Source organism: Microbacterium mcarthurae, assembly GCF_046064585.1.
GTDB classification, from domain to species: domain Bacteria; phylum Actinomycetota; class Actinomycetes; order Actinomycetales; family Microbacteriaceae; genus Microbacterium; species Microbacterium mcarthurae.
Map to the genome: position 1 here is coordinate 1 of NZ_JAROCE010000005.1, position 56604 is coordinate 56604.

General features: G+C 69.3%; 53 protein-coding genes and 1 pseudogene (1 of these 54 only partly in view). 23 read left to right on the top strand and 31 right to left on the bottom strand.

Annotation, left to right across the window (positions count from 1 at the left end; genetic code table 11):
• Positions 1-183, top strand: a pseudogene (locus tag P5G46_RS13850) (dihydrolipoyl dehydrogenase); the annotation flags it as partial.
• 83 nt (positions 184-266) lie between these two features.
• Here the strand turns inward: P5G46_RS13850 and P5G46_RS13855 are convergent.
• Together P5G46_RS13855 and P5G46_RS13860 are read right to left on the bottom strand one after the other, a co-directional pair.
• Positions 267-908, bottom strand: a complete 642-nt coding sequence (locus P5G46_RS13855) for a CYTH domain-containing protein (RefSeq protein WP_239275935.1) — start codon at positions 906-908, stop codon at positions 267-269.
• On the bottom strand, positions 905-1132 hold the full coding sequence (locus P5G46_RS13860; RefSeq protein ID WP_239275936.1) for a response regulator: 228 nt from the start codon (positions 1130-1132) through the stop codon (positions 905-907). Before P5G46_RS13860 ends, P5G46_RS13855 begins: the two co-directional genes overlap by 4 nt.
• Before the next feature lie 68 nt (positions 1133-1200).
• Here P5G46_RS13860 and P5G46_RS13865 point away from each other — a divergent pair, with 68 nt between their 5' ends.
• On the top strand, positions 1201-1956 hold the full coding sequence (locus P5G46_RS13865; RefSeq protein ID WP_239275937.1) for a glutamine amidotransferase: 756 nt from the start codon (positions 1201-1203) through the stop codon (positions 1954-1956).
• Here P5G46_RS13865 and P5G46_RS13870 read toward each other — a convergent pair.
• Genes P5G46_RS13870 through P5G46_RS13885 form a run of 4 tightly spaced genes read right to left on the bottom strand, consistent with a single transcriptional unit; the run spans position 1944 to position 4540 of the window.
• Positions 1944-2651, bottom strand: a complete 708-nt coding sequence (locus tag P5G46_RS13870; RefSeq protein WP_239275938.1) for an NAD(P)H-hydrate epimerase — start codon at positions 2649-2651, stop codon at positions 1944-1946. The two genes, P5G46_RS13865 and P5G46_RS13870, sit on opposite strands and share 13 nt — an antisense overlap.
• Positions 2652-2698: 47 nt before the next feature.
• The gene (locus P5G46_RS13875; protein WP_239275939.1) at positions 2699-3727 is read right to left on the bottom strand and encodes a YihY/virulence factor BrkB family protein; all 1029 of its coding nucleotides are present in this window, start codon (positions 3725-3727) and stop codon (positions 2699-2701) included.
• A gap of 59 nt (positions 3728-3786) precedes the next feature.
• Positions 3787-4239, bottom strand: coding sequence for a prepilin peptidase (locus P5G46_RS13880; protein WP_239275940.1), 453 nt, complete (start codon positions 4237-4239; stop codon positions 3787-3789).
• Between the two features lie 4 nt (positions 4240-4243).
• Positions 4244-4540, bottom strand: coding sequence for a DUF1905 domain-containing protein (locus P5G46_RS13885; protein WP_239275941.1), 297 nt, complete (start codon positions 4538-4540; stop codon positions 4244-4246).
• Positions 4541-4675: 135 nt separating this feature from the next.
• Here P5G46_RS13885 and P5G46_RS13890 point away from each other — a divergent pair, with 135 nt between their 5' ends.
• A complete protein-coding gene (locus P5G46_RS13890; protein ID WP_239275942.1) occupies positions 4676-5473 on the top strand; it encodes an alpha/beta fold hydrolase in 798 nt (265 codons plus the stop codon).
• A 29-nt stretch (positions 5474-5502) separates the two neighbouring features.
• Here the strand turns inward: P5G46_RS13890 and P5G46_RS13895 are convergent, their stop codons facing one another.
• Together P5G46_RS13895 and P5G46_RS13900 are read right to left on the bottom strand one after the other, a co-directional pair.
• Entirely contained in the window at positions 5503-7110 is a 1608-nt protein-coding gene (locus tag P5G46_RS13895) for a cellulase family glycosylhydrolase (RefSeq protein WP_408905901.1), read from the bottom strand.
• On the bottom strand, positions 7107-8819 hold the full coding sequence (locus P5G46_RS13900; protein ID WP_408905902.1) for a PucR family transcriptional regulator ligand-binding domain-containing protein: 1713 nt from the start codon (positions 8817-8819) through the stop codon (positions 7107-7109). Before P5G46_RS13900 ends, P5G46_RS13895 begins: the two co-directional genes overlap by 4 nt.
• A gap of 100 nt (positions 8820-8919) precedes the next feature.
• Here P5G46_RS13900 and P5G46_RS13905 point away from each other — a divergent pair, with 100 nt between their 5' ends.
• Genes P5G46_RS13905 through P5G46_RS13915 form a run of 3 tightly spaced genes read left to right on the top strand, consistent with a single transcriptional unit; the run spans position 8920 to position 13216 of the window.
• Entirely contained in the window at positions 8920-10407 is a 1488-nt protein-coding gene (locus P5G46_RS13905; RefSeq protein ID WP_375096032.1) for a CoA-acylating methylmalonate-semialdehyde dehydrogenase, read from the top strand.
• A gap of 26 nt (positions 10408-10433) precedes the next feature.
• Positions 10434-11795 carry an aspartate aminotransferase family protein gene (locus P5G46_RS13910; protein ID WP_408905903.1) on the top strand — a complete coding sequence of 454 codons (1362 nt, stop codon included), beginning with the start codon at positions 10434-10436 and terminating at the stop codon, positions 11793-11795.
• Positions 11792-13216: an aminobutyraldehyde dehydrogenase gene (locus P5G46_RS13915; RefSeq protein ID WP_239275947.1), complete on the top strand. Its 1425-nt coding sequence runs from the start codon at positions 11792-11794 to the stop codon at positions 13214-13216. The genes P5G46_RS13910 and P5G46_RS13915 overlap by 4 nt, the downstream gene beginning before the upstream one ends.
• Before the next feature lie 2 nt (positions 13217-13218).
• Here the strand turns inward: P5G46_RS13915 and P5G46_RS13920 are convergent, their stop codons facing one another.
• Entirely contained in the window at positions 13219-13938 is a 720-nt protein-coding gene (locus P5G46_RS13920) for a HEAT repeat domain-containing protein (protein ID WP_408905904.1), read from the bottom strand.
• Between the two features lie 167 nt (positions 13939-14105).
• Here P5G46_RS13920 and P5G46_RS13925 point away from each other — a divergent pair, with 167 nt between their 5' ends.
• The 6 genes from P5G46_RS13925 (at position 14106) to P5G46_RS13950 (ending at position 23398) form a co-directional block, all read left to right on the top strand.
• Complete coding sequence (locus P5G46_RS13925) at positions 14106-14576, top strand: Lrp/AsnC family transcriptional regulator (protein WP_239275949.1); 471 nt, start codon at positions 14106-14108, stop codon at positions 14574-14576.
• Complete coding sequence (locus tag P5G46_RS13930; RefSeq protein WP_408905905.1) at positions 14573-15967, top strand: aspartate aminotransferase family protein; 1395 nt, start codon at positions 14573-14575, stop codon at positions 15965-15967. The genes P5G46_RS13925 and P5G46_RS13930 overlap by 4 nt, the downstream gene beginning before the upstream one ends.
• A 168-nt stretch (positions 15968-16135) precedes the next feature.
• The gene (locus tag P5G46_RS13935; protein WP_308192649.1) at positions 16136-17539 is read left to right on the top strand and encodes an APC family permease; all 1404 of its coding nucleotides are present in this window, start codon (positions 16136-16138) and stop codon (positions 17537-17539) included.
• A 360-nt stretch (positions 17540-17899) separates the two neighbouring features.
• Positions 17900-19375 (top strand): DUF3375 domain-containing protein, encoded by a 1476-nt coding sequence (locus tag P5G46_RS13940; protein WP_408905906.1) that lies wholly within the window; start codon positions 17900-17902, stop codon positions 19373-19375.
• The gene (locus P5G46_RS13945; RefSeq protein WP_239275952.1) at positions 19368-20048 is read left to right on the top strand and encodes a DUF4194 domain-containing protein; all 681 of its coding nucleotides are present in this window, start codon (positions 19368-19370) and stop codon (positions 20046-20048) included. Before P5G46_RS13940 ends, P5G46_RS13945 begins: the two co-directional genes overlap by 8 nt.
• Entirely contained in the window at positions 20045-23398 is a 3354-nt protein-coding gene (locus P5G46_RS13950) for an ATP-binding protein (RefSeq protein ID WP_239275953.1), read from the top strand. The genes P5G46_RS13945 and P5G46_RS13950 overlap by 4 nt, the downstream gene beginning before the upstream one ends.
• Positions 23399-23422: 24 nt before the next feature.
• Here the strand turns inward: P5G46_RS13950 and P5G46_RS13955 are convergent, their stop codons facing one another.
• Complete coding sequence (locus tag P5G46_RS13955) at positions 23423-24085, bottom strand: TetR/AcrR family transcriptional regulator (RefSeq protein WP_239275954.1); 663 nt, start codon at positions 24083-24085, stop codon at positions 23423-23425.
• A 58-nt stretch (positions 24086-24143) separates the two neighbouring features.
• Here P5G46_RS13955 and P5G46_RS13960 point away from each other — a divergent pair, with 58 nt between their 5' ends.
• Together P5G46_RS13960 and P5G46_RS13965 are read left to right on the top strand one after the other, a co-directional pair.
• Positions 24144-24935: an SDR family NAD(P)-dependent oxidoreductase gene (locus P5G46_RS13960; RefSeq protein ID WP_239275955.1), complete on the top strand. Its 792-nt coding sequence runs from the start codon at positions 24144-24146 to the stop codon at positions 24933-24935.
• A gap of 104 nt (positions 24936-25039) precedes the next feature.
• Positions 25040-26776 (top strand): Na+/H+ antiporter, encoded by a 1737-nt coding sequence (locus P5G46_RS13965; protein ID WP_408905907.1) that lies wholly within the window; start codon positions 25040-25042, stop codon positions 26774-26776.
• 26 nt (positions 26777-26802) lie between these two features.
• Here the strand turns inward: P5G46_RS13965 and P5G46_RS13970 are convergent, their stop codons facing one another.
• Entirely contained in the window at positions 26803-27468 is a 666-nt protein-coding gene (locus P5G46_RS13970) for a response regulator transcription factor (protein WP_239275956.1), read from the bottom strand.
• A complete protein-coding gene (locus P5G46_RS13975; RefSeq protein ID WP_239275957.1) occupies positions 27465-28685 on the bottom strand; it encodes a sensor histidine kinase in 1221 nt (406 codons plus the stop codon). The genes P5G46_RS13970 and P5G46_RS13975 overlap by 4 nt, the downstream gene beginning before the upstream one ends.
• A 131-nt stretch (positions 28686-28816) precedes the next feature.
• On the opposite strand from P5G46_RS13975, the gene P5G46_RS13980 reads away from it, so the two are divergent.
• Both P5G46_RS13980 and P5G46_RS13985 read left to right on the top strand, forming a co-directional pair.
• Complete coding sequence (locus tag P5G46_RS13980) at positions 28817-29524, top strand: ABC transporter ATP-binding protein (protein WP_239275958.1); 708 nt, start codon at positions 28817-28819, stop codon at positions 29522-29524.
• Entirely contained in the window at positions 29521-30825 is a 1305-nt protein-coding gene (locus P5G46_RS13985; protein ID WP_239275959.1) for an ABC transporter permease, read from the top strand. The genes P5G46_RS13980 and P5G46_RS13985 overlap by 4 nt, the downstream gene beginning before the upstream one ends.
• A gap of 39 nt (positions 30826-30864) precedes the next feature.
• Here P5G46_RS13985 and P5G46_RS13990 read toward each other — a convergent pair whose 3' ends face one another.
• From P5G46_RS13990 to P5G46_RS14000, 3 genes are all read right to left on the bottom strand, one after another.
• Complete coding sequence (locus P5G46_RS13990; protein ID WP_239275960.1) at positions 30865-31677, bottom strand: shikimate 5-dehydrogenase; 813 nt, start codon at positions 31675-31677, stop codon at positions 30865-30867.
• A 227-nt stretch (positions 31678-31904) separates the two neighbouring features.
• Complete coding sequence (locus tag P5G46_RS13995; protein WP_408905908.1) at positions 31905-33323, bottom strand: HNH endonuclease signature motif containing protein; 1419 nt, start codon at positions 33321-33323, stop codon at positions 31905-31907.
• Between the two features lie 169 nt (positions 33324-33492).
• Entirely contained in the window at positions 33493-34275 is a 783-nt protein-coding gene (locus P5G46_RS14000; RefSeq protein WP_239275962.1) for a helix-turn-helix transcriptional regulator, read from the bottom strand.
• Between the two features lie 48 nt (positions 34276-34323).
• Between P5G46_RS14000 and P5G46_RS14005 the strand changes: the two genes are divergently transcribed.
• A complete protein-coding gene (locus tag P5G46_RS14005) occupies positions 34324-34764 on the top strand; it encodes a DUF2000 domain-containing protein (protein ID WP_239275963.1) in 441 nt (146 codons plus the stop codon).
• Positions 34765-34770: 6 nt separating this feature from the next.
• On the opposite strand, the gene P5G46_RS14010 is transcribed toward P5G46_RS14005, so the two are convergent.
• The 7 genes from P5G46_RS14010 to P5G46_RS14040 all read right to left on the bottom strand — a co-directional run bounded on the left by P5G46_RS14010 (position 34771) and on the right by P5G46_RS14040 (position 42152).
• Complete coding sequence (locus P5G46_RS14010) at positions 34771-35628, bottom strand: CPBP family intramembrane glutamic endopeptidase (protein WP_239275964.1); 858 nt, start codon at positions 35626-35628, stop codon at positions 34771-34773.
• Positions 35629-35776: 148 nt separating this feature from the next.
• Positions 35777-37993 (bottom strand): MMPL family transporter, encoded by a 2217-nt coding sequence (locus tag P5G46_RS14015; RefSeq protein ID WP_239275965.1) that lies wholly within the window; start codon positions 37991-37993, stop codon positions 35777-35779.
• Position 37994: 1 nt separating this feature from the next.
• The gene (locus tag P5G46_RS14020) at positions 37995-38705 is read right to left on the bottom strand and encodes a DUF2993 domain-containing protein (protein ID WP_239275966.1); all 711 of its coding nucleotides are present in this window, start codon (positions 38703-38705) and stop codon (positions 37995-37997) included.
• Positions 38706-38768: 63 nt separating this feature from the next.
• A complete protein-coding gene (locus P5G46_RS14025) occupies positions 38769-40151 on the bottom strand; it encodes a sensor histidine kinase (protein ID WP_375096061.1) in 1383 nt (460 codons plus the stop codon).
• Positions 40151-40855: a response regulator transcription factor gene (locus P5G46_RS14030; protein ID WP_239275968.1), complete on the bottom strand. Its 705-nt coding sequence runs from the start codon at positions 40853-40855 to the stop codon at positions 40151-40153. Before P5G46_RS14030 ends, P5G46_RS14025 begins: the two co-directional genes overlap by 1 nt.
• A gap of 110 nt (positions 40856-40965) precedes the next feature.
• Positions 40966-41565, bottom strand: a complete 600-nt coding sequence (locus P5G46_RS14035) for a DUF305 domain-containing protein (RefSeq protein WP_239275969.1) — start codon at positions 41563-41565, stop codon at positions 40966-40968.
• A 71-nt stretch (positions 41566-41636) separates the two neighbouring features.
• Positions 41637-42152 carry a hypothetical protein gene (locus P5G46_RS14040; protein WP_239275970.1) on the bottom strand — a complete coding sequence of 172 codons (516 nt, stop codon included), beginning with the start codon at positions 42150-42152 and terminating at the stop codon, positions 41637-41639.
• Between the two features lie 180 nt (positions 42153-42332).
• Here P5G46_RS14040 and P5G46_RS14045 point away from each other — a divergent pair, with 180 nt between their 5' ends.
• A complete protein-coding gene (locus P5G46_RS14045) occupies positions 42333-42791 on the top strand; it encodes an acyl-CoA thioesterase (protein ID WP_239275971.1) in 459 nt (152 codons plus the stop codon).
• A 24-nt stretch (positions 42792-42815) separates the two neighbouring features.
• On the opposite strand, the gene P5G46_RS14050 is transcribed toward P5G46_RS14045, so the two are convergent.
• Positions 42816-43208: a VOC family protein gene (locus P5G46_RS14050; protein WP_275438117.1), complete on the bottom strand. Its 393-nt coding sequence runs from the start codon at positions 43206-43208 to the stop codon at positions 42816-42818.
• Complete coding sequence (locus P5G46_RS14055; RefSeq protein ID WP_239275972.1) at positions 43205-43486, bottom strand: ArsR/SmtB family transcription factor; 282 nt, start codon at positions 43484-43486, stop codon at positions 43205-43207. Before P5G46_RS14055 ends, P5G46_RS14050 begins: the two co-directional genes overlap by 4 nt.
• Positions 43487-43632: 146 nt before the next feature.
• Here P5G46_RS14055 and P5G46_RS14060 point away from each other — a divergent pair, with 146 nt between their 5' ends.
• Positions 43633-44706 carry a mechanosensitive ion channel family protein gene (locus P5G46_RS14060; RefSeq protein ID WP_239275973.1) on the top strand — a complete coding sequence of 358 codons (1074 nt, stop codon included), beginning with the start codon at positions 43633-43635 and terminating at the stop codon, positions 44704-44706.
• A gap of 28 nt (positions 44707-44734) precedes the next feature.
• On the opposite strand, the gene P5G46_RS14065 is transcribed toward P5G46_RS14060, so the two are convergent.
• On the bottom strand, positions 44735-44914 hold the full coding sequence (locus P5G46_RS14065) for a hypothetical protein (RefSeq protein ID WP_408905909.1): 180 nt from the start codon (positions 44912-44914) through the stop codon (positions 44735-44737).
• On the opposite strand from P5G46_RS14065, the gene P5G46_RS14070 reads away from it, so the two are divergent.
• Positions 44904-45251, top strand: a complete 348-nt coding sequence (locus P5G46_RS14070) for a four-helix bundle copper-binding protein (RefSeq protein WP_408905910.1) — start codon at positions 44904-44906, stop codon at positions 45249-45251. The genes P5G46_RS14065 and P5G46_RS14070 overlap by 11 nt on opposite strands.
• 3 nt (positions 45252-45254) lie before the next feature.
• Here the strand turns inward: P5G46_RS14070 and P5G46_RS14075 are convergent, their stop codons facing one another.
• The 5 genes from P5G46_RS14075 to P5G46_RS14095 form a co-directional block, all read right to left on the bottom strand.
• Positions 45255-45512 carry a nuclease gene (locus tag P5G46_RS14075; RefSeq protein WP_239275975.1) on the bottom strand — a complete coding sequence of 86 codons (258 nt, stop codon included), beginning with the start codon at positions 45510-45512 and terminating at the stop codon, positions 45255-45257.
• 148 nt (positions 45513-45660) lie between these two features.
• Positions 45661-46968, bottom strand: a complete 1308-nt coding sequence (locus tag P5G46_RS14080; protein ID WP_239275976.1) for a PP2C family protein-serine/threonine phosphatase — start codon at positions 46966-46968, stop codon at positions 45661-45663.
• Between the two features lie 646 nt (positions 46969-47614).
• Positions 47615-49378: an ATP-binding protein gene (locus P5G46_RS14085; RefSeq protein WP_408905911.1), complete on the bottom strand. Its 1764-nt coding sequence runs from the start codon at positions 49376-49378 to the stop codon at positions 47615-47617.
• Positions 49371-50525, bottom strand: a complete 1155-nt coding sequence (locus P5G46_RS14090) for an SIR2 family protein (protein ID WP_408905912.1) — start codon at positions 50523-50525, stop codon at positions 49371-49373. Before P5G46_RS14090 ends, P5G46_RS14085 begins: the two co-directional genes overlap by 8 nt.
• Before the next feature lie 80 nt (positions 50526-50605).
• Positions 50606-51766, bottom strand: a complete 1161-nt coding sequence (locus tag P5G46_RS14095) for a DNA cytosine methyltransferase (protein ID WP_408905913.1) — start codon at positions 51764-51766, stop codon at positions 50606-50608.
• Positions 51767-51917: 151 nt separating this feature from the next.
• On the opposite strand from P5G46_RS14095, the gene P5G46_RS14100 reads away from it, so the two are divergent.
• On the top strand, positions 51918-53096 hold the full coding sequence (locus tag P5G46_RS14100) for a hypothetical protein (RefSeq protein ID WP_408905914.1): 1179 nt from the start codon (positions 51918-51920) through the stop codon (positions 53094-53096).
• On the opposite strand, the gene P5G46_RS14105 is transcribed toward P5G46_RS14100, so the two are convergent.
• The gene (locus P5G46_RS14105) at positions 53086-53514 is read right to left on the bottom strand and encodes a very short patch repair endonuclease (RefSeq protein WP_408905915.1); all 429 of its coding nucleotides are present in this window, start codon (positions 53512-53514) and stop codon (positions 53086-53088) included. The two genes, P5G46_RS14100 and P5G46_RS14105, sit on opposite strands and share 11 nt — an antisense overlap.
• 147 nt (positions 53515-53661) lie before the next feature.
• Between P5G46_RS14105 and P5G46_RS14110 the strand changes: the two genes are divergently transcribed.
• Positions 53662-54549, top strand: a complete 888-nt coding sequence (locus P5G46_RS14110) for a HamA C-terminal domain-containing protein (RefSeq protein WP_283716790.1) — start codon at positions 53662-53664, stop codon at positions 54547-54549.
• Positions 54540-56604 carry the 5' portion of a DEAD/DEAH box helicase gene (locus P5G46_RS14115; RefSeq protein WP_408905916.1) on the top strand. Its footprint extends 59 nt past the window's final position, so the window shows 2065 of its 2124 coding nt (coding positions 1-2065); it begins with the start codon at positions 54540-54542; the stop codon falls past the right edge of the window. The genes P5G46_RS14110 and P5G46_RS14115 overlap by 10 nt, the downstream gene beginning before the upstream one ends.

Below are 56604 nucleotides of genomic sequence, written 5' to 3' on the forward strand. Positions count from 1 at the left end.
GAACTCATCGGCGGACACCTCATCGGCCCCGACGTCTCCGAACTCCTCCCCGAACTCACCCTCGCCCAGAAATGGGACCTCACCGCTCTCGAGGCGGCGCGGAACGTGCACACGCACCCGACGCTTTCCGAGGGCCTTCAGGAGGCCTTCCACGGTCTCGTCGGTCACATGATCAACCTCTGAGCCCACCCGGCTGCACGAACAGACGGCCCCCGTCCGCTCTCCGGAGCGGGACGGGGGCCGTCTGCTGTCTGGTGTCCTCGGCGTCAGTGGCCGAGCGCGCGGGCCAGCTTGGACCCGGATGCCGCCGGACGACCGCCCGCGGCGAACACCGCGGCGTCGACCGCGGCGAACAGTGCCGCCCGTCCGGCCTCATCCGCGGGGCCGGCGGGGCCGAGCTCGACCTCCCACTCGCGCCACTCGGACTCCACGCCGCGGCGCTCGTCGCGCGCGCGAACACGGTCGTCGACGAACTCGGCGACCACGCCCCCGTCGGCGTCCTGCAGAGCGTAGGCGGTGCGCTGATTGCGCACGCGCGCGAGCGGCAGGAACGGTGCGCGCGCCCAGGCGGCCACGGCATCCTGGATCACTTCCGGCATCACGGGGTCGGCATCCGGATCGCTGATGTCTCCGAGGGGCCAGTGCGTCTCGGAACGGCCCCCCGCCGCGGGAGCCTTGACGTGCCAGCCCTGGTCGGGGCCGCCCAGTCGGCGGCGCACCGCGACACCGTTGCGCGCCAGGTCGGCGTCAGCGGTGTCGAGATACCGCGCATCGAGATCGCGCGGCTCAGGGGCGCCGACGCGCGCGACGCCGGGAAGACGCGACCAGTCGGGAAGAGGGGTGTCGGTGTCGACGTCGTACTTGGACTCGACCTCGACCGACGACGACCCCGGGGAGGGAGCGCTCAATCGTCGCGCTCGTTCGCTTCGCGATTGATCTCCTCGGTCTCCTCGAAGTAGGTGAAGACCGCCTGCGTGGGACCGTCGGCGTCGCCGGTGTTCTCGAGTCCGCCGTCGCGACGGTAGACGAGCTGCCCCTCGCTGTAGGGCATGATCAGCGTGTCGTCCGACTCGTTCTCGAGCGGGATCACCTGCCCGTCGAGCGGGCCTCCGGTCAGTCGTGCAATAGCCATGGCCCCAGCGTAGACCGGGCCCCGGGAGCGGACCCGTGCCTTGACACCCCTGACCTAGACTCGCTCGGGTGACGAGCGCGGACCTCCCCGGTGACAGGCCCTTCGTTCTTCTCGCGACCCGTGCGCAGGACGGACCCGCGGACGAGGAGTACGCGCTGTTCCTGCGCTTCACCGGCCTGCCGCCCGAGCGTCTCCGGCGTGTCCGCCTCGAACGCGAACCGATGCCCGAGATCGACCTCGACGAGGTGTCCGGCATCCTGGTGGGCGGGAGCCCCTTCAACGCCTCGGATCCGTCGGAGAGGAAGTCCGCCGTCCAGCGACGGGTCGAGGCGGAGATGGCCGCACTCGTAGACGAGGTCGTCGCGCGAGACGCTCCCTTCCTCGGCGCCTGCTACGGCGTCGGGACCCTCGGCACCCACCTGCGCGCGCCCATCGACGGCACGTTCGCCGAGCCGATCAGCGTGGTGGACGTCACCCTCTCCGCCGCCGGCCGCGCCGACCCGCTCCTGCGGGGCATGCCCGACACCTTCGCCGCGTTCGTGGGACACAAGGAGGCGATCTCCTCCCTGCCCGGGACCGCGACGCTGCTCGCCTCTTCCTCGACCTGCCCCGTGCAGATGTTCCGCGTGGGCGAGAACGTGTACGCCACGCAGTTCCACCCCGAGCTCGATCTCGATGGCATCATCACGCGCATCCACGCGTACGCGTCGTTCGGCTATTTCGCCGCGGACGAGCTCGACCTCACCCTCGCCGCCGTACGGCGCGCGCCCGTCACGGCGACCGGTGGCATCCTGCGCGCATTCGCCGAACGCTACGCCCGCTGAATCGGGGTGCGCCGAACCACCGGCACCGAGGCCGTGATCGCGGGTCGCACCCGCCGCAGCTGGGGCTCGAGGCCGAGGTCGACGAGTACGATGCGACCGGCCAGCTCAGGGCCGTGACCGCGCAGCAGACCCGCCTTCACGGCGCCGAACGTCACGGTGATCGTGGCGGGGAGCACCGCGGCATCCGCCTCTCCGGTGTCGGGATGCAGGCCGCTCGGGACGTCCACGGCGATGACGCGGGTACGCCCGTCGTCGGCCGCGGGACGCAGCACCTCGACGACAGCGCGAGCCGTACCGCGCAACCGCGGGTCGGCGGACGCCCCGATTCCGAGGATGCCGTCGACGACCAGGGTGTGATCGGAGTCGGCGGCGCACACGTTGGAGGCATCACGGATCCGAGCGCCCGCGGCGACGGCCGCGTCGAGCGCCTCTCGATGCACGCGGTCACGGGTGAGGACGATGTCCACGCGCGTCGCCCGTCGGACGAACTCGGCCGCGGCGAACAGCGCGTCACCGCCGTTGTCGCCCGAACCGGCGAGCACCAGGACCGGGCCCGGCGTCTGAGCGAGCTCCTCCTCGACAACGTCCGCCAGGGCCCGCGCGGCCTCGCGCATGAGCGGGCGTCCCTCCGCGATGAGCGGCGCCTCAGCCGCCCGGATCGCGTCGGCGGTGTACGCGACGGTTCCCTGGGTCATGGAGCCACCCTAGACGCGCCCTCCCGGCGTCCGCTGCCTGGGGTACGCTACGCGGTCTTCGCGGCGTCCTTGGCCGACGTCGTCTCGCGCTCGCGTGCCTCCGCCTCGCGCGCGGCGTTCAGTTCGCCCACGGCCGCCTGCACTCCCCGTTCGGCGCGCTGCACGCGGAACTGCACGAGAGTCTCAGCGCCGTACTTGGTCCGCACGCGGTCCTCGTCCTCCTCGTGTCCCACCGTGATGTAGGCGCCGGCGATGAGGATCACCTGGCTGGAGAGGTTCAGCCAGAGGAGCAGAGCAATGAGGGCGGCGAACGTCGCCAGGAGAGGATTGCTGCTCGCTCCCCCGACGAACAGTCCCGAGAGCTGCTGGAGGGCGACGAGCCCGATGCCGCCGAGGAGCGCTCCCCGCAGGAGTGTGCCGCGCCGCACGCGTAGTCCCGACAGGAGCGCGAACGCCGCGGCGATCGCCGCGGTATCGAGCGCGAGCACGACGAGCGTCGAGACCAACCACGTCAGGGCGCCGGTGACCCACGAATCCGCCGAGATACCGAGCAGGTCGCGGACCACGGTCAGTCCTGCCGTCGCCAGGAACGTGACGCCCGCGGCGGCCGCGAGAGCGACGCCGATGCCGACCGCGACCAGAAGGTTGCGCAGGAGCACCCACACGATGAACGTGTCCTCGGTGGTGATGTCGGCGATCTGGCGCAGCGCCGAGCGCAGAGATCCGATCGCCCCGATGGCCGCGCCGACGAGGCCGATGGAGCCGAGGACGCCCGCGACCGTGAAGCCGGTCGGCGCCTGGATCGCGGTGACGTCGATGAGCCCGTCCGGCCCGACGAGTCCGGGCACGACGCTGTCGACCGCGCGCACCAGAGCCGCGAGGCCGTCGGGGTTCCCCGACAACCACAGCGCCGCGAACGAGAATCCGATGAGCACGCCGGCGAAGACGCTGAACAGTGTGCGATAGGTCACGCTGTCGGCGAGCATGGGTCCGCGTCGGCCGGAGTAGACGAGGTATGCGCGCACAAGACGTCGGCGCAGCGCCCACGCGGTGACGCGACGGATCAAGTCAGCCATTCCCCCAGGCTAGGCGGGCTCCGCCGATTCACCGCGGAGGCTTGACCGGCGGCAGCGCGTCACCACATCACGCCCAGCAGCGCCCACCACGTGCCCATCAGAAGGGGTGGACCGAGTGCGATCGGGATGCCTCGCGCTCCCGCGAGCACCGTGCCCACGGCCGCGGTGCCGCCGCAGATCACTCCGGCACCGAGGCCCGTCACCACGGCATCCCACCCGAACCAGCCCAGGTGCGCTCCCGCGAGAGCGGCGAGTGTCACGTCTCCCCCGCCGATGTCGGACGGTCGTGCCCGATGGAGGGCGAGGAGGACGACGAACGCGAAGGCCGCCGCTGCCCACACCCCCGTCAGTCGCTCGGGCACCGCGCCGGTGAGCGCAGCGGATGTCAGCAGCGCGAGGGCGCACGCGAGCCCGGGGAGGACGAGGATGTGCGGCAGCCTGTGGTGGCGGAGGTCGAAGACGGCGAGGACGAGTGAGAGCGCCCCGAAGACGACCAGGGCGACGCCGAGCATCGCGCTACGCGTCGATGACCGACAGGTGGACCCGCACGATCCCGTCCGGCGGAATCCCCTCGCGATCGCGCACCGCGCGCTTGAGTGGCAGAACGTACCTGCCGTCGGACTGGGGGAACACGGACGTCCGCCATGTCGACGTCCCGATCGTGGCCTCGACGCGCACGCCGCCGAAGCCCCGACGGTACGTCTGGGTCTCGCTCACGGCCTCGCTGAGCTCGAGAGGCAGCGCGACGAAGTACCACGCGCTGTCGAGCCGGGCCTCCCAGCGGAAGACCTCTCCCTCGAACTCCACGATCACGACGTCTCCTTCCGACGCCGTCACCCTACCGGCGCGGGGGCGGCGGATCCGCTCTCGCTTCCCCGGGGAGGAGCCGTCGAGACCACAACGACCACTTTCCGGACGTTGACCTCTCCCTGTGCGAGGATCGGCGGAATGGATGCCGTCCCCGCGCTCACCGAGGTCCCCTCTCCGCAGTTCGTCATCGTGGGCGACAACGTCCGCCTCGCCACCTACTCCTGGGGCGATCCGGATGCCGCGACCGTGCTCTGCGTCCACGGATTCGGTTCGAGCACGCGCGACAACTGGGTGAACACGGGGTGGGTGCGTGATCTGCTGCGCGCGGGTTTCCGCGTGCTGGCGGTCGACCAGCGTGGTCACGGTCTGAGCGACAAGCCGCACGAGGCGGACGCGTACCGCATGAGCGCGCTGGTCTCCGACCTGGTCGCGGTGCTCGACACCTACCTCGTCGACCAGGTGCGCTACCTCGGGTACTCCCTCGGCGGAAGGGTCGGCTGGCAGCTCGCGGTGGACGCCCCCGAGCACGTGGAACGCGCGGTGCTGGGCGGCATCCCCGATGGCCGACCGCTCGCGCGACTCCGGGTCGATCAGGCGCGCGCGTTCCTGGATCGCGGCGAACCCGTCCGGGATGCCACCACTCAGCGGTACGTGTCGCTGGCCGAACGCGTGCCCGGCAACGACCTGCGCGCGCTCGTCGCGATCGCCGAGGGGATGCGCCTGGGCGAGACGGATCCCGATCCCGCGGCGCCTCCGATGCAGCCCGTCCTCATCGCGACGGGCACGGAGGACCCCATCTACGACCAGTCCGCGCATCTGGCGAGCCTGCTGCCGCGCGGCGAGTTCGTCGACATCCCCGGGCGGCACCACGTCAACGCCCCCGGCGCGCGCACCTTCCGCGAGGCGGGGATCGCGTTCCTCTCCCGCACCCTCTGACTCACCGGCGACCCGCGCGGGTGCCGCGCTCAGTTCGCGGTGACGCTCAGACGCGGCGCGCTCGGAGCGGACGGCGCCACCACCTGCAGACCCACGCGGACCGTCTGATCGGGGGCGAGCGATCCCGCCCACCCGTCGCCGCGACAGGTGATCGTCGACGACCGGATGCCACATGTCATGCCCCACGCGTTGGTCACCGCCGTCGCCCCGGGCGATTCCCACGACACCGACCATGACGCGACCGGTCCGGTGGCGCGCACCGTGAGTTCGCTGACGTAGCCGTCCCCCCACGCGCTCTGCGGGATCCACGTGACGGCGACCGCGGGAGAGGAACCGGCGGTGGGTCGGGGCGTGGGAACGGGCGTGACCGTGGGTTTCGGGGAGACCGAGGGACTGATCGTCGGTTTCGGAGACGCGGTGGGGGTCACCGTGGGCTTCGGAGAGGCCGTGGGCTTCGGGGTCGCGGTCGGTGAAGGCTGCGGCGCGGGCGTGAGGATCGGACGGAGGGCGGCGAGTTTCGCGATCTGGAGAGTGCGCCAGTCGTCGGCGACGAGGCCGCCCGTGTCTCCGCTGTTGGGGTTGAACGACCAATAGGCGTAGCTGATCCTGCGCTGCGCCAGGTAGTCGACGAGCGTCGCCAGCCACGCTCTGTCGCTCGCTGTCTCGAGCTTCGTTCCGAACTCGCCCAGCAGCACCGGTGCGATGTTCTCCTTCGCGAGGTACCCCCAGTTGGCATCCCAGACGGCGGGGAGGTTCGCCGGGTACCGCGGGTCCGAGAACCACTGCTGCGCGTACACCGATGCCGGGTAATCATGGGGCGAGTAGACGACGCGGTTCTTCACCGACAGGGTCACGGGAGCGGACCGGACGTCCTTCAGCCCGCCGCCCCACCACGTGCTCGTGCCGTCGTTCTGCCTTTCGACACCCTCGACGATGATGAGGAGCCGAGGGTTGACGGCCAGCACCGCATTGCCCGCACGGGTCGCGGCGGCGCGCCAGTCGCGAGCCGGGTCGCCGCAGTTCCAGCACGCGGGGCCATGCGGTTCGTTGTGCAGATCGACACCGATGACGGTGGAGTCGTTCTTGTAGCGGGCGGCAAGCATCGTCCAGTCGTCGATCCACCGCTTCTCGGGGTACTGCGCGGTGTACCAGAGCTCGCTCTGCGCTCCCGAATCCGGCCGGTGGCGGTCGAGGATCACCGACAGCCCGTGCGCCTTCGCGCGGGCGATCACGGTGTCCATGAGCTTCAGCGGGGTGAGCGAGACCAGGCCGGGGTTGGCGTTGGCGTCGATCGATGTGGTGCGCCCGGCGGCGAGGCATTCGTTCGAGAAGGGCAGACGCACGGTGGTGAAGCCCATCGCCGCGATCTTGGCCAGACCCTCATCGAGCGGGATGGACCACAGCCCGTGCGGGGCGCAGTTCGACGTCTCCATCCCGAACCACGCGACGGCCTTGATCGTGTACGGGGCACCCGTGGCGGTGACGATGGTCGCACCGCGGGTGGAGAGCCAGCCCGGCAGACTCGCGGCCGAGGCGGCCGGAGCCGCCACCACGCCCGCCAGCAGCAGACCGGTCACCGCGGCGACCGCGGCGAAACGCGTCCACACGCGTCTCAGCGCCGTGTGCCGTTCCGTCATCTCCGCCCCCGCTCGTCCCGGTCATCGTAGCGGTCCGCGCGGCTCGCGGAACGCCCGCGCGATAGCGCCAATCCCGGCGAGCGGTGCGCCCTGTGCACGACGAGGGCGAGGTGCAGGGCGGCCACGACCTCGCCGTCATCGAGGTCGACGCCCAGCAGGCGCTCGGCGAGGTCGAGGCGCTGGTAAAACACCGACCGCGACACGTGCGCGGCCGCCGCGGCCGCCGTGCGGTTGCCGGGGTGGGCGACGATCGCCGACAGCGCCGCGAGCAGATCACGGCGCCGGGCGGGCGCAGCGGCGAGCACCGGCGCGAGGAGGCTTTCGCCGTGTTCGAGGAGGCGGTGATCGCCGCGCAGCGACGATACGAACCGGACGAGCGGATGCCGGACCACCCAGTGCACGGCCCCCTCGCGGAGGTCGCCCACCTCGGCGAGGTCCAGGGCCTGCTCGAGCGAGTCCAGCACGCGCGGCACGGCGTCCTCCGCGGGAGCGCCCTCCACCCGGGGTCCTACCGATACCCGCGGGGGCGGTCCGTCACCGCGCAGCCGGGCGTGGAAACGGTCGGCGGCCGCGCCGGCGAACGCCGTCGCCGAGGGAACGGCCACGAGCACCGGCATCCATCCCGCGGCGCGCTCGTCCGCGCCTCGCGGAGAGCCACACAGGGCGCGACCCCCGACGACGTCCGCGGCGGCCTCGACGTCTTCGGCGGCGGCTCCGTCGATCGCCAGGCCGAGAAGCGCTGTTCCGGGCAGGTCGATGCGCGCGGCCCCGAGCAGCGCGGCGACCTCGTCGGCGGAGCCGTAGCGACCTCCGAGCAGCGCGTCCATCAGACGACGTCGCCCCAGACGGGCCCAGTCGTCGCCGTCCGGGTCGGCGAGACGCCCCAGCGCCAGCGCCGTCGCACCCTGCTCGAGCACCGCGCGGCGCCCGGCGGGATGTCCGGGGCCTGCCAGCGCGACGAGCGTCGCCCAGCGGATGCCGCGCGCCTCGACCGGCACGATGGAGCGGCCGTCGTCGCCGTCGTCACCGAGCCGACGCGACCGTTCCTGCCAGTCGCGCAGCACGGCAGGGTCGGCATCCGCGAGCCCTGCCACGATCACCTCGTGCGCGAGCGACTCCAGGACGACCGGCGCGCGCAGCGTGTGCGCCAGACGCTCGACGATGTAGTCGGCGGGCGCGCCGCGCAGCGCCAGCGAGGTGAAGAGCGTCCGCACGTCGTCGCGGGCCCGCAGTGCCGCCGTCTGGTCGTCGATGATGCGCCGGTGCACCTCCTCGGTCACGCTCACGAACTTGATCTCGCGGTGCAGGGCGATCAGGGCGAGCCCGGCGGCGGAGGCGGCTTCGACCACGACGGCCGGGACGTAGCGGTAGTGCGCGCCGAGTTCGATCACCACTCCGACCAGCCCCGCCCGGACGAACTCGCCCACGAGCGCGCGAAGCTCCGCCGGTTCCGCCGGCCACGCCGACGCGGTCGTCAGCAGCAGCTCGCCCCCTTCGAGCAGGCGCGCCACCCCGGGGCTGTCCGAGACGTGGACCCATCGCACGGGGGCCGACAGCGCCGCCCCTCCCACGAGGACCTCGGGCGCACCGGCGGACAGGGCCGAAGACTCCAGCACTTCCGCGAGCGGTGGGAGCCCCCGCTCGAGGAGAGCATCGGGCGCATCCGGACGATCTGTTCGGGAACGCCCATCTTCGCGACGATCAGCCACGCGCGTTCCCCCGTTTCCGTGCCGCAGAATCGGCAGTGAACACCCTACGACGCTTCCGGTCGATCTGTCCGGCCCGGCGCATTTCTCGAGGAGGATCCGCATGACCGTCATCCACCACCACATCGCCGGCACGGCGCGCGGCGAAGCGGCACGCACGGGCGATGTCTTCGACCCCGCCACGGGCAGGGTGCAGGCGCAGGTCGCCTTCGCCTCGACGGCGGAGGTGGAGGAGGCGATCGCGGCCGCGAAGGCCGCACTCCCCGGGTGGCGGGCGACGAGCCTCATCAAGCGGGCCGACGTGTTCTTCCGCCTCCGCCACCTCCTCGTCGAACGCACCGACGAGCTCGCCGCGATCATCACCGCCGAGCACGGCAAAGTCCTCTCGGATGCCAAGGGCGAGATCAGCCGGGGAATCGAGAACGTGGAGTTCGCCGCGGGCCTGGTGCACCTGCTCAAGGGGGAGCACGCCGAGCAGGTCAGCCGCGGCGTGGACGTGCACTCGGTGAAGCAGCCCGTCGGCGTGGTGGCCGCGATCACTCCGTTCAACTTCCCCGTGATGGTTCCGCTGTGGATGACCGCCTCGGCGATCGCGTGCGGCAACACCGTCGTGCTCAAGCCCAGCGAGAAAGACCCCTCGGCCGCGATCTTCCTCGCGAAGCTGTACGAGGAGGCGGGGCTCCCGGCCGGTGTCCTCAACGTCGTGCACGGCGACAAGGTCGCCGTCGACGCGCTGCTGGACTCCCCCGACGTCCGCGCCGTGAGCTTCGTCGGCTCGACCCCGATCGCCAAGTCCATCTACTCCCGCGCCGCCGAGAACGGCAAGCGCGTGCAGGCCCTCGGCGGGGCCAAGAACCACATGGTCGTCATGCCCGACGCCGACCTGGACTCCGCCGCCGACGCCGCGGTCTCGGCCGCCTACGGCTCCGCCGGCGAGCGCTGCATGGCGGTGTCGGTGCTCGTGGCGGTGGGCGACGAGGTCGCCGACGCGCTCGTCGAGAAGGTGGCATCCCGCATCGAGGGCCTGAAGATCGGCCCCGGGACGGATGCCGCGAGCGAGATGGGTCCGCTCATCACGCGCGAACACCGCGACAAGGTCGCCTCGTACGTCACCGGCGCGGCGGGGGAAGGCGCCGAGGTGGTCGTCGACGGCACGACGCAGCAGTTCGACGGGGACGGCTTCTTCATCGGCGTCTCGCTCGTGGACCAGGTCGCCCCCGGCATGAAGGTGTACGACGACGAGATCTTCGGACCCGTCCTCTCGGTCGTCCGCGTGAAGACGTACGACGAGGCCGTGGAGCTGATCAACTCCAGCCCCTTCGCCAACGGCACCGCCGTGTTCACGCGCGACGGCGGCACGGCCCGTCAGTTCGAGTTCGACATCGAGGTCGGCATGGTGGGTGTCAACGTGCCCATCCCGGTTCCGGTCGGAGCCTTCTCGTTCGGCGGCTGGCGCAACTCGCTCTTCGGCGACTCGCACATCTACGGCCCCGAGTCCATCCACTTCTACACGCGCAGCAAGGTCGTCACGACCCGCTGGCCCGACCCCAGCGAGAGCCAGATCAGCCTCGGCTTCCCCAGCAACCACTGACCCGCGGCATCCGGAAAGGAACGACCATGACCCTGACCTCCCCCGACCTCGCCGCCGACGCGCAGGTCCGCGCCGACGACCGCGCCCACGTCTTCCACTCGTGGAGCGCACAGGCGCTCATCGACCCGCTCCCCGTCGCCGGCGGCGAGGGCGCGACGTTCTGGGACCACGCCGGTAACGGCTACCTCGACTTCTCGTCGCAGCTGGTGAACCTCAACCTCGGCCACCAGCACCCCGACCTGATCGCGGCGATCCAGCGCCAGGCCGGTGAGCTGGCCACCATCCAGCCCGCGATGGCCAATGGCACGCGCGGCGAGCTCGCCCGCCTCATCTCCGAGGTCGCGCCGGAGGGCTTCTCCAAGGTGTTCTTCACCAACGGCGGAGCGGATGCCAACGAGAACGCCGTGCGCATGGCGCGCCTGGTGACCGGCAAACGCAAGGTGCTGGCGATGTACCGCAGCTACCACGGCAACACCTCCACCGCGATCACCCTCACCGGTGACCCGCGGCGCTGGGCGAACGAGCCCGCCGATGCGTCGGTCGTCCACTTCTTCGGTCCGTACGTCTACCGTTCGGCGTTCCACGCGTCCTCCGAGGAAGAGGAGACCGCGCGCGCCCTGCAGCACCTCGAGCAGACGATCATCCTCGAGGGTGCGTCGACGATCGGCGCGATCATCCTCGAGACCGTCGTCGGCACGAACGGCGTGCTGGTCCCCCCGCCCGGCTACCTCCCGGGCGTGCGGGCGCTGTGCGACAAGTACGGCATCGTCTACATCGCCGACGAAGTGATGGTCGGATTCGGCCGTATCGGCGAATGGTTCGCGATCGACGCGTTCGACGTCGCGCCCGACCTCATCACTTTCGCAAAGGGCGTGAACTCGGGCTACGTGCCGCTGGGCGGAGTGGTGATCTCGGATGCCATCGCGAGCCACTTCGACACCGTGACCTTCCCGGGTGGTCTGACGTACTCGGGGCACCCCCTCGCGTGCGCCCCCGGTATCGCCACGTTCGAGGTGTTCCGTCGCGACGGGATCCTCGAGCGGGTGCGCGACCTCGGCGAGCGCGTCGTCGGCCCGCGTCTGCACGAGATGGCCGAGAAGCACCCGTCTGTCGGCGAGGTGCGGGGCCGGGGCCTGTTCTGGGCGATCGAACTCGTGCGCGACCGTGAGACGCGGGAGCCGCTCGTCCCCTTCAACGCCGCGGGGGCCGACGCGGCGCCGATGGCCGCTTTCGCGGCGGCGTGCAAGAAGGCGGGCCTGTGGCCCTTCACGCACTTCAACCGGGTCCACGTCGCTCCCCCGCTCGTCATCTCGGAGGCGGATCTGGTGCGCGGGCTCGACATCATCGACGAAGCCCTCGCCGTCGCCGACGAGGCGGCTGCGGCATGAGGGTTCTGCGAAACGTCGTCGACGGTGTGTCGGCCGCCTCGGCCGGGCGCCTGCTCGACCTCGTCAGCCCCGTCACCGGAGAGGTGTACGCCCAGGCGCCATGCTCGACCGAGGAAGAGGTGGATGCCGCTTTCGCCGCGGCATCGCGCGCTTTCGCGTCGTGGCGACTGACGACGCCCGCGGTGCGACAGCTCGCGCTCTTCCGGCTCGCCGATGCGCTCGCCGACCACGCGGAGGAGTTCGCCGATCTCGAATCGGAGGACACCGGCAAGCCCCGCGCGACGCTGGTCGCCGACGAGATCGACCAGTCCGTCGACCAGCTGCGCTTCTTCGCCGGAGCCGCACGCGACCTCGACGGACGCGCGGCCGCCGAGTACGCGGAAGGCTTCACGTCCTACGTGCGGCGCGAACCGATCGGCGTGGTGGCGCAGGTGACACCGTGGAATTACCCGCTCAACATGGCGATCTGGAAGATCGCCCCCGCACTCGCCGCCGGGAACACCGTCGTGCTCAAGCCCAGCGAGACCACACCGCAGACCACGGTGCGTCTGGCGGAGCTGGCATCCGAGATCCTTCCGCCGGGGGTGTTCAACGTCGTCCTCGGCGACCGTGAGACCGGTCGCGCCCTCGTCGAGCACCCGACGCCGCAGCTCGTGGCGATCACCGGCTCGGTGCGCGCGGGCATGCAGGTCGCCGAGTCCGCGGCGCGGCAGGTCAAGCGCGTCCACCTCGAGTTGGGCGGCAAAGCGCCCGCCATCGTCTTCCCGGACGCCGACCTGGATGCCGCGACCGCCGGAATCGCGCAGGCGGCGTTCTTCAACGCCGGTCAGGACTGCACGGCGGCGACGCGCCTGCTCGTGCACGCCTCTCTTCACGACGAGCTGGTCGAGCGGCTCGTCGCCTACGTCGCGGACCACGTGCGCGTGGGCGCCCCCGACGACCCCGCGGCCTTCTTCGGACCGGTCAACAACTCCGACCAACTGGCACGGGTGCGGGGATTCATCGATCGACTGCCCACGCACGCGCGCGTCGTGACCGGCGGCACGCGCGTCGGGGACACCGGCTGCTTCTTCGCGCCCACGATCGTCACGGGGCTGCGGCAGGACGACGAGCTCGTGCAGCAGGAGGTGTTCGGACCGGTCCTCGCGGTGCAGTCGTTCGACGACGACGGTGAGGCCCTCGCGCGGGCCAACGACGTGCCCTACGCGCTCGCGGCATCCGTCTGGACCCGCGAGCACGGCCGGGCGATGCGCTTCAGCCGCGACCTCGACTTCGGGTGCGTGTGGATCAACGCCCACATCCCGTTCGTCTCGGACATGCCGCACGGGGGGTTCAAGCACTCCGGATACGGCAAGGACCTCTCGGTGTACGGCTTCGAGGACTACACGCGCATCAAGCACGTGATGTCGAGCCTGGCCTGAGCTCAGACGCCGGGCGTCCCCGTCTCCTCGGCGGCGTCCGGCGTGTCGCCGCCCGCGGCCGCGTCCGGCACCGTCGGTGCCGTGCGCAGTGCGTTCACGCGGCGCGCATGTCCCACCGCGCCCTCGAACCCGGCATCCGGGTCGTCCATCAAGGCCCCCGTCGCGAGCGCGTGCACGCGGACGTCCTCATCGTCGGACTCCGCCGCCCTGTCGACGGTCGGACGCGCGTCCTCGCCGATCATCACGAAGGCGCGGCTGAGGCTCCGGCGCGTCTCGATCTCGCCCCGACCGAAATGCTGAGCGAGCGCGGCGGCGAGCGCGGTCCGCTCGGCATCGGGCACGAGGCCCGCCGCCGTCCGCCACGCCGCGCGCGCGACGGACGGCTCCTCGTCGTGCAGAAGGGCGGGTGTGATCGCCGACCACGTGTCCGGGTCGCGGATCTTCGACAGCGTGTGCAGCCCCTGGCTGCGGGCCTGCGGAAACGGCGAAGCGAGCTCGGGCAGCACCGCGGAGATGACCTTGGCGGTGTCGTGGCGAGTCAGCGCCCACGTGAGCATGTCGCGCACGAAGAAGTCGGGCTCGACCGCGCAGCGATCCACGAGCACCTCGATGAACACGTCGTCCGGGCGCGTACCGGCATCCATCGCCGCCCGCAGGCGCAGCGAAGCGTCGTCCCGCTCCAGTGCGGCCCGAAGGCCTGCCGTGATGTCACCGTCGGCCATCCGTGGCCCTCCGTTCGTCGCCCCGCCCAGCTTGACACGCGCCGACGCCAACGGCGCCGTTCGGCAGGGAATGACCCGCGAACGACGGTTTCCGCAGTGTTACGTTTCGAGAAGACTCGATTTCATCATTGAGTAACCGACGAGACCGCTGATACCGTCGCCCCATCATGAGCATCTCCGCGGAACGGCGTCCGGTTCTCGACAGCGTGTCGAAGGCCATCGTCGAGCAGCTGCAGGAGGACGGCCGCCGCTCCTACGCCGAGGTCGGCAAGGCCGTCGGCCTCAGCGAGACCGCCACTCGCCAGCGCGTGCAGAAGATGCAGGACGCCGGCATCCTCCAGATCGTCGCGGTCACCGACCCGCTGCAGCTCGGCTTCGCCCGCCAGGCGATGATCGGCGTTCGAGTCTCCGGTGACACGCGGGTCGTGGCGGCGGAGATGGCCGAGCTCCCCGGCGTCACCTACGTCGTTTCGACCGCGGGTTCGTTCGATCTGCTCGTCGAGGTCGTCTGCGAGAGCGACGACGACCTCATCGACCTGCTCAACGATCGCATCCGGTCGCTTCCCGACGTGGTGGCGACCGAGACGTTCGTGTATCTGAAACTCCACCGACAGCTCTACAACTGGGGAACGCGATGACGCTTCACGAAATCGACCTGCAGTCCGACCTCCAGGCGAAGGCCCGCGACCACCTGTGGATGCACTTCGCGCGCCAGTCGGTGATGACCGACGGACCCGGCGTTCCCATCATCGTCAAGGGCGAGGGACACCACATTTGGGATGCCGCGGGCAAGCGGTACATCGACGGCCTCGCGGGCCTGTTCGTGGTCAATGCCGGTCACGGTCGTCGCCGCATCGCCCAGGCCGCCGCGAAGCAGGCGGAGGAGCTGGCGTTCTTCCCGCTGTGGTCGTACGCCCACCCGGCCGCGATCGAGCTCGCCGACCGCCTCGCCCATCTCGCCCCGGGCGACCTCAATCACGTCTTCTTCTCCACCGGCGGTGGAGAGGCGGTCGAGACCGCGTTCAAGCTCGCCAAGCAGTACTGGAAGACGCAGGGCAAGCCCACCAAGCACAAGGTCATCTCCCGCGCCATCGCCTACCACGGCACGACGCAGGGCGCCCTCGCCATCACGGGCCTGCCCGTGATGAAGCACATGTTCGAGCCCGTCACCCCGGGCGGTTTCCGCGTGCCCAACACGAACTACTACCGCGCCGCGGAGTCCGGCTTCGGCGGCGGGACGCCCGAGGAATTCGGCCTGTGGGCCGCCGATCGCATCGAGCAGATGATCCAGTACGAGGGCCCCGAGACGGTCGCCGCCGTGTTCCTGGAACCGGTGCAGAACGCCGGCGGCTGCTTCCCCGCCCCGGCCGGATACTTCCAGCGCGTGCGGGAGATCTGCGACAAGTACGACGTGCTACTCGTCAGCGACGAAGTCATCTGCGCGTTCGGACGCCTGGGCTACTACTTCGGAGCCGAGGCCTACTCCTACCAGCCCGACATGATCACCTTCGCCAAGGCCGTCACGAGCGGGTACTCACCGCTGGGCGGCACGATCGTGAGCGACCGCGTGTACGAGCCGTTCGCGCACGGCGACTCCTCCTTCCCGCACGGATACACGTTCGGCGGGCACCCGGTCTCGTCCGCCGTCGCGATGGAGAACCTCGACGTGTTCGAAGAGGAGGGGCTGTTGCAGAACGTGCGCACGAACTCCCCCGTCTTCCGTTCGACGCTCGAGAAGCTGCTCGATCTCCCCATCGTCGGTGACGTGCGCGGCGACGGGTACTTCTTCGGCATCGAGTTGGTGAAGGACAAGGTCACCAAAGAGACCTTCGACGACGACGAGTCCGAGCGGCTCCTGCGTGGATTCCTCTCAAAGGCGCTCTACGACGCCGGGCTGTATTGCCGCGCCGACGACCGCGGCGACCCCGTCATCCAGCTCGCTCCGCCCCTGACCATCGGTCCGTCCGAGTTCGACGAGATCGAGCAGATTCTGCGCTCCGTCCTCACCGAAGCCTGGACGCGCCTCTGACGCGGAAGCGGATGCCGCCCCACCCCGGTGGCATCCGCTTCTTCCTCACCCGCTCCCACCCGGAGCGGTGCACCGCCGCATCACCCGACATCACTCGCCCCGGTCGGATCCGCCCGATCCCGACCCGCCCCTCAAGGAGTAGCCACGAACGAGAACATCGGTGCCGCCGTGTCGGCGCCCTCTGCCTCGGGCGCGAAACTCGCCCGCACCCTGGGACTCTGGTCCATCGTGGGTCTGGGTCTGGGTTACATGACCCCGACCGTCGTGTTCGACACCTTCGGCCTCGTCGCCGAGGAGACCAACAACGTCGTACCCGCCGCGTACGCGGTCGCCCTCATCGTGCTGGTCTTCACCGCCGTCAGCTACGGAAAGATGGTGCGCGCCATCCCCAGCGCGGGCTCGGCGTACACATACGCTCGCGAATCGATCCACCCGGGCGTCGGTTTCGTCGTCGGCTGGACCGCGCTCATCGACTACATGCTTCTGCCGATGGTGAACGCGCTCATCCTCCGCAGCTACATGGAGGCGCTCTTCCCCGACATCCCCGGTTGGATCTGGGTCGTCGTCTTCACCGCCGGCGTCACCGGCGTCATCTACATGACGATGCGTGGCACCTCGAACGTCAACATGATCCTGCTGGTGTTCTCGATCCTCGTGATGGCAGTCTTCGTCGTCATGGTGGTGGTGCAGCTGGTGGGCGGCGCCGGAGCCGGCACCCCCGTGTCGCTGACCCCCTTCGTCCACAGCGAGGTGCAGTTCGGTGCGGTGCTCGCGGGAGCCACGATCGTGTGCTTCTCGTTCATCGGGTTCGACGCGGTGTCGATGTACTCGGAGGAGGCGAAGACCCCGAAGATCATGCCGCGCGCGATCGTGCTCACGCTCGTCGCCGGTGGCGTCATCTTCCTCATCGCCTCGTACGTGACCCAGCTGCGCTTCCCGGACTCGGCGGCGTTCCCGCCCGAGGCGATCGAGGACAGCACGCTGCCCGAGATCGGCGTCCAGGTGGGCGGGCCGGTGCTGCAGGCCGTGCTCACGGCCGCGGGTTTCGCGGCGACGCTCGCGTCGTGGCTGGCCTCGCACGCCTCGGTGTCGCGCATGCTCATGGTGATGGGCCGCAACAACGTGCTGCCGCGCCGCATCTTCGGATTCATCAACCCCAAGACCCACACCCCGACGCTCTCGATCATCATCGTGGGCCTGGTGAGCCTGTTCGCGATCTCGTTCACCCTCGAGCAGATCGCGGCGTACATCAACTACGGCGCCCTGATCGCGTTCACGTTCGTGAACATCTCGGTGATCGCCTGGTTCGCGATCCGGCAGGGGCTCCGCAAGACGCCGGGCGACATCTTCCGGTACATCGTGATGCCCGGTATCGGCATGCTCCTCACGGGTCTGCTGTGGGTGAACCTCGACGGTCACGCGCTCGTCGGCGGTCTCATCTGGACGGGCCTGGGCGTGGTGTACCTCGTCATCCTCACCCGCGGGTTCCGGCGCCCCATCGCGTCCTTCGACGAGAACCAGCCGGTCACGGGCGTCAACAAAACGGTTCCGGGTCCGCGCTCGGAGATCTGACACGCCCCGCCTCGGCCGCGGCATCCGTCCCTCGATGGATGCCGCGGCCTTCGCGTCGCGGGGCCCGATCCGATCGGGTGCGCACAACTCCGGCAGAACCGGGTCACCGGGCACCGAGGATCGCCCCGGCGGCGACCAGAGCAGGAGTTGTGCCGATGCCGTCCGGCGGGCTGGTCGTGGGATCCGCGCGACGGCCCGGGCACGCACAACTCCGGCGGAATCAGCGCCCCCCGCATCTCCTCGCTCACCCACGCAGGGCATGCAGGAGTTGTGCCGCTCGGGGCGGCCGGTCGTCGCGGAGGTCGGCTGCCGCTCGGGGGCGCAACACCCCCGACGCGACCCGCCGGTAGACTTCAGCCAGTGAGCACGACCCGCGCCGAAGCCGCCTACCTGCGCTCGGTGACCGCGTTCAAGAACCCGATGCTCGACCTGCTGCACGGCCGGTTCGCCCCGTTCGTGGTGGCGGTGCTCTCGAACCTCTTCTCGCCCGACCGCCCCGCCGTCGCCGTCGCCGACGCACACGTCGAGGTCGCCGAGGCGATCGACGAACTGCGTGCGGCCGGCTACGACACCGAGGACGACCGGCGTATCCCGGCGGGATCCGCGCGCGACATCTGCCGAGCCTGGGTCCGTGTGGGCTGGCTGAGCCTGCAGATCGAGGACGACGTCGAGGTGTACCGCCTCTCGGCGCACGCCGTCGGCGCCCTCGAGATCGCCGGCCGGGCCGGCGGCGGCCGCGCGCGCGTCTCCCGATCGCGCGTGCGCACGCTCCTCGACGCGGTCGAGCGCCTCGCCCGCGACGCCGAGACCGACCCCGCGCGACGCCGTGACGCTCTGCTGGCCGAGCGGGCGGCACTGGATGCCGAGATCGCGGCGCTCGACGACGGCGTCATGGAACCACTCGACGACGAGCATCTGCTCGAAGAGGCGGAGAATGTCATCCACCTCGCCCGCCAGCTCCCCGCCGACTTCTCACGGGTCGCCGAGTCGATCGCGGCGATGCAGCGTGACGTCGTCGCCGAGCTGCGGCGCGACGCTCGTCCCACCGGCGATGTTCTGCGGGAGTACCTGGAGCGTGGTCGGCACGTGATGCAGGCCACCCCCGAGGGCCGCGCGTTCCAAGGAGCGCTGCGGCTCATCGGCGACCCCGAACACATCGACGACCTCACCGAGCGGGTGAACGCCGTGCTGACCCAGCCGTTCGCCCGTCTGATGACCCGTGAGCAACGCGCAGACCTCGACGCCATCGCGCGTCGCGTCGAGGCGGGCGTCCTCGAGGTGCTCACCGCACAGCGCCGCGCGTCGCACGTCATCACCGTGCAGGTGAAGACGCACGACCCGATCCGCGACCGCCAGATCGACGACCTCTTGCGCTCGGTGATGGCGGGGCTGCACCGATGGAGCCAGACGAAGTCGCCCGGCCGCGTCGACCCGGTACGGACGCTGCCCCTCGCCGACGTCGGCCACTTGCGGCGCTCGCTCAGCGACGTCCGCCCGCCGGGTGCCCCCGCCCCGCTCTCCGTCGACGAGACGGACGTCGAGTTCGTCGACGCCGACACGCGCGCCTGGGGCGGGCCCCACTACGCCGAGCTCGAGCGGTACGTCCAGACCCTGGGCGACCGTTTCGACCTCGCCGAAGCCTTCGCCGCTGCCGACGACGCCACCCGCCGCCCCGTCGACCTCGTGGGGCTGCTCGAGATCGCCCACCGCGGCGGGCTCGTCGACGGCGACGACGTGTCCGTGGTCGAGGCAGTCCGGCCCGACGGCACCACCCGACGCTTCGCCTTCACGGCGGTCACCGCCGTGCGCCCGACAGAAACGGATGCCGATGACTGACGTCGACACGCCCGCCCCCGCCGCGTCCGCCGACGACACCCCGGCCTTCATCGCCCCCGTCGCGATGGAGAACGACCCCGACGCGCTGTTCGCCGGGGATCGCGGCATCCTGGATGCCGACGTCCGGCGCGTGCTGGTGCGGATCCTGCAGCGCCGCTTCCTTCTCGCGGACAGCTCCCCGGCCGAATGGAAACTCCTCCTCGAGCACCAGCAGATGATCGAGTCGCGCCTGAACGACCTGTTCGTGCGGCTCGTCGTCGACCACGACCGCGGCGTCGCCTACAAGGAGCAGGTGCGCAGCGACGAAGTCGACGTTCCGATCCTGCTCAAGGACGAGGCGTACTCGCGCGCCGAGACCCTCGTACTGGTGTACCTGCGCACCGTGTACCAGCGCGAGACGACCGCGGGTTCACCGTCGGCCCGGGTCGACGTCGAAGAGGTCGAGCAGACCGTGCTGACCTACTTCGCCGAAACCGACGGCACTCGCGCGAGCCAGCAACGCGCGGTGCGCACCGCGATCGCGCGCCTCGACCGCGAGGGGATCATCGAGGAGGAGTCTGAGGGCCGGTACCGCATCGGACCGCTGATCGAGATCGTCCTGAGCGCCGAGGTCCTGCGCGAGCTGCAGCACTGGCTCGACGCGCACACGCCGGATGAGGGAGAGCCCGCATGACCATGCTCGAGACGCTGTTCGGACTCATCCCCGCCGCCTCCCGCGGTCAGCAGTGGGTCGCCGAGGAGCTGCAGCTGATCAACTGGGGCGGGTACGACGGAGAGCACCGCGTCCGCTTCGCTCCGACCGCGACCCTGCTGTGCGGTGGTTCGGGGTCGGGCAAGTCGACGCTCATGGACGCGTACGTGGCGCTCATGATGCCGCACACGACGCCGTTCAACGGTGCCTCCAACGGCGCCGTCGTGGGCCGTCCGCGCGGACAGGAGCAGCGCAACATCCTGTCGTACGGCCGCGGCAAGCTCGACGAGTCGCGCACCGACGAGGGCACGAAGGTCCGCGTCCTGCGCGGCGACGGCACCGACACGTGGACCGCGATCGCGATGACCTGGGTCGACCACGACGGCGCCCGCTTCACGGCCGTGCGCGCGTGGTACATCCCCGCCGCCGCGCGCGTGCTCGACGACGCGGTGAAGGTGCGCGGCACCGTCCACGGCGCTTTCGATCTGCGGCGACTTGAGCCGGCCGCGCAGCAGCACCTGTCGGATGTCGCGGTCCGCACGACCGGGCTGGACACCCTGGCCACCGATCGGGAGTTCTCGGCACGGCTGCATGCCGTCCTCGGGATCGGAGCCGCCGGGGCGGGAGCGAAGGCGATGAGCCTGCTCGCCCGCATCCAGGCGGGTCAGCAGATCACCACCGTCGACGATCTGTACAAGCGGATGGTGTTGGAGGAGCCCGAGACCCTCGCCACCGCGGAAGCCGTGGTCGCGCACTTCGACGGCCTCGAGAGCACCCGCACGCGCATGGTCGAGGCCCGCCAGCAGGTCCGGGCGCTGCAACCGATCCGCACGCTGAAGTCCCGCATCGACGAGGCCGCCGACCGTGTCCGCATCATCGACGCGCTCGGCCGGTTCACCGACCCGACCTCGCGGGCATCGTTGTGGCGCGCGCAACGCCGGATCGACCTCCTGGGCGCCGTCGAAGACGAGTTGCGTGAGCGCACCCACGCCACCGATGCGCTCGTGCGCGAGCGCCAGGCCCTCGCCGACGGCGCCGAGGCCGATCGCGACGCGCTGAGCGACGTGCTCCGCGCCGCCGGCGGCGACCGGCTCGAGACCGCCCAGCGCGAACTGCGCGCCCTCGAGCGCCGCCGCGTCGGCATGCAACGGGACCGCGATCGGTTCGACGGCGCCCTCGCCGCGCTCGGCACCGAGGTCGACAGCGCCAAGCGATTCGCGACGCTGGCCGACGAGGCCCGCCGCACCCTCGCCGACGCGGATGCCAAGACCGCGGTGCGCGACGCCTTCGTGGCAGCCAGCAGCCGACACACGGCGCTGCGCCAGCAGCTGGCGACCCTCGAGGCCGAACACCGGCGGACGCAGACGCGCGACGACAACATCCCTCCGCGCTTGCACGAGGCACGGGAGGCGCTCGCCGAGGCGGCGGGGCTCACGACCGCCGAACTGCCGTTCGTCGCCGAGCTCGTCGACGTGCGGACCGAGTTCGAACCGTGGCGCGGGGCCTTCACCCTGGCGCTCGGGGGTTTTGCGACGACCCTCCTCGTCGACGCCGCGCACCTGGCATCCTTCCGGGCCGCGATCGACGGCGTTCGCCTGTCGGAGCGGCTGCGTTTCGAGGGTGTGCCCACGGGCGCACCCGAGCGCACGGGGCTGGACCCCGCGACGCTGCCCGGACGCCTCGACTACCGCTCCTCCCCTTTCACCGGATGGCTGCAGGACCGGCTCGAGCAGCAGTTCGGCTTCGTGTGCGTGGATGCCGCCGACGACCTGTCGCAGCACCGCATGGCGCTCACCATTTCGGGGCAGAGCAGCCAGGGCACGCGGGGAGCCCACGGCGGGTCGGCGCGACACAGCATCCTGGGGTTCTCCAGCCGCGTGCGACTCACCGAGCTGGGCGACGAGATCGCGGCCCTCCGCCGCGAACTGTCCGAAGCGAAGAGCGCCGTCGACGAGGCCGCGGCCGCCCTGGACGCGTTCGACGACCGTCGCAGTGCCCTCGAGAAGATCGCCGACCTCACGTGGGAGCAGATCGACACGGCATCCGTGGATCGCGAGATCGAGCGCTGGAACGAAACCGTCGCCGAGGTCACCGCGGGTAACCCGCGCATCGCGGAACTGCAGGAGCAGATCGCGGGCACACGGTCCCGCGCGGCCCGCCTGCGCGAGGAGATCGGAAGCGCCAAGACCGAGCAGCAGCGCCTGGCCGCACGCTGGGCCGAGGTGACCGACGAGGTCGACGCCGCCCACGGACGTCTCGAGGATGCCGAAGACGCGGGCCTCACCCTGACCGACGACGAGGCCGCCTACCTCGACGCGCTGTTCGTCGCCCCGGAGGGCGGGGAGGTGTCACCGTCGCAGCGTCTGGCGCGCTTCGACGCGGCGTTGGAGTCGGCCTCGAAGCGGCTGCTCGAGGAGCAGCGGCAGGCGCAGGAGGTGTGGGCCGACCAGCGCGAGAACCTACGGCGCACCCTGACGGCGTTCATCGACCGCTGGCCGAGCCCGAACCTGCTCGCCGACCCCGACGAGTCCGTGGGGGACTTCGAACGCATCCTCGCCGACCTCGAGGCCAGCGGGCTGCACGAGCTGGAAGCGGAATGGCGCGACAGCCTCCTGCGACTGTCGGGCAACGATCTGACCAACCTCGACTCGTCGCTCACGCGGGCGCTGCGCGAGATCCGCGAGCGCATCGCCCCGATCAACGACATCATGCGCGACCTGCCGTTCTACGACGACGAGCACCGCCTGCAGATCGTGCCGCGCGAGAGTCAGTCCGAGGTGCGTCGTCGCTTCCGCCGCGAGTTGCGCGACGTGCGCGCGGCGATCGACGCAGCGTCCACCGATGACGAGCGCGAGGCCGTGTACGGCCGGATGGCGCGACTGATCGGACGTATCCGCCCGGGGGCACCGGACTTCGGCGACCTCATCGACGTGCGCAACCACGTGCGCGTGAGCGCCGAGCGCTTCCGCGCCGACACCGGAGGGCACGTCGCGCTGTATGACCACATCGGCGAGAAGTCCGGCGGCGAGTCGCAGGAGCTCATCGCCTTCATCGTCGGCGCGGCTCTGCGCTATCAGCTCGGGGATGCCGGCGCGGAGCGTCCGCGCTACGCGCCGGTGTTCCTCGACGAGGCGCTGATCAAGGCCGACGCGCACTTCACCAAGCGCGCGATCGGCGCGTGGCGCGGACTCGGGTTCCAGCTCGTCATCGGCGCCCCCAACGACAAGTACAGCGCGATCGAGCCGCACGTCGACGTCGAGTACGACATCCTCAAGGACACCCGCGGCCGCTCGTGGGCCAAGGCCAAGGTGGCGCTGCCGACGGGAGACTGAGGCGTCGCCGAGGGAAGGGGCCGATCAGTCGCGGTCGGGTCCGCGGACGAGGTCGAAGACCATGCGCTCCCACACGCGCCCTGCCGTCACGAGCGCGCGGTGCGCGGCGGCGGAATCGTCGGAGTGCAGCACCGCGGCCGTGGTCTTGAGCCCGTCGAATCCCCCGACCACGACGGTCGCCACCGTCACCGCGTCGACGTCGACGTTCCGCTCGCGCGCCGCGTCGGCGACGATCTCGGCGACGACGTCGATCCATCGGCGGGTGAGGGAAGCCGCGAACGCACGCGTCTCCTCCTGCTCGGCCAGCGCCCAGGTCAACCGCGAGATCACCCAGGCATCGGGATCTCCGTCGTGGAGAGCGAGCACCGCCGGCAGCAGCGCGCGCAGCCGCGCCTCTCCCGGTTCCACCGCGTCGAGGGCACGCTGGACGTCGGCGACCCATCGCTCGTGCCGGGCCGCCAGCACGGCGACGGCGAGAGCTTCCTTGCTGTCGAAGTGGAAGTAGACCGAGCCTTTCGACAGCCCGCTCGCCTCGACGATGTCGGCCATTCGCGCCCGGTCGTAGCCCAGGCGCGCGAACACCGAGGCGGCGGCGTCGATGATGCCGTCACGCGACGCCTCTCCCTGCGACGTGCGGCCCCGGGGCCGCCCGACCCGTCGCGCGGGAGCCGAAGCGTCAGGAGACATACGTCGATTATAGGTGCATAATATATAGACCGACTGGTTTGTTTAATAAGGAGATCTCATGCGCATCCTTGGACGCGGCACCACCACCCTCATCACCGGGGCATCGACCGGCATCGGGCGCGCCTTCGCGGAGCGCATCGCCGCCGACCGGGGCGATCTCGTCCTCGTCGCACGGAACGCGGATGCGCTCGCCGCCCTCGCGACCGAGCTACACGGACGGCATGGCATCCGCGCCGTCCCTCTCGCGCACGATCTCGACGCGCCCGGCGCGGCGGCCGCCCTCGCCGACCGGCTGCGGGCCGAGGGACTGCAGATCGACGCGCTGATCAACAATGCGGGTCTCGGCATCCACGGCGATCTGACGACACAGCCGCTCCCTTCGCTCACGACCCAGATCACGGTCAACGTCACCAGCCTGACCGAGCTCACGGCACTCCTCCTTCCCGGGATGCTCGAGCGCCGACGCGGCGCGATCATCAACGTCGCCAGCACCGCCGCCTTCCAGCCCCTGCCTCACATGTCTGTGTACGGAGCCACGAAGGCGTACGTGCTCTCGTTCTCGCGGGCGCTGTGGCGCGAGACGCGCGGCACGGGCGTCGATGTGCTGGCCATCTGCCCCGGCGCGACCGCGACGCCGTTCTTCACCACCGCCGGAGACGACGCGTCGGTGGGGCCGCGCCGCACACCCGAGGGTGTCGTCGACAGTGCCCTGCGCGGACTCCGCCGGGGGCGTCCGACGGTCATCGACGGCACCGCGAACGCTCTCTCGTCGCGCCTCGCCGCGCGCCTTCCCGAGCGCGCGGTCCTCGCCATCGCCGAGCGCGCCATGCGGCCGACCACGCGCCGGTGACCCCGTCCCGGAGTTCGCACGGCGCGGAGAGCGAACGCGCCCTCGGGAATTCTGCGCGGCCTGCCTACGCTGTGTGCTGAGGGCGCGGTGGAAGGCGGTGGGGAATGGAAGGACTCGAAGTCACGGTCCTGCTCGGACTGGCGATCCTTCTGGGGACGGTGCTGGCCCCTCGGCTGCGGATCGCCACTCCCCTCGTTCTCCTCGTGATCGGCCTGGCCCTCGGCTTCGTGCCCGAGCTCCGGCAGATCGAGCTTCCCCCCGAGACCGTGCTGCTGCTGTTCCTTCCCGTGCTGCTCTTCCGCGAGGCGTGGACGACGTCGCTGCGCTCGGTGCGCCGATCGCTCCGGTACATCGTGCCGATGAGCACCCTGCTGGTCGTGGCATCCGCGTTCGCCGTCGCCGGCGTTGCGACCTGGATGGGCGTGCCGTGGGAGGCGGCGCTCGTGCTGGGGGCCGCTGTCGCTCCCCCGGACGCCACCGCTGTTGCGGCCCTCGGACGTCTGCTCCCCGAACGCACGTTCATGAAGCTGAAAGCCGAGAGCCTCACCAACGACGGAACCGCCCTGGTCCTGTACTCGATCGCGGTGTCGCTTCTCGTCGGCGACCAGATCACGGCGTGGCAGATCACCGGCATGGTGCTCGTGTCGTATCTCGGCGGCGCTGTCGCCGGTGTCGCCGTCGCCGCCCTGGCGTACCTCGCCCTGCGTCGCATGGAATCGACGCTCACGATCAACCTCACGCTCGCGCTGGTGCCGTTCGTGTCCTTCCTCCTCGCCGAGATCGCCCACGCTTCGGGAGTGCTGGCGGTCGTGTTCGCGGGTCTGATCGTCGCGTGGATCTCCCCCCGGATCACCACCGCCCTATCGCGGCGGTCGGCGGATGCCACGTGGCCCTTCGGCGTCTACCTGCTCAACGGCGCGCTCTTCGTGCTCATCGGGCTGGAGATCCAACTGGTGCTGCACGAGATCTCGCCGTCCGAGATCGGCACGCTGCTACTGATCACCGGGGCCGCGTGGATCGTGCTGGCGGTGGTGCGTTATCTGTTCCAATGGCTGTTCTCGCCGCTGTCACGCCCGGCCGGGGGTTCGACCCGGTCGGTGCGCCACCGATCACGCGTGGTGAGTACCGTCGCGGGATTCCGCGGCGCCGTCTCCCTCGCCATCGCGCTCTCCGTTCCCCTCACCCTGGCCGACGGCTCGCCCGTGCCCGGCCGCGACGCCGTCGTCTTCATCACGGCCGGGGTGATCGTCCTGACCCTGCTCGTGCAGGGGCCGCTGCTGCCCGCCGTCATACGATGGGCGAAGCTGCCGACCGATGACGCCGCCGTCGAGGAGTTCGAGCTGGCGCAGCGGGCGATCTCCGGTGCCGCCCTCGCCGCGCTCGACGACCTCGCCGCCGAGCACGGCATCAGCGACGTGGTGCGGGACCGCGCGCGGCGGGAGGGCTATGAGCGGCTCGAACTGGCGAACGCGCGCGTCGTCGCGCGGCTGCGCGCCGAAGAACAGGAACGCGACGACGACACCGCTGCCGGTGACGACGACGCGGCCTCGCGCATGGGCCCGATCCCCCCGGGCGCGGACGGCGACACCGACGGGCAGCGTGCGGCGGGCCAACTGGAGATGCTGGCCGTGAGCGACGACATCGACCTGTCCCAGCGGTCGCCGCTGCTCCGCCACCGCGAGGCCACGCGCCTGCGGCTGGCCATCCTCGACCGCGAGCGCGAGGTCCTCCTCCGCCTGCGCCGCGAGGGCACGATCGACGATCTCGTCGCCCGGCGGATCCTCGGTGACCTCGACATCGAAGAGATCCGCGCCCGCGGGATCGAGAAGAGCGCCGACTGACCGCCTCGCCCCTGAGAGCGATCAGTTCAGCGACCCGGCTGCACGACTCCGCTCTCGTATGCGGCGATCACCAGCTGCGCGCGGTCGTGAGCGCCGAGCTTGAGCATCGTGTTCTTCACGTGGGTCTTGGCGGTGTGCGGCGAGATGAACAGCGCCGCGGCGATCTCGTCATTGGAGCGGCCCCGGCCCACGAGGTGCAGCACCTCGCGCTCGCGCTCGGTCAGGGCGTCGAGAGCGGGCGCCGGACGGGCGGACTCGGATGCCGTGCCGTGCACGTACCGCTCGATCAGCGCCCGGGTGGCCACCGGCGACAGCAGTGCGCCCCCGTCGTGCACCGTCCGCACGGCCTGCACGATGTCGTCCGGTTCGGCGCCCTTGCCGATGAAACCGCTCGCCCCGGCGCGAAGGGCCGCCACGACGTAGTCGTCCTCTTCGAACGTCGTGAGGATGAGCACGCGCGTCTCGGCGAGACCGGGGTCGCCGCAGATGCGCTCGGTGGCCTCGATCCCGTCCATTCGCGGCATCCGGATGTCGCACACGACCACGTCCGGGTGGAGACGACGCGCGAGGTCGACGGCTTCCTCGCCGTCGGCGGCCTCGCCCACGACTTCCAACCCCGGGGCGGAGTCCAGCAGGTCACGGACGGCGACACGGATGAGCGCCTGATCGTCGGCGATGAGCACCGTGGTCACGCGGCACCTCCCGGAGTCACACGCATAGCGCCCGCCGCCGGCGCGAGAGGAAGTCGCGCGGCGAGACGGAACCCGCCCGGCCCGGGGCCGGCCTCCAGGACACCGCCGACCGAATCGACGCGCTCGCGCAGGCCGACGAGACCGAATCCGGACGGCGGCAGCTCCGACGCCGGCGCCACCCGATCGACCGGGTTGGTCACGACCACCTCGAGCTCGTCGCCGTCGCGCCGCAAGAGCACGTGCACCCGACGAGCCGTTCCGTGTTTGAGGGCGTTGGTCATCCCCTCCTGCACGACGCGGTAGGCCACGATGTCCACGCTCAGAGGCAGGTCCTCCGCCGCGGACGGGAGGCCGAGCTCGTCCCGCACGACCGCCTCCCACCCGGCGACGCGCACCGATTCGACCATGTCGGCCAGCCGGGCGAGGCCCGGTTGCGTGCGGCTGTCGGCCTCGTCGGGTGTGCGCAGGAGAGTGAGCATCGAGCCGATCTCGCCGAGCACCTCGCGGGACGCGGTGCGGATGGTCGCGAGAGCCTCGCGGGCGCGCTCGGGGCGCGTGTCGAGCGCCGAAGAGGCGACCCCGGCGTTCAGGCTGATGACCGAGATCTGGTGCGCCACCGCGTCGTGGAGATCCCGCGCGATGCGCAGGCGCTCCTCGGTCACACGTCGGCGCGCCTCGGCGTCGCGCGTCTGCTCGGCGCGCCGGGCGCGTTCGATCACCGCGCGGACATAGGCGCGGCGGGAGCGCGCGGCATCCCCCAGGGCTCCGGCGAGCGCGGCGGTGAGCCCGACCTGGAGGAACCGGGTGTCCATGCCCGTGGTGACCGACACCACGATGCTTCCGCCCGTGAGGACGGCGACGGCCGCGATCCCCACCGGAACCGCCGCGCGCCGTTCGAGCCGCGACGCGACACCGTACGAGGCGATGGCGATGGCGACCGCGGCGCCCGGCACGAGCGTGCCGAGAGCGAGGGCGGCGAGGTACAGCGCGATGCAGACCGCGAGGACAATGCGCGGCAGGCGGCGCCGCAGGAGCAGCACACCCGCCGGCAGAAGAGCGAGGGCGTACACGAGCGGACTCGAGGGCCGAAGCTCGGGGAACGGCACGGGGGCGAAGACCGGCACGATCACGAGCACGGCGATGACGGCATCCCGTACCCCGCTCGGCACGGGCGGCAGGGGATGCGGCGCCGCGTCGGGAGTCGGAGCGTCTCGCATCGTCCTAGTCTGACGTCCCGCCGACCGCGGGGCCATCGCCGTGCGGGGGCAGACGCAGATCCCCCCACGGGGGTAGGCGTTCACCCCGCCCGAGCGACGCGGAAGGCGGCGCGGGTGGCGACAGTGAGACCATGACACCCGAAACGCCCCCACCCCTCCTCTCGGTCGTCGACCTGCACAAGTCCTACGGCCGCGGCTCGGCCCGCTTCGACGCCCTGCGCGGAGTCTCGCTCGACATCCGACGCGGCGAGAGCCTCGCCATCGTCGGCAAGAGCGGCTCCGGCAAGTCCACGCTGATGCACCTGCTGGCCCTCATGGACGCCCCGTCCAGCGGCACGGTCTCCCTCGACGGAACGGATGCCGCGACCCTCCGCGGCCGGCACCTGAACCGGACGCGCAACAAGACGTTCGGGTTCGTGTTCCAGCAGTTCTTCCTCACCCCGACCGCCTCGGTCCTCGAGAACGTCGTCCTCCCGCTCAAGATCGCGGGGGTCGGACGCGCCGAGCGCCGTCGCCGCGGCATGGCCGCGCTCGCGGAGCTCGACATGCAGGACAAGGCCAAGAACAAGGCCACGGCCCTCTCGGGCGGTCAGAAGCAGCGCGCCGTCATCGCGCGCGCTTTGGTCAACGACCCCCAGGTGATCTTCGCCGACGAACCCACCGGCAACCTCGACTCCGCCACGGGCGCCGTCGTCGAAGACATCCTGTTCCGCCTCAACCGCGAACACGGCATCACCCTGATCGTCGTCACTCATGACGACGATCTCGCGGCACGGTGCGACCGCCGCATCCAGATCCGCGACGGCGTGATCGTCGCCGAGGAGGGCCGGGCAGCATGAAGACCACAGACCTCGTCTCCTCCGCCTTCGCGAACACGTTCCGGTCGAAGACGCGCACGATCCTGACCGTCCTCGCGATCTTCGTCGGCGCCTTCACCCTGACCATCACGAACGGTCTGGGTACCGGCATCAACCGCTTCATCGACGACACCGTCGCCTCGATCGGCGCCTCGAACGTGCTCACGGTGTCGAAGTCGTCGGCCGCGGGAGCGGCATCCACGGGTCCGCAGAAGTACGACCCGGATGCCATCGCGACGGCGCCGACCGACCCCGGACGCCCCGGCGCGGTCAACCAGGTGTCCGCCCTGACCGACGAGGACATCACGGCCATCGCCGACATTCCCGGTGTCGAGGAGGTCACCCCCGTACGATCCGTGACGATCGATTACGTCCAGTACGGGGACGGCCAGCGCTACGTCGCGACCGCGGGCGGTCTGATCACAGGCCAGACCCCGCAGCTTTCGGCGGGTGCGGCGCCCGACGACGATGCCTCCGCGCGGGAGGTGGCTCTGCCGGCTTCTCTCGTCGAGCCTCTCGGTTTCGCTGATGACGCCGACGCCGTGGGGAAGACGGTGACGATCGCCGTGACCGATCCGGTCCGAACGCAGCACCTGGTGGAGGCCACGGTGACCGGCGTGACCGAGGAGGCTTTCGCCTCGACGGTGGCGCTGACGAACAACACCGCTCTGCAGGACGCGTTGTTCGACGCGCAGAACACCGGTGTCCCCGCTGACCAGCTGGACCGGTATGCCAGCGCGAGCGCTCAGGTGTCGCCGGCCGCAACGCCGGAGCAGATCGACGAGGTCACGGCCGCCCTCGAGGACGCCGGCTACACCGGCCGTACCGTCGCCGACCAGCTCGGAACGTTCAAGGCGGTCATCGATGGGATCGTGCTGGTGCTCAACGCTTTCGCGGTCATCGCGCTGCTGGCCGCGAGCTTCGGCATCGTCAACACGCTGCTGATGTCCGTGCAGGAACGCACCAGGGAGATCGGCCTCATGAAGGCGATGGGGATGGGGAGCGGGCGGATCTTCTCGCTGTTCAGCCTCGAGGCGGTCGTGCTCGGTCTGCTGGGGAGCGTCGTCGGCGCGGTCGTGGCGATCGGCGTAGGAACGGCGGTGAGTGCTCAGCTCACCGAGACTCTGTTCAGCGACCTTCCGGGCCTCCAGCTCATCGCGTTCGATCCGGCGTCGATCGTCGTGACGTCGCTGGCGATCATGGGCATCGCCTTCCTCGCCGGGAGCCTGCCGGCCGCGCGAGCGGCACGGGCGGACCCGGTGGAGTCGCTGCGATACGAGTAGACCCGACGGGGCGCGGAGCAACGGTCTCCGCGCCCCGCCTTAAGCGCGCGAATGCGCGGACGCCCGCGCGATCTGGTCCGCCGTCGGGGTTACCCCGGTGTAGCGCGCGAACTGGCCCGCCGCCTGCAACGCGATGATCTCCGCGCCGGTGATGACGTCCTTCCCCGCGGCGCGCGCGGCCCGAATGAGCGGCGTCTCTGCCGGAAAGGCCACCACATCGAAGACCGTGCGGGCCGCATCGACCTGCGCGGGAGAGAACGCCAGGGCATCGGCATCCGCTCCGTTCATTCCGAGCGGCGTGACGTTGACGATGATCGACGCCCCCGGTGCGGGATCGTCGGCGATCCACCGGAAGCCGTACGCCTCGGCGAGCGCGGGCCCGGCCTCGGTGTTGCGCGCGAGCACCGTGACGTCGGCGAAGCCGGCTCCGTGGAACGCCGCCACCACGGCCTTGGCCATGCCGCCCGAACCGCGAACGAGCACGGATGCCGTCGGGTCGAGGCGATGACTGTCGATGACGCTCGCGATGGCTTCGTAGTCGGTGTTCGAGGCCGTGAGCACGCCGCCGTCGTTGACGATCGTGTTGATCGACCCGATCGCCGCGGCGGAGGGCTCGATGTGGTCCACGAGCGGAATCACCGCCTCCTTGAAGGGCATGGACACCGAGCAGCCCCGGATGCCGAGGGCTCGGACACCGCCGATGGCGGCGACGATATCGGTCGTGGTGAATGCCTTGTAGACGAAGTCGAGGTCGAGCTCGGCGTAGAGGAAGTTATGGAACCGGGTGCCGATGTTGGAGGGGCGCCCCGCCAGAGAGATGCAGAGGACGGTGTCTTTGCTCAATTCGGGCATGGCGGGACGGTTCCTTTCAGGCAAGCGGAATGCCCATGCTACGGCGGGCCCGGCTGCCGTTCCGGGGTCGCGAGGGCGCCGCAGCCTCGCGGGAGTCCGAGCACCCTCCGACGGGACGGGACGGGGCAGGGCGAAGCGGGGCAGGGCGAGATCAGCGCCTGCCGGGACGACTCGGGGCAGGGCGAAGCGGGGCGGAGCAGATTGGCCGGATGAGGACGCGACGGAACTCAGAACGGAGCGGATTCAGCACGGGGCGGGGGTGACGGATCGGCGACGAACCGCACGGCCGGCGAGTACGGGAGCGGTTCATCGACGTAGACCCTTCCCGTCGGCGAGGTCCACTCGAGCACTCCCCCGGTGAGCTGTCTCACCCGCCATCGGGTGAACTGTTTCTGCGTGTGGTGCCTCTGACAGAGGTGGCTGAGGTTGCCGACGGCGGTCGGGCCGCCGAGCGCGGCGTCGTGGGTGTGATCGACCTCGCACCGGACGGCGGGAGCGGTGCATCCGGGCCACCGGCAGTGCCGGTCGCGGGCGCGCAGGTGGCGGTCGATCGCGGCGGTGCGCTGATACGTGTCGACGTGCAGCACCGCTCCGGTGACCGGGTGTGTGATGACGCGATCCCACGGCACCGACGTCGAGTCGGCGATCGCCCGCGCGGTCTCCGCCCCGATGGGACCGTGCCCGACGAGTGTGGCGGGGTCGAGGTTCTCGCCCTGGGTCTGGAGCATGGTCAGGGCCGGGACCACGACTTGCACTCGCGCTCGAATGGCCCCCAGCGTGCCGGGGCCGTCATCGCGGCGGGTCGGATCGGCCTCGGGTGCCGCCGTGAGCAGGAGGTCGGCGAGGATGTCGGCGCGCACCTGGTCGACGGTGCGCACGTCGACGCCGTCGGGCGCCTCACCCCCCGGGGGCACGACCGCCCCGTCGCCGACGGCTGTACCGGTCTCCTGGCGAGCACCCTCCCGCGGCGTCGGCACCGGGGCCGCGGGAGTCCGAGAATCGATGAGCGCGCGGCTCTGCTGGGTCAGACGGTCGTAGATTCCCTGCGCCAACACGGCCGGCAGGGTCGCGATGAGGTCGGACATCCCGTTCTCGCCCGGCACCACTCTCACGTTCCGCGTTGCGCGTCCCGCCCGGTGCCGCTCGCTGATCGTCGTCGGTTGCAGCCGTTCGGCCAAGGATGCGAGACGGGTCCGCAGACGTCCGGGGCTGAGGCCCTCGGCAGTGGCGACGGCGAGCACATCGAACTCGCCGCGCTTCTCTGCGGGCACCGGGCGGCCGGCATCCACGATCGCGCCCACGTGCGCGCGAGATATCGCCCCCGCCTCCCACGCGGCGAGCGTCGCCGGGTAATCGTCGACGAGCTCGACCGCGCGGCCGATCTGCGCCTGCACAGAGCGATCCGAGAGGTGCTCAGCCGCAGCGATCTCGGATGCCACCTCGCGCAACGCCATCTCTGCGGCTTTCGACGACGCGCGCTGACCGGCCATCGCGGAGAACGCGAGATGCCCGGCGCGAGCCAGTGCGCGAACCCGGCGAGCCTCGGCGGCGGCCAGCTCGGCGTCAGCCACGAGCACCTCGCTCAGCACCGACGCGAGGTCGTCGTCGCCGCCGCGGAATGGCGGCTCGGGGTTCGCGAAGTGCATGTCTGCATGCTAGCGAGGGCCTCCGACATTTCCGGCGCTCGAGGGGGCGAACGGGGACAACCCCCGAGTTCAACCGCTTGGGGAGGAGAGGCGCAGCCGAACCGCGCCGGTGACCGCCCCGCGCTCTCCCGGCATCCGCGTCCACTCCCGGGAGAGCGATCTCGGCCGGTCAGCGACTCGCCGCCGCGAACAGCGCCGGAGTCACACCCAGCACCCGCCGGAAGTGCCGTGTGAGGTGCGCCTGGTCGTGGAACCCGGTACGCGCGGCGACGTCGGCGGGGCGGCCTCCTTCCAGGAGCAATCTCCGTGCCGCGCCGACCCGCCGGGTCACGAGGTAGCGGTAAGGCGCGATCCCATACGTCTGCGAGAAGACGCGCACGAGGTGGCTCGGGTGGGCGCCGAGGTCCCGCGCCGCCGACGCGATCGTGAACGACTCGGCGAACCGGTCGTCGAGCAATCGACGCAGGCGCCGAGCCAGGGGCGCATCACGGGGTGTCGCAGCGGAGCGGCCGACGTGCGCCAGCACAGACTCCCGCACGGCGAGCAGGGCGTGCTCCGCGGCCATCGCCTCACCGGGATGGCGCAGGACGGAGTGGATGCGACGTGCCGCCGCCAGCGAGAATGCGTCGGTGAGCGTGGGTCGGCGCGCAACGAATTCGGCCACGCCTCCGGGAAGCCAGTCGGGCCGCACGTAGAGAACCCTCTTGCGATACCGCTCGCCACGGACGGCCGATCGCCCGTCGTGCGGAATTCCCGGCGGCAGCAGTGTGAGCGCCGAGGGAGCGGCGTGATGCGCCGATCCGTCGAGGGAATACGTCACCGCACCGCTGTCGACCAGCATGACCGCCCAATCGTCGTGCGCGTGCAGCGGGTAGGCGTGATCGAAACTGGCGTGATAGACCTCGCGCAGCAGGGGCACGTCAGGGTGCCAGGCACGGACACGATCGCCCATGCAAGAAACGTACAAGACGCCCCTCCGCGCCCGATCGATGCTGGACGAATGACCGCAGACACCCCCACCCCCGCGCCCGTATTCGACACCAAGATCGTCGTCGTCCTCGGAGAGGGCCTCGCGCCGTGGCAGGAATTGAACGTCACCGCATTCCTGCTGTCGGGGATAGCGACGAGTGAACCCGACCTCGTCGGCGAGCCCTACGTTGATGCCGACGGCGTGCGGTACCTGGCGATGCTCCGGCAGCCGGTTCTCGTCATGACCGCGAACGCCGGTCTGCTCGGTCGCGCCCGCGCCAAGGCGTCGGCCCGCGACGATGTCGCGCTGGCGATCTACACGCGTGACCTGTTCGGCACCCCGCACGACACCGCCAATCGCGCAGCAGTCGCGGCCGTGGCATCCGAGGCGCTGGATCTGGTCGGGATCGCGCTGCGCGGACCGCGCAACGTCGTCGACCGGATCGTGAAGGGAGCGGTGTTCCACGCCTGATGGGCATCACACCGGCGCTGCGGCCCCCTCGCGCCCGGCGCGCGAGTCGATGCGGGGGCGCCGCCCACGACGCCACAACAGCCACGCGCACAGGACCCCCTGGACCATGACGATGGCGCTGATGGTCGAGGCGATGATTCCCGCGGACTGGTCCGCGGCCGTGAGCAGATCGAACCCCGCGTGCCACAGCAGCACGGGCACGATGCTCCACCGCGCTCCCACCGTCATCCAGGCCAAGAGGTAGGACCCGCACACGAGCGCGAGCATCCAGCCGACGATCCCGGCGCCCATCGCCATGTAGGTCGGGTTGAAGAAGAACGCGGGCGCGTGCCACGCGATCCACACCGCGGCGACGACGAGCGCCGCCCAGAACACCGGCATCCTCTGCGACAGGGCCGGGAGGAGCCACCCTCGCCACCCCGCCTCTTCGCCGAGCCCGAAGGTCAGCACCCACACGAGAGCCACGGCCGGCCACGCCAACCCCGGCAGCTTCTCGGTCAGCCCGAACCCCGCCGCATCCGGCCATCCGCCCGTGACGAGGAGCACCGTCAGCCACGCGATCGCGAGGTAGGCCAGCGGCATCCCGACTCCCGCGATCCACCACACGCCGGGGAAACGTACCGAGAAGGTTCGGCGCGCCCACGCGGCGACTCCGCGCCACCCGTCCTCCCACCAGGCGGCAGCGACCGCACCGCAGAGGGGACCGAAGGATGCGAGGAAGAACGTCCACGGCATCGCCCCCAGACCGCCGGCCTGGGCAGCGATGAGGATCGGCGCCCAGATCGCCCACGTGACGGCGAACGCGACCAAAAGAAACACCGTGATGCCGCCGCGACGGGCGACGACGGTCGAGGGCGATGACATATCGAGACCTTCCTTCGGCGGAGTGCGGGCGCGGCGTCCCGTGCACCTCCGTGATATCGGGAAGACGCCCGTCACGGGTGGGACCAAAGACCTCGCGGGCGGCGATCACGGCCGGCAGGCGGGCTCATCGCCCCCGGTGGCGAGTGCGTCACCGCCTCGCGATCGGGCGAGGTGTCGCGCTCGGCTGACGCCGCGGACCCGGTACCCGCCGATGACCGGGCCACCACCAGGCCGCTCGGCCGAGCAAGGTCATCACAGCGGGGACGAACAGCAGCCGGATGACGGTGGCATCCACGAAGACGGCGACGGCGAGTCCGACACCGAACACCTTGATGACCGGGTTCGTGCTGAAGGTGAAGCTCAGGAAGACGGCGATCATGATGATGGCTGCCGCCGAGATCACCCCTCCCGTCTCGGCGAGGCCGCGCGTCGTCGCCGTGCGCGCATCTCCGCCGCGCAGCCACGCCTGCCGCATCGAGGTGAGGAGGAACACCTCGTAGTCCATGGAAAGCCCGAACAGAACGGCGAACAACATCATGGGCACGTAGGGGTCGAGAGGCATCGGGCCATCCAGGCCGAGCAGCTCGACGCCATGCCCCTCTTGGAACACCCACACCAGTACGCCGAAAGCGGCGGCGATGGAAAGGAGGTTGCAGACGGCCGCCTTGATGGGCAGCAGGATCGAGCGGAACGTGAAGGCCACGAGCACCATCGATAAGGCGACGACGGTACCGATGAGCCACGGCAGCCGCTCGGAGATGCGTTCGCTCAGGTCGGTGCGCGTCGCCACCGCGCCGCCCACGTGCGCGTCGACGTTCGACGCGGGGACGACCTCTGCCCGCAGCGCCGAAACCAGCTCCGCGGTCCGCGTGTCGCTCGGGCCGGTCGTGGGCGTCACCTGCATCGAGACGATGCCGTCGCGCGGCACGGGAGGCGACACCGCAGCGACGTCGTCGCGGCCGGCGATGTCGGCGGCGAGCTCTTGCCAGTCCGCGAGCGACTCTTCGCCCCCCTCGGCCACGAGCAGCAGAGTTGCGTTCTCCCCCGCCCCCCAGTATTCGGCCGTCAGGTCGAAGGACACGCGCTGGTTCGAGCCGGGAAGCGCGTCGCCCGCGCTCGACTGCCCGAATTGCAGAGCGAATGCCGGCAGTGCCAGGACGACGAGCACGGCGGCTGCCGACACACCCGCGATGACCGGATGCCGCGTGAGTCGCGGCGCCAGACGCTCCCACGCGCCGCGACGCGCGGCAGGGGCACCGGCGTCTGCGTCAGCGACGGCTCCCCCGCGGGCGGCGGCGTGCCCTTCCCCCACCGTCCCGACCGACGCGGGAGACACCGCGATGCGGTCGCGACGGGCGAGCGCCCGGTACCCGATCGCGGCCAGCACCGCTGGCGTGAGGGTGAGGGTCGCCGCGACGGCCACGACCACCACGATCGCCGTGGCGTACCCGAGCCAGGCCACGAACTCCACGCCGGAGATTGCGAGGCCCATCGCGCAGATGGCCACGGTGACCCCCGCCATCGCCGCGGCCTCCCCCGCCGTGTGTCCGGTCGTGGCCGCGGCCTCGACCGGGGGCAGCCCCTCCTTCAGCGCTGTACGGAACCGCGACAGGAGGAACAGGGTGTAGTCGATGCCCACGCCGAGCCCGATCATGATCGCGAGGGTCACGGCGCTCTCGGAGATCGTGTACCCGTGACTCAGCAGCCAGATGGACCCGACCCCGCCTGCGACCGCAATGATGCCGGTCGCAACAGGTGCGAGCGCGGCGAGGGCGGAACCGAGGGCGACGAACAGGACGATCAGGGCAGCGATCACACCGACGAGTTCGCTGTTCACGCTGCCCGCGCGATCGAGTTGCGTTCCCAGCGGGGCGCCGATCCCCACCTCGAGCCCCGCGGAGCGGGCGGGATCGAGCGCCGCATCCACATCCTGTTGCCACACGCGTCCCTGTTCCTTCGGGTCACCCACGACCGTCAGCATGAGCGCGTCGCCACCCTCGGCGAGGGTGCCGGCGCGCGTCGCCGTGACGGGGTCGGTCAACGGGTTCGCTACCGACTCTCCTGTCGCGGCTTCGAGACGGTCGATCACGTCCTGCACGACGTTCTCCTGCGCGGAGAGATCGGGCCCCGCCAGAACGATGCGGCTGGTGGGCGCGGGGTCCTCCCCCGCGCCCGGATCTGCTGCTTCGAGAAGATCTGCTGCGGCCTGGCTGTCTGATCCGGTGACCTCGAGATCGTCCTGCAGAGCCGGGCCGACGAGGTAAGCGCTTCCGAACAGCGCACCGACCGCGATGACCCACGCAGCGATCGTCAGCCAGCGGCGGCGCGCGCACACCCGCGCGAGGGAGGAGATGAGGCGTTTCATGTCAGCCTTCCTGGTCGGAGGGTTCGGAGGGAGGGGGATCGGAAACCTCGGGGGATGCCGACGGGTCCAGGCATTCGCGTACCGCCGCGAACCCGTTGCCGGCTGTCGCGCCGTCGTCGTCACGTGTGAGCGGCAGGCCGGCGGAGAGCTCGACAGCCCCCGAGCGGAACTCGACATCGCTCACCCGGACTCCGGGCAGCGCGAGGGGGATGCCATCCAGCAGACGCTCGGCAACGTCGGCGCCCTCCCCTCCTCTGCCGGAGAGCAGGGAGAGGGCTCGCTCCGCGGGGAGAGAGATGCCGGCCGCGCTCACGGAGTCCGCCACGAGGCGCCATCCCGCCCCGTCGTGCTGCGCCACGAGCAGCACCTCGACCGTCACGGGAGCACCACGGAGCGAGCGTTCCACCGATACCAGGACTCCGCCCGCGACGGTGCGGACCGTCAGGTCCTGGTCCGTGCGGCACCGCGCGACGGCGTCCAGCGCCGCATCCGTCACGGTGACGCGCACCGCGATCGACCCCGAGATCAGCTGCCCGAGGGCGAGGCCGTCGACGGGTGCGATCGAGACGCCCGGGAGGGAGCCGCTCACGGACGCCGTACGCGCGGTGAGCTGCTCACGCGCGACGACCTCCCCGACGACGAGACCTGACACCGAGACGAGCGCAACAGCGGCGCCGGTCCAGATCCAGGCTCCGGCACGTTTCGAGACCATGCCCCCATGCCAGCGGACAGACCTCTCGGGAATCGGACGCTGTCCTGACGATCGGCTGACGAATCAGCCGGATGCCGCGGACGGCAGACGCACTGTCACGCGCGTTCCGGCCCCCGGTTCCGATTCCAGCGTGACATCGCCCCCGTGCGCGATGACGATCGCTTCGACGATCGCGAGCCCCAGACCGCTGCCCGCCGTGCGGTCCCCGGTGACGAACCGCTCGAACGCATGGTCGCGCAGGTCGGGGGGCATTCCGACGCCGTCGTCGTCGACGACGAGGACCGCAACGTCACCCGCCCGGTGCACGTCGAGCGTGATCGACGCGTCGGCGCCGGCATGCCGGAGGGCGTTCCCGACGAGGTTGCGGACGAGCTGGGCGAGCGCGTGCGGGTCGCCGTCGACCGCGACGGGACCGTCCGCCACGAGCGCCACGGCGGCATCGGGTGCGAGAAGCGCCGCATCTTCGACGGCGGCCCGACACGCCTCGAGCAGGTCGACCCGATCGCGCACGGGCGACGTCGCCTCACTGCGCGCGAGCTGGGCCAGACGGTCGACCAGGACGCGCATCCGCTCCGATTCTTCCGAGACACTGCCGAACGCCCGCTCGGTCGTTTCGGCATCGTCGGGACGCTGGAAGTGCAGCTGGGCCCAGCCCTGGATCTTCGTCAGGGGCGTCCGCAGCTCATGCGACGCGTCGGCGACGAACGTGCGCAGCCGACGCTCCGTGGCATCCCGTCGGCCGTCCAGCCGTTCGATCGCGCGGGCCACGCTCTCGGTCTCGCCGAACTCCCCGGCGGGCGAGACGGCGAGCGCGGCCAGATCCGACCGCTCGACGCGGTCGACGAGCACTGTCAGCGACCGCGTCGTGCGTGAGACCACCAGCGTCACGACCACTCCCGCCAGCACCAGGACGACCGCCAACACAGCCAGGGCGGCCAGCGCGAGCGCGGTCACCAGGCGGTCGGCTGCCTCCATCCCCACACCGACCAACGCCGTCGCGACAGGCGTCGTCGCTCCGTCGTCGTACGCCGTGCCGGGGGGAAGGTCGACGCGCGCGAACATCACGCTGCGGCCGGCGATCTCGGCACGGGCCGTCTCCTCGCCACTCAAGGAGCCCGCAACCCGTGCGAGGTCCTCGAAGGGCGTCGCGGTATCCGCTGACGCGGCGACCAGGTCACCCTCGGCGTCCAAGAGCGCCACCACCGTCGATCCGACGTTGGCGGCCCGCAGTTGCGCATCATCGATGACGAGGCCGTCCTGCCCGACTCGCGGCCACGTGGTCACGGTCTGCGCCGTCACACGCACGTGTGTCTCTGCGGTGCGCAGGGTGATCAGGCGGACGCCCAGGACGCTCGCTATCGCGAGGACGACCCCGGCGACGGCGACGACCACGAGGATGCGACGACGCAGCGTCCGCACCATCGAGGGACGCCCGACCGCGGTCATCACGGCTCCACGCGCAGGCAGTAACCGAAGCCCCGCACGGTCTGGATGAGCGGCTGACGCCCGGCATCCACTTTTCGGCGCAGCGTGGAGACGGCCTTCTCCACGACCTCACCGCTGCCGCCGAAGTCGTAGCGCCACACGTGGTCGAGCAATTGACCGCGCGAGAGGACACGCTCGGCGTTCTCGAGCAGGAATCGCAGCAGGCGCAGTTCGGTCGGGGTCAGGGGCACGATCTCACCGCCGCGGCGGACGCGCTGGCCGGCAAGGTCGAGTTCGAGGTCGGCATAGCGCAGGACGTCGGGGTCGCCGGCCGGTGTCCCCCGGCGCCGCACCGCATCGATGCGGGCGAGCACTTCGGACACGTGGAACGGCTTGGTCAAGAAGTCGTCGGCTCCGAGTCGAAGTCCGGCGACTCGCGCCTCGACGTCGTCGACGGCGCTGAGCATCACGATCGCGGCCGACGGCGCCGCCGCCCGAAGTGCCGTGACGATCTGCACCGCGTCGACGTCGGGCAGCACCCGGTCGAGCAGGATGGCGTCGTATTCGTCCGCACGAGCCAGGCGCAGTGCCTCCGCACCGGTCGCTGCGCTCGCCACAGTTCGACCGGGCGCGGCGAGGACCGACGCCAGCAGGACGCGAATGCCCTCATCGTCATCGACGACGAGCACCCGCGTGGGTGCATCGTCGTTCTTGCGCGCGGCCATGACCTCGATGCTAGGGGCGCGACCAGGACGAGTACCGCCACCCGGCCGCGAGTGCGGCACGCCCGGTCCCGCCGCTGCGGGGTCGGGCGCCAACGCCCGACCCCGCCTCCTCACATGGTGGCCAGGAGATCCTCCATCGTGGCGATCTCCTCCACCTGCGATTCGACGATCGTGCGGGCCAGATCGACGACGTCGGTGTTCTGTCCCTCGTTCACCTCGTCATGCGCCATTTCGACGGCGCCGCGGTGATGCTCGATCATCTGCTCCAGAAACAGCCGGGAAGCATCGAGGCCCTCGGCGGCTTCGAGTGCCTCCATGTCGGAAGCCGACATCATGCCGCCCCCGTGCTCCATGTCGCCCATACCGTCCATGGACATCCCCCAGTCGCGCAGCCAGCCCTCCATCCGATCGATCTCTGGCTGCTGTGCGGCCTTGATCTGCTCTGCCAGGGCGACGACGCGCTCGTCGACACCGCTCTTGGACAGGAGCGTGTCCGACATCTCCACGGCCTGCTGGTGGTGCGGAATCATCATCATGACGAACATCACGTCGGCATCCGAGGCATCCGCCGCGGGGCTCTGCGTCGTGGTGGCTCCCGAGCCGTGGTCCATGCCGGGCATGGAGCCGGATCCCCCTGTGCCGGAACACCCCGCCAGGGTGAGGATCGCCGTCAGGGAAAGTGCGGCCGTGGCCGCGAAGCGCTTCTTCATCTCTCTCGTTTCTGTCGTTGTGCCCGCCGAGCGGGCCGTGTGCAGTGCCTTCCGTCGGGACGGGGCAGCACTCACGTACGACTGATGCAGAGAGTGGTGAGGGAAGGGGGCGGCAAAGAGCGAAGCACCAAGCGCCGCCGAGCGAGAGCCGCGCTCACGATAGCGAGGTCGTCTCGGTGACGGGAACGTGCTCCGACCACCACCATCGCGATGACCGTGACGAGCAGTCCCAGGACGCACGCCATCCATGCCGTCGACGAATCTGACGGACACCCGGCGCACACGGGGCCCGCCGTCGCTTCGAGGGGTCGGACATCGACCGCCGCGTCGACGGATCGGGGGTCCTGCGCCCTCTCGCCATGGTCGGGGGCGACGGCCCCGGTTCCGTGGTCTCCGTGGTCGCCGGCGACGGTCGCGTGATGTCCGGCGACGGTCCCGTGATGTCCGGCGATCGTCCCGTGGGTGTTCAGCACATGCATGGACAGGAGCCCGACGGTGATCGCCGCCGCGATCAGAAACCCGGCGAGCAGGGAGAATCGCCGCGTTCGCGCGGCGCGCACATCCTCAGCGATGGCGAGTAACGACATCCCGGCCTCCCTTCACCAGGGTAACGACGCCGCGGGCGCCGTCGGGCCGCGCGGGCTGTCGCCCTCGGCATCGGCGGGACCGCCGTGACCATGGACGCTCCGCAAGGTCGTTCCCTCCGCCCGGGATCGTCCTCCTATCGCGCCCTGCCATGACCCGAGGACGGGGGTAGCGTTGCCCGCGTGACGCATCCGCAGTGGCATCCCTCCGAAGACGGCATCAACTTCCACACGCGCAAGTGGGTCAAACCCGAGGACCTCAATGCCAACGGCACCCTTTTCGGTGGCAGTCTGCTGCGCTGGATCGACGAGGAAGCGGCGATCTACGCGATCATTCAGCTCGGCAACTACCGCGTGGTCACGAAACTCATCTCGGAGATCAACTTCGAGGCATCCGCTCTGCAGGGCGACCTGATCGAGATGGGCCTGACCGCGACGCATTTCGGGCGTACGTCGCTCACGATGCGCGCCGTTGTGCGCAACATGATCACGCGCAAGCGGATCCTCACCATCGAGCGGATCGTGTTCGTCAGCGTCGACGAAGACGGCAAGCCGAAGCCGCACGGATACACCGACATCACGTACGACCGCGACCGGATGCCGCGCGAGCACCCGGCGACCGGGAGCATCCGGCTCGATTGAGCACACCGGTCGCTACGCCTCGACTCAGGCGGGGCTTGCGATCTGGATGAGGTTGCCGCAGGTGTCGTCGAGGACGGCCGTGACCACGGGGCCCATCGACGTCGGTTCCTGAGTGAATCGCACACCCTCGGCGATCAGTCGCGCATGGGTCGCCCTCACATCGTCGACGCCGAAAGACGCAGCCGGGATGCCATCGGCGGCGAGCGCCGCGGCATAGGTCTTGGCCGCGGGGTGCTCGTCGGGTTCGAGGAGCAGCTCGACGCCGTCGAGATCTTCGGGCCCCACGACCGTCAGCCATCGGTGCTCACCGATCGGCACGTCGTTCTTCACGACGAAGCCGAGTGTGTCCGTATAGAACGTCAGCGCCTTGGCCTGGTCGTCGACGAAGACACTGGTCGTGGTGATGCGGATGCTCATGATGTCTCCTCTGGTCTCACCCATCGCGCGACGATGTCGCCGAGAGGCTCTGTGTGCAGGTGGTGAATCTTCGTTCGTCCCGAGCGGTGTGATCTGACGAGTCCGGCATCCTCGAGGACGGCGATGTGCTGGGAGATCGCCTGCCGCGACGATGCGACGCCGTGCCGCATCGCCAGACGGCTGCACAGCTCGAACAGGCTCTGTCCGTCGCGCTCGGACAGCTCATCGAGGATGAGCCGCCGCGTCGCGTCGGCGAGGGCCTGGTAGACGTCTCCCACAGGGCGAGCATAGGCAAGTATCTGCTTGCATATCAATACCCCGCGCGGACCGACTGCGTTCGCGTGCCGCGATATCGCGCTCGCGCATTTGCTCTCCCCCCGGCCCCTGCCTCTACCGTGGACGAACCGAACCCGGAAGGACACGCGTGACCGAAGAGATCGAGCAGAACTGGCAGAGCTGGACCGGATTCGCCATCGTCGCCGGCGTCGCGGTGGGTGTGGTGATCGCGATCATGATCGTCGTGAGCGTCTCGCTCGCCCTCATCGGCCGCAGGAAGAGGTGGGCGGCGCGGCTCAGCGACCGGGTGCGCTGGCCGTTCCGCATTGCGCTGCTAATTCTCGCCGTCACGGTGTCGATGTCCGCTCTTCCGATCAGCGATGACCTCCGCGGCGGGCTGCAGCACCTCTTCGGCATCCTGGTCATCATCGCGGGGGCGTGGTTGCTCGCCCAGCTCTTCCTGTTCTTCGTCGACAGCGGGAGTCAGCGCTACAAGCTCGCCGAGAGCGACACGTTCTCGGCGCGCAAGATCCGCACCCAGCTGGAGATCGTGCGACGCCTGGTGATCGTGGTCATCGTCGTCGTCGCGGCAGGCGGAATCCTCATGACGTTCGATGCCGTGCGGGCCGTCGGCGCGAGCGTGCTGGCCTCGGCGGGTATCGCTTCGATCGTCGCGGGTCTGGCCGCGCAGTCGGTGCTGAGCAACCTGTTCGCGGGCGTGCAACTCGCCTTCAGCGAGGCGATTCGCGTGGGCGACGTCGTCGTGGTGGAGGGCGAGTACGGCCGCATCCAGGAGATCACGCTCAGCTACGTCGTGCTCGAGCTATGGGATCAGCGGACCCTCGTCCTGCCGTGCACGTACTTCACGACGAACCCGTTCGAGAACTGGACCAAGCTCGGGCGCGCGCTCCTCGGCACCGTCTTCTTCGACCTGGACTGGCGCATTCCCGTCGATTCGATGCGGAGCGAGCTCGAGAGGATCCTCGGCGAGACCGAACTGTGGGACCGCGCCGCGCACGGGGTCCAGGTGACCGACGCCGTCGGTGGCCTGCTCCAGGTGCGCGTTCTCGTGAGCGCCGACGACTCCGGCCGCCTGTGGGACCTGCGGTGCCTGGTGCGCGAGAAGCTCGCCGAGTGGGTGCGCACCGCGCATCCCGAAGCCCTCCCCCTGCAGCGGGTGCAGATCGACGAGCGGCCGATCGAGGCGGCCGTCGTCCGGTGACCCCGTCTACCCCGGCGTGATCCGGTGATCACGTCTCTCGGCAACCCTCTCGCGCACACGCACCCGAGGCGTAGCATGCGCGTACACCGGAGCCCTGCGCGGCATCCGGCCCCTCTGTCAGAACGAGAACACGGGAGACCCCGATGGACACGACCATGATGATGAAGTCCATGCCGATGGGCGAGATGAGCATGGACATGGATGCCATGCAGGAGTGCCTGCAGTCGATGAACGCGTGCGCGATGGCGGCGGCGATGTGCGCCGGCAGCGACATGATGCACGGCGCGGAGATGGCGAAGTGCTGCGCCCTGTGCTCGAACATGGTCGAGATGGCTCAGGCGACCATGCACATGATGATGCGCCCCGCCGGCATGGACATGGACGTGATGAAGGCCATGATGACGGCCTGCATGACCATGGGCAAGGCGTGCGCCGCCGAGTGTCGCATGCACGCCGACATGGACGAGATGTGCCGCTACTGCGCGATGGCCTGCGACGACATGGTCATGAAGTGCGAGGCCCTGATGGCCTCGATGACCGTCTGAGGTTCAGACGGCGCGCGCGGTCGTGAGCACGGCCGACGCGCTGAGGAGCTCCGCGACCGGGTGGTAGCCGACCGGCTCCCCCGCCGCGATGTCGGCCGCGGGTCCGACGATGTGCACGCGGACGACCGTGCCGTCCAGCAGCGCAATGGTCGCTTCGGCGCCGTCCACGTGCGTCACCAGGCCGTCCCACCACGCGGACGGATGGGCTGCGGCCATGCAGCGCTGGATCGGGTGGACTGTCGACGAGATCGTGCGGGACATGGCTTCACCTGCCTTCGTGGAGTGGGATGACACGAAGGTACGGGATGCCATCACACGGGGTGCCGGGCGGCGTAGCGGGGCGTAACACCACGGCATCCCACGACACACTCGGGTGCGTCGCGCGGGAGCGGCCGCGGGCGCCCCGGCGTCACGGAGCCGGGGTCGACCCCCACGTGAGTGCGAGGACCGTGACGTCATCCTCTTGTTCCGTCTCGGCCGCGCGGACGATGACGTCGTCGACGATGGCTTCGATGTCGGCCCGTTCCACGATGAACTGCCGGTAGCGCTCGATCGAATCCAACGATCCGCCGAACAGATCCAGCACCCCATCACTGACGGCGATGACACTGTCGCCGGGCGCGAGACGGACCGCGTCGCTCGACCACGAGACTCCCAAGCCGATGGGCAGATGCGTCGAACGCAGGAAGGTCGTCTCTCCGTCGGCGCGTCGGAGGAGAGTGAGGCCGTGGCCCGCATCCGCCCAGCGGAGAAATCCGTCCGCGTCGATCCGGGCGTGGAAGCACGTCGTGAACTGGTCGGTGCCCTCTCCGGGCGAACCCGTGCTCAGCCCCTGAGCCGCTCGTTGGAAGGCTGCCGCCGGGTCGTCGGCGTCGATGCTGCTGCGGATGACGGTGCGCACCGCGGCGGCGATCATCCCGGCTCCCACGCCTTTGCCCATCACGTCGCCGAGAGTGACAGCGGCACCGCCGCTCGGGGTGGCATACCAGTCGAAGAAGTCGCCTCCCACCGTGCGCGCGGGAACGCACGCCCCCGTGACGGCGAACTGCGGTGGCAGCGCCGACGCGTCGAGGGGCTGAAGGGAGCGTTGCACCGCGGCTGCCTGAGACACCTCGCGTTCGGCGATCCTGCGGCGCAACTGTGCCGCCGTCAGCCTGTTGAGCGACCTCCGCGACAGCTCGTTGACGACCGCGCCGACCGTCGCATACACCAACACGGCGATCACGAGGCGTACCAATTCGCTGGGCGTCAGCCCCCTCCCCGGAGCGAGCGCGAGAGGCAGCAGGAGCGTGAGACAGACCCCGAGCAGAGGAACGACGATCCGCCACCGTTCCCGGCCCGCCGCGATCCAGATCACGGGAAGCACCACGATGGCGAGGAAGACGGATTGGCTTTCGCCGGTACCGAAGCGCAGCATCCCGATCGCGACGAAGTCGGCGATGGGAACCGCGATCTCGAGACGGCGCAACGCCGGCCAGCGCACCATGAGCCCCGACACCAGGAGGAGGAAGACCACGAGAGCGGAGCCGCCCCACAGGGCCGTCTCGTTCGTGACGAGCAGGAACGGCACGAGCGCACTCGCGACAGACGCCCCGACGACCAGGGCCGCGACGACGGTCTGCTTGACGAGCGGTTCCCAGACCGCGGGCGCCGCGGAGGGCCGAAGCGGCGCGACCCTGACAGTCCGGGAGGGATTCCGTGTCGCCGACTGCGTCATGCCCTCAGTCAACACGACCGCACGCGGTCACGGCGTTTCCGCCGTGTGCGGGGAACGGGCGAAGGTTTCGCGTGTCGTCCGGAGGCGGATGAGGGGACGGCCGGAGTGGCTCGGCGCAGGTGAATGAGGGTGGCGCCTGAGCAGGAGGAGGAAACGACAAGAGGCCCGGACCCCGCGGTTCTGCGGAAGTCCGGGCCTCGTCTGTCGGGATGACAGGATTTGAACCTGCGACCCCTTGACCCCCAGGTGGCAGGAGCAGTCCTCATAGCCCACCTGACCAGGACTTTTACTTTTCAGGAGCGCGTCCTGCACGTCAGGCTTTGCAGGCTTTGCAGGTTGTTGGTCACCTGATTGGTCCACTCCCGGCCTCATTCGCAAGACAGCCGCCTACCAGCCTCGCTTCTACATGAGATCGAGGCGCGCTTCGATCATCCGCCCCATCTCCCGTGTGGTTTCGCGTTCAGCACCGCTGCGATGTACTCTCCACGCGACTGGCCGGGCGCCGTGAACTCCTCCCAGGTGGCTGAGGTACAGGCCGAGTACGCCCACTCGACTCCATTCGGAAATCGAACAAGGATCGTCTCCGCCTCGGCAATGAAGGCTTCAGCAATGATGCGCGATGAGCCGTCTACTGGTCGCCAGTCGATCATGATTCCTCCGTGTTGTAAGTACCTCGCCATGAATCAATCGCTGCCGAGACATCTGGAACGGTGCTCGGCAATCGCCACGCGTCCAGGGATGGATCGTGGGCGTTAGGAAAGGGACTTGGCGGGTCAACCAAGGCACGTGCGGGGAGCGAGATGGACTCCCCCGTGACGATGGCCTCGCCCGTTCGAAGTGCAGGGAGCACCGCTGCAAGGCCGGAGACACTATCGGGTAGCGCGGCTCGAATCTTGGCCTGGTCCGCGGAGTTGCTGAGCCGTAGGGCGATCAGCGTGCCCGATTGGGCCAGGGCAGTGTCAGGAAGCTCTGAGGGGCGTTGTGTCACTAGCATCAGCCCGACACCGTATTTGCGGCCTTCGCGAGCTATGCGGTTCGCAGCCCTGCGAGCCATGGCGATCGCGCTATCACCGAGATATCTGTGGGCCTCTTCGAGAACGATGAGGACTGGTCGAGACCTACCGATCCCATCGCCTGACTTCGGACTTCGGATTGCAGCTTCGAAGATGAGCGTCAGGATGACTCCGATTGCGAGTTCGCTGGCGGTCTCGGGGACGCCGCTGAAGTCCAGGATGGAGACTGGTCGTTCGCCGCCCAGCCAGTTGGCGACTTCGCCGACGAGTGGATCGCGCCCGTTCTTGTCTCCTTGCGGTTGTTGCAGGAACGATAGCCGCGGGTCGAGCAGGCCCAACCTGAGCAGTTCGGGCATTGTTCCGTGTATCCCGTGGAACGGCCCCTTGAACGGGGCAGTATTCCCGGCGCCGTGCGGAGCGTACCGCCGAGGCTCGAGTCGGCTGGCGTCGCCGTCGTGCTCGAGGGCAGCGGTACTCGGATCTCGCAGGACTCTGTGAGTCTCGTTGTTCTCTGCGTCGAGTTGATGCCACACACTTCGGATGTCGAAGGGGACTGGTGTGTCCGCCGTCACTGCGGCATCGTCGATACTGAGCCACGTCGCTCCGTGCGCAAACTCACGTCTGGCAGCTGTCACGAGCTCAGCGAATCTGCTCTGTGTCGTAGCGCCGCCCTGCGCGCCCGCGAGGGCGAGGAAGATGTCATTAGCGGGGAGCGCCCAGTATGGGACGCGTATCCCTCCTGCTCCTTCTCCAAGGACAGATCGAACAGATGCAAACTCGCCGAGGGCGTCGGCATACTCTCCGTGTGGATCGATGACGACGATGTTCGCGGCGTCCCACCCGCCCCTCGCGAATCCTTGAAGCAGAGACGCCACGCAGCTCGTCTTGCCGGAACCTGTGGAGCCCACCACCGCAACGTGCCGGGTCACGAACTTACTGGCATCCACACACACTGGGACTTCCTCAGCCGCAGCGAGCCTCCCGACTCGCACGGTGGCCTCGCTCTGGGGAGGAAACAAAGCTTGAAGGTCGCCGGGCGTCGCGAAGTGGACGGGATCGTCAAGTCCGGGATAACTTCCGATACCACGCTGGAAGGAGCCGGTACCACGGTTGATCTCTCCAAGGAGTTCAACCTGAAGCCACCGCTCACCTACTTGGACCGTTTCGACCGGTCGAGACGGCCCGCTCAGTTCAGCAATTCCGAGGAGGCTAACTTGTCCGACGAGATCGACCAATCCTTGCGGTATTCGGACGATCGATCCGATCTGGCCGATTCGCTGCAACTGTCCACGAAATATCGGAGCCGCTCCCGCGAGGTCTGGATCGAGTGCAACCGTGACCTGAGCACCAAGCACGTGCCTGACTCGGCCGATGCATGTTGGCTCGCGCTCAGCCATGTGACTTCGTCGCCGCGGTCAGCAACTCACTGAGACGCGCCTCCAGCTCGCCTTGTGGTGGGGAACTGCGGGCGAGGAATCGTGTGAGGTTCGCGAAGTCACCGAACTGGAATGTCCCCTTCGCCCACGTATCGTCGGGGGTTGTAGACGGTTCGTCCCAGTTGTTCCTCAAACCCCCAAGAATGGCTTCGGCCGGCGCGACGACCTGGAAGTTCGGCGTAGTCACGGCAAACTGAGCGACCTCGTCGGGGATGACGCCAAAGCAGAAGGCGATGAACTCGGAGCGGGGGCGTCGTCGTGCAGCTTCGAAGATGATCTCGTTCAAGTGTTGATCGCCGAACGAGTATCCGGTAATTAGGACGAGGCTTTCTGGCTGGTGAAGTGCGCGCCGCAAGCGATCCTGCAGAACGACGAACGGAACACGGCGTGACTCATCGTATTTGGCATCGGACGGGTAGATCGCTGCCGGACGATGATCTGGCACCGGTGCACCAAGTCGGACGACCTCTCGATTTGCGTCGCCGTCCCAAGTCCAGTGAACGGAACCGTGCAGTTTCCACAGGCGAACGAGGAAGGGTGGGAGGGCTTCGCGATCTGTCGCAGTTGTCTCTTCGACAAGATCTCCCCTGAATCGAGCACGTAGCGTTCCGACGAACCCGTCGAAATATGCAACGCCGAGCGCTTCTAGTCCGGTCTCGATCAGGAGGTCATAGTTGACCGTGAACAGTTCGAGGGCGTGGTGGTAGTCCGCCCTCGCCGCCCAGGCTGCCAGCCTTAGCGCCGGGTCAACCTGAGCGTTGGCCACGGCGAGCTGGCTGATGATCAGCCGGCAGATCGTTAGGTCGAGTTCGCGAGCTGTTTGCGAGCTGAGTCCGTCAACCAAATCGTCCGTATGGTCGAGAAGGGCTGCTATGCGCCTGACCCGGCTCAGGACCTGCTCCAGGTTGCGCCCTTGCGATAGGCGCTTGAAGGCTTCGGACTGGTCACCTGTCAGAGCCTGGTCGATGTGCTGCGCAAGACCAGTCACGTCGGGAAGACCGCAGGCGCGGGACGCGCCTGCTCCGATGAAGACGCAGACATGCCGCGAGCGGGATGCGAGCTTCTCGCTCAACCCGTTCACGAAGCGGACGACGTCGTGGCCTGGCATGAGCAAAGGCTACGGGAGGGTACCGCGCGCGAAGGCGCGACGCGCAGAACGTCTGGCTCAGATGATAGCGCCGCGAGCGATCAGGCGAAGACGACCTCCCGGACAGCCTGATGCCGGTCGAGGTAGCCAAGCTGATCCATCAGCGCCCGGACCACGGCCTTGCCTAGTTCTAGCGGGACGGCGTTGCCGAGCTGGCGCTGAACGTCTGCTCGGGTGCCGTCGATCTTGAAGTCGTCGGGGAACGACATGAGTCGGAGCATTTCGTTGACGCGGAGGCGTCGTGCTCGTTCTTCGCCGGAGGCGGTGCGGACGTTCTCCCAGTGGAACGGGCCGACCCACGGCCCCGGTTGTGCTTGGAGCGTGGTGGAGGGCCGGTTGGGGTCGAGCCGGAGCAGGAAGGTCCAGTAGCGGCTCCGCCATTCGAAGTGGTTGCGGCCGCCGTATCGCTCGGTGTGCCACAGGTAGTTCTGACCGGGCGGGATCTCGGCGGCGAGCTGCCCGTAGTTGCCGTCAACGATCTCGTCCTCGGCCGCACGAACCAGTCGAGGCAACCCGGCGAACGCCTGGGAAGCAGTGACGTGCGGAATCTTGCTGGCGTCGACGGTGCGGCTGTGCTCGCTCCACCCGGAGTGGGTGGGCTCGGGGAACTCGAACTTCTCACCGTCGCGTCTGCCGACGACGAACACGCGGCGGCGCAGCTGCGGGACTCCGTAGTCCGCGGCGAGCAGCACTTTCCATTGCGGGTTGTAGCCGAGTTCGCCGAGTCCCTTGAGGAGCCGGTCGAACTGTGCTTTGTGGGTCTTATACGTCAGGCCCTGCACGTTCTCCAAGATGAACGCCTCAGGGCGTGACTCACGGACGACACGGACGTACTCGTCCAGCAGCGAAGCGTTCGGGTCGCGGCTCTCGCGCTTCTGCTCCAGCCAGAACCCGGACTTGCTGAACGGGGTGCACGGCGGCCCGCCGACGACCAGCACAGGCTCCTTGGCCCGCAGCCCTGCGGTGGCGAGGATCTGCTCGGTGGGGACCTGTCGAATGTCACCGGTGAGGGTCGCGGCGCCGTCGAAGTTCGCCTTCAACGTCTGCAACGCGGGCTCGTTGTAGTCCGTCGCGACCGACACGCGAAGGAGGCCGCTGCCCGGGTCGCTGGAGGCGAGGGGCTCGGCGTCGGCACGCTCGACGGCAAGGTCGAGTCCGCCTGCTCCGGAGAACAGGCTCACCACCGGGAGCTGCTCGCCCATACGCCACCTCTTCCTATACGCGCACGCACGGCCCGGCCTCTGCGGGCAGCGCGTGTCTGACCAGTATCGTCGAGACGAGTCTGCCGACAGCCACCGACATGCCCAACGTGACCAAGGACATCGGTAGGCAACCCGAGCCGGAAGGGGTCCTGTGGAGGAAGTGCCGCTCGCCGGACGCGCCTTCGGCGAGGTCTACCGCGTCCAGGGACGCAGCGACCTGCACGCGTTCCTCCTCGACGCCGTGCATGCCTCCGGCGGCCGTGTGCTCTACGCGAGCGACCCACACCGCGCACCCGTCTACCTCGGCGTGCAGCTGGACTCCGACGAGCGGATCGGAATGCTCGTCTACCCCTTCCGGGTCACCCGCAACTCGATCAAGAACCGCCCAGACGACGAGGTCCGCGGCCAGCTCCGCTACGGCGCTGAGGAGTCCTGGAAGCGAGAGCACCCGGTCGGACGGGATGTCGCCGGCGTCGATGTGACGATGATCCTCGGGGTCGACCTCGCCGACGGCGTAATCCTCGGCCTGGACGCCAACCTCTGGGACCCACTGCCCATGGGCATCTCCTTCTATGCCAAGGACGCCGAGATCCAGCAGGCTAAGGCGTCCGGCTGGCACGTGTGGGAGAAGGTCAACCGGGCCGGCACCAAACGCTCCGAGCCCCGCTCCCCCACGAATCTGGAGACGGTCGTCGCGTTCACCCCCGACCGCCTCATCGACTACGCGCGTCTCGAACGACGAGCGACCTCACTGCGCCTGGACCAGCCGCTGCGATACTCGGCTGCCGTCGCCCTCGCAGACAAGTCGGCGGTCGAGAAGCTGCCGCGCCGGCACGTGCTGGAGGAGCAGTTCGCGCTCACCAGCGAGCAGATCCTCGACATCATCGGCGGCCGCAACCGGCTCTCCGTCGCCGTCCGCGGCGGGGTCGCCGAGTACCACCTGGAGCACCTGCTCGAAACATCGCCCGACATCGCCGCGGTCGAGCGGCTCGACGTGGACGCGATGCACGACTTCAACGTCACCCTCGCGGACGGAAGGCTGATGAGGGTCGAGTGCAAGAACGCGAGCCCGAAGACCTCCGCCAGCGGGAGCTTCAAGGTCGAAGTGCAGAAGACCCGCGCATCCAAGGGCGATCCCGCCTCGCGCTTCTACCCCGTCGACGGGTTCGACGTCGTCGCCGCCTGCCTCTTCTCGCCGACCGGACGGTGGGAGTTCCGCTACGGGCTCACCTCACTCATGGCGCGGCACAAGGACTTTCCCGACCGCCTTGCACCGATACAGACGATCACCAACGACTGGGCGGAGAGCCTGTCCGCCGTCAGCGAGTGACCGCTCGCCGACCGCGCACGACATCCACGATGCTCGCTGCGATAGAGGCGGGGGCTTCGTGTTCCCAGAACCGCAGCACGCGCCAGCCCCGTTCCTCAAGCAACTCGGTCGTCTCGACATCTCGGAGCCGGTTCCGGCCGATCTTGCCCTCCCAATAGTCGCGGTTCGTCGACGGCATCTTGAAGTGTTCAGGGCAGCCGTGCCAGTAGCAGCCGTCGATGAGCACCACCACGCGGGCGCGGGTGAACAACAGGTCTGCCGTCCGACGCAGGTCGCACTCCGGTCGCGCGTTGACCCGGTATCGCAGTCCCGCGGCATGTACCAGGCGGCGCACCGCCAGTTCCGCCTGCGTGTCACGACTTCGATTGCCCTGCATGGTCTTCCGGGCGGCAGCGCTCGAAGCCCACGGCGTGTACATGGTTCGAGGCTATGTGCATTGCGGCGGCAGCAAGAGCCATGCCTCCGACCCTGACACCGGCGGACGTGACGGGTGTGTCTCGGCCCTCAAGGACGATTCTCACGGATATATTCAGCCGTAGGAGGCTGTTTTCGACGAGGAGCACCAATGACTGCACAGACCCTGGACGAGCGGTCATGCAGTTGCGGCCCTGAAGAAGGCGACCTTCCCGTGGCCCTCCTGTCCGCCTCGGTGCACGACCCCTCGCTCTCGCCGTCGCTGATGGCGTTGACCGTGGATTACGAGCTGAAGAGCTGGCGCGCTTCCGCGCTGGCGACCCATGTCGTTGACTGGGCGCTTGACTTCGCACTGCGACGCTCCGAGCGCGCGATGCTCACCCCGGGGCGGGCGACAGAGCTGGCGCGCCGAGCGGTCAAGATCACCTTCGGCAACGGCAATGACCGCGGCGTCCCCGGGGAAGTCCTGCTACATGCCGTGTGTCGCCAGTTCTTCGGCAGCGACACCGTGATCAACAAGGTGTGGTTCAAGACAGCGTCGAACGACACATACAAGGGGTTCGACGCCGTCCACTGCGTCCACGAGGGAGATGAGCTCCAGCTCTGGCTGGGCGAGGCCAAGTTCTACAAGAGCCTGACTTCGGCGATCCGATCAGTAGCCACCGACCTCGACGAGCACCTCGACCAGGACTACCTCCGTTCCGAGTTCGCGCTTATCGCTGACAAGATCGACGACGACCATCCTCACGGTGGTGAGCTACGAAGGCTCATGCACCCGAACACATCCTTGGACGAGGTCTTCGACCGCATCGTCGTTCCTGTGTTCGTCGCATACGAGAGCTCGGCCACGGCCGCGCACGACCATGTCTGTGCCGAGTATCGGGAGGCTCTCGAAGCCGAGGTGCGCCGCGCCTGGATCAAGTTCGGCAACGCGATCGATAGCAACCTCCCCGTCACAGTGCGCCTGTTCCTCCTGCCGATGGGGAGCAAGAAGGCTCTGACCGACGCACTCGACCAGGAGCTGAGCCGATGGCGCTGAACCTCGTCGAAGCAAGACAACAGCTCCATAGCGCCAACCTCGACGAGGATAACGCGTTCAGGCTGCTGGCCGACATCGGGGTCCACGGCGCATTCGTCGATCGCGATGAGGCGCGCGAGCTGCTCATCCGTTTCCTAGCACGGAGAGACGAGCTCTCGACTCCGCTGCACGAGATCCTGCAAGGCCTGGTCCGAGAGCACGGGCTCTTTCCTTATCTGCGCGACATCGCCGAGCTGCCCACAGCAGATCGCCTCGCATTCGAGATGCACCGACCAACCCCTGCGGTCGGTGACGATGTCGTCTTTCACGCAGAACAGGCCGCAGTGTACGAACGCCTGATGAGCGGCGAGAACGTCATCCTTTCCGCGCCGACAAGCTTCGGGAAGAGCTTGGTTGTTGATGCGATCCTCGCCGCCGGTCGCTACAGGAATGCCGCGGTCGTCGTCCCCACGATTGCTTTGATGGACGAGACACGGCGCCGGCTCGCGAAGCTGGCCGACCGGTACAAGGTGATCACGCACGGCTCTCAGCGTCGGGGCGAGCGCAACTTGTACGTGATGACCCAGGAGCGACTGCTCGAACTGGGAGATATCCCGGATCTCGACTTCTTCGTGATCGACGAGTTCTACAAGCTCGACCCTCACCACAGCGATGACCGCGCCGTTCAGCTGAACGTTCTGTTCCACCGGCTTCTTTCGACGGGTGCCCAGTTCTACCTCCTCGGTCCGAACATCGCCAGCATCACTGGTGGAACAAGCGAGAGACTTCGCGCGTCGTTCGTGAACACGGGCTTCACGACGGTCGTGACCGATGTCGATCGAGTCCACGCCGATGCTGCAGAGCTGCCGGATGCGCTGGCCGCCGTCTGCGGGGAGACCGGGCCGGGGACTCTGGTGTTCTGCAAGTCCCCTCCACGCGTTCGGGAGGTGACGCAGTGGCTCGTGGACCGTGGCGTCGGAGCAGGCAATCTTCATCCGGTGCTTGGCCAAGTCGCTGATTGGGTGGGGCAGGCATACCATCCGGATTGGTATGTCGGGAAGGCGCTCAGGCACGGGATCGGCGTGCACCATGGCAAGTTGCCCCGTGCCCTGGCTCACCACATCGTGCGGCTCTTCAACGAAGGCCGCTTGCCGTATCTGCTCGTCACGAGCACGTTGATCGAAGGCGTGAACACATCGGCAAAGTCCGTCATCGTGCTCGACAACAAGATCGCGACGAAGAAGTACGACTACTTCACCTTCAGCAACATTCGAGGACGCTCGGGACGCATGTTCCGGCACTTCGTAGGGCGGGTCGTCGTCTTCAACCCTGAGCCGCATGCCGCCGACCTCACTGTCGACGCGCCGATCCTTTCCCAGCCGGACGACGTCGCAGACGAGATCCTGATCCACCTGCCGGAAGCGGAGCTGACGCCGCGCAGCAAGGAACAGCTGCGGCCGTACCTGGAACAGACGCTGCTGAGTCTCCAGACGCTCCGAGAGAACAAGGGTGTTCCGCTCTCGTGGCAGTTGGAGACAGCAGATCAGATCACCTCCGATAGGCGCCGGTGGATGAGGACACTCGCGTGGAACGGGACATATCCGACCAGCGCACAGGTCAGGGATCTCGCGCCGCTGCTGTTCACGCTCACGGGGTCGGGAAACGCAGTGCGGACCGCGAAACAGCTCGGCGCGCGAGTCAACATGCTTCGGTCCCAGCAAGGTGACTTCAAGGCGCTTGTCGAGCAGGCTGTGTCCAGGGGCACATCAGCGGATGACGCTATGGAAAGTGAGCTTGAGTTCCTGAGGAACTGGGCGCAGTTCAAGATCCCGACTGCATTCGCCGCGGTAGAGAAGATCGCAAACGACGCGTTCAGTGCGGATAGGTTCACCGCGAGCAGCACCGCGGTCTTCGCCAACGAGCTGGAGAACTTGTTCCTCCCACCGTTTGCTGCCGTGCTGGAAGAGTATGGCCTCCCGGTTTCGCTCACGCTCAAACTTCGGCATCAACTTGATCTAGGACGAGCATCGGGGCTAGATGAAGTCCTTGACAGGCTCCGAGAGATCGACGTACCGC

Coding starts and splice junctions, on each gene's coding strand:
- P5G46_RS13860 (WP_239275936.1), bottom strand. CDS start 1,132: ATGGCTATTGCACGACTGACCGGAGGCCCGCTCGACGGGCAGGTGATC.
- P5G46_RS13870 (WP_239275938.1), bottom strand. CDS start 2,651: ATGACCCAGGGAACCGTCGCGTACACCGCCGACGCGATCCGGGCGGCT.
- P5G46_RS13875 (WP_239275939.1), bottom strand. CDS start 3,727: ATGGCTGACTTGATCCGTCGCGTCACCGCGTGGGCGCTGCGCCGACGT.
- P5G46_RS13880 (WP_239275940.1), bottom strand. CDS start 4,239: ATGCTCGGCGTCGCCCTGGTCGTCTTCGGGGCGCTCTCACTCGTCCTC.
- P5G46_RS13890 (WP_239275942.1), top strand. CDS start 4,676: ATGGATGCCGTCCCCGCGCTCACCGAGGTCCCCTCTCCGCAGTTCGTC.
- P5G46_RS13895 (WP_408905901.1), bottom strand. CDS start 7,110: ATGACGGAACGGCACACGGCGCTGAGACGCGTGTGGACGCGTTTCGCC.
- P5G46_RS13905 (WP_375096032.1), top strand. CDS start 8,920: ATGACCGTCATCCACCACCACATCGCCGGCACGGCGCGCGGCGAAGCG.
- P5G46_RS13910 (WP_408905903.1), top strand. CDS start 10,434: ATGACCCTGACCTCCCCCGACCTCGCCGCCGACGCGCAGGTCCGCGCC.
- P5G46_RS13915 (WP_239275947.1), top strand. CDS start 11,792: ATGAGGGTTCTGCGAAACGTCGTCGACGGTGTGTCGGCCGCCTCGGCC.
- P5G46_RS13920 (WP_408905904.1), bottom strand. CDS start 13,938: ATGGCCGACGGTGACATCACGGCAGGCCTTCGGGCCGCACTGGAGCGG.
- P5G46_RS13925 (WP_239275949.1), top strand. CDS start 14,106: ATGAGCATCTCCGCGGAACGGCGTCCGGTTCTCGACAGCGTGTCGAAG.
- P5G46_RS13930 (WP_408905905.1), top strand. CDS start 14,573: ATGACGCTTCACGAAATCGACCTGCAGTCCGACCTCCAGGCGAAGGCC.
- P5G46_RS13945 (WP_239275952.1), top strand. CDS start 19,368: ATGACTGACGTCGACACGCCCGCCCCCGCCGCGTCCGCCGACGACACC.
- P5G46_RS13950 (WP_239275953.1), top strand. CDS start 20,045: ATGACCATGCTCGAGACGCTGTTCGGACTCATCCCCGCCGCCTCCCGC.
- P5G46_RS13955 (WP_239275954.1), bottom strand. CDS start 24,085: ATGTCTCCTGACGCTTCGGCTCCCGCGCGACGGGTCGGGCGGCCCCGG.
- P5G46_RS13960 (WP_239275955.1), top strand. CDS start 24,144: ATGCGCATCCTTGGACGCGGCACCACCACCCTCATCACCGGGGCATCG.
- P5G46_RS13965 (WP_408905907.1), top strand. CDS start 25,040: ATGGAAGGACTCGAAGTCACGGTCCTGCTCGGACTGGCGATCCTTCTG.
- P5G46_RS13975 (WP_239275957.1), bottom strand. CDS start 28,685: ATGCGAGACGCTCCGACTCCCGACGCGGCGCCGCATCCCCTGCCGCCC.
- P5G46_RS13980 (WP_239275958.1), top strand. CDS start 28,817: ATGACACCCGAAACGCCCCCACCCCTCCTCTCGGTCGTCGACCTGCAC.
- P5G46_RS13985 (WP_239275959.1), top strand. CDS start 29,521: ATGAAGACCACAGACCTCGTCTCCTCCGCCTTCGCGAACACGTTCCGG.
- P5G46_RS13990 (WP_239275960.1), bottom strand. CDS start 31,677: ATGCCCGAATTGAGCAAAGACACCGTCCTCTGCATCTCTCTGGCGGGG.
- P5G46_RS13995 (WP_408905908.1), bottom strand. CDS start 33,323: ATGCACTTCGCGAACCCCGAGCCGCCATTCCGCGGCGGCGACGACGAC.
- P5G46_RS14000 (WP_239275962.1), bottom strand. CDS start 34,275: ATGGGCGATCGTGTCCGTGCCTGGCACCCTGACGTGCCCCTGCTGCGC.
- P5G46_RS14005 (WP_239275963.1), top strand. CDS start 34,324: ATGACCGCAGACACCCCCACCCCCGCGCCCGTATTCGACACCAAGATC.
- P5G46_RS14010 (WP_239275964.1), bottom strand. CDS start 35,628: ATGTCATCGCCCTCGACCGTCGTCGCCCGTCGCGGCGGCATCACGGTG.
- P5G46_RS14015 (WP_239275965.1), bottom strand. CDS start 37,993: ATGAAACGCCTCATCTCCTCCCTCGCGCGGGTGTGCGCGCGCCGCCGC.
- P5G46_RS14020 (WP_239275966.1), bottom strand. CDS start 38,705: ATGGTCTCGAAACGTGCCGGAGCCTGGATCTGGACCGGCGCCGCTGTT.
- P5G46_RS14025 (WP_375096061.1), bottom strand. CDS start 40,151: ATGACCGCGGTCGGGCGTCCCTCGATGGTGCGGACGCTGCGTCGTCGC.
- P5G46_RS14030 (WP_239275968.1), bottom strand. CDS start 40,855: ATGGCCGCGCGCAAGAACGACGATGCACCCACGCGGGTGCTCGTCGTC.
- P5G46_RS14035 (WP_239275969.1), bottom strand. CDS start 41,565: ATGAAGAAGCGCTTCGCGGCCACGGCCGCACTTTCCCTGACGGCGATC.
- P5G46_RS14040 (WP_239275970.1), bottom strand. CDS start 42,152: ATGTCGTTACTCGCCATCGCTGAGGATGTGCGCGCCGCGCGAACGCGG.
- P5G46_RS14050 (WP_275438117.1), bottom strand. CDS start 43,208: ATGAGCATCCGCATCACCACGACCAGTGTCTTCGTCGACGACCAGGCC.
- P5G46_RS14070 (WP_408905910.1), top strand. CDS start 44,904: ATGGATGCCATGCAGGAGTGCCTGCAGTCGATGAACGCGTGCGCGATG.
- P5G46_RS14065 (WP_408905909.1), bottom strand. CDS start 44,914: ATGGCATCCATGTCCATGCTCATCTCGCCCATCGGCATGGACTTCATC.
- P5G46_RS14075 (WP_239275975.1), bottom strand. CDS start 45,512: ATGTCCCGCACGATCTCGTCGACAGTCCACCCGATCCAGCGCTGCATG.
- P5G46_RS14080 (WP_239275976.1), bottom strand. CDS start 46,968: ATGACGCAGTCGGCGACACGGAATCCCTCCCGGACTGTCAGGGTCGCG.
- P5G46_RS14085 (WP_408905911.1), bottom strand. CDS start 49,378: ATGGCTGAGCGCGAGCCAACATGCATCGGCCGAGTCAGGCACGTGCTT.
- P5G46_RS14090 (WP_408905912.1), bottom strand. CDS start 50,525: ATGCCAGGCCACGACGTCGTCCGCTTCGTGAACGGGTTGAGCGAGAAG.
- P5G46_RS14095 (WP_408905913.1), bottom strand. CDS start 51,766: ATGGGCGAGCAGCTCCCGGTGGTGAGCCTGTTCTCCGGAGCAGGCGGA.
- P5G46_RS14105 (WP_408905915.1), bottom strand. CDS start 53,514: ATGTACACGCCGTGGGCTTCGAGCGCTGCCGCCCGGAAGACCATGCAG.
- P5G46_RS14110 (WP_283716790.1), top strand. CDS start 53,662: ATGACTGCACAGACCCTGGACGAGCGGTCATGCAGTTGCGGCCCTGAA.